The 57,671-nt window shown below is 43.8% G+C and carries 46 protein-coding genes (2 of these 46 running past the window's edge); 21 read left to right on the plus strand and 25 right to left on the minus strand.

What is annotated here, in order from left to right; translation table 11 throughout:
* On the plus strand, window positions 1-127 hold the 3' portion of the coding sequence (locus HB679_RS12205; protein WP_214072258.1) for an N-acetylglucosamine kinase. The gene continues 734 nt to the left of window position 1, outside the view; the window shows 127 of its 861 coding nt (coding positions 735-861); its start codon lies beyond the left edge, outside the window; its stop codon occupies window positions 125-127.
* A gap of 218 nt (window positions 128-345) precedes the next feature.
* Here HB679_RS12205 and lnt read toward each other — a convergent pair whose 3' ends face one another.
* A complete protein-coding gene (gene lnt / locus HB679_RS12210) occupies window positions 346-1,980 on the minus strand; it encodes an apolipoprotein N-acyltransferase (RefSeq protein WP_214072259.1) in 1,635 nt (544 codons plus the stop codon).
* 137 nt (window positions 1,981-2,117) lie between these two features.
* Window positions 2,118-2,789: a 16S rRNA (cytidine(1402)-2'-O)-methyltransferase gene (rsmI, locus tag HB679_RS12215; RefSeq protein ID WP_214072260.1), complete on the minus strand. Its 672-nt coding sequence runs from the start codon at window positions 2,787-2,789 to the stop codon at window positions 2,118-2,120.
* Between the two features lie 133 nt (window positions 2,790-2,922).
* On the opposite strand from rsmI, the gene serS reads away from it, so the two are divergent.
* On the plus strand, window positions 2,923-4,194 hold the full coding sequence (serS, locus tag HB679_RS12220) for a serine--tRNA ligase (RefSeq protein WP_214072261.1): 1,272 nt from the start codon (window positions 2,923-2,925) through the stop codon (window positions 4,192-4,194).
* On the opposite strand, the gene HB679_RS12225 is transcribed toward serS, so the two are convergent.
* On the minus strand, window positions 4,195-4,614 hold the full coding sequence (locus HB679_RS12225) for a hypothetical protein (RefSeq protein ID WP_214072262.1): 420 nt from the start codon (window positions 4,612-4,614) through the stop codon (window positions 4,195-4,197).
* A gap of 94 nt (window positions 4,615-4,708) precedes the next feature.
* On the opposite strand from HB679_RS12225, the gene HB679_RS12230 reads away from it, so the two are divergent.
* The 4 genes from HB679_RS12230 (at window position 4,709) to HB679_RS12245 (ending at window position 6,512) form a co-directional block, all read left to right on the plus strand.
* Window positions 4,709-5,044 (plus strand): tRNA-binding protein, encoded by a 336-nt coding sequence (locus HB679_RS12230; protein ID WP_214072263.1) that lies wholly within the window; start codon window positions 4,709-4,711, stop codon window positions 5,042-5,044.
* Complete coding sequence (locus HB679_RS12235; protein WP_214072264.1) at window positions 5,041-5,424, plus strand: SdpI family protein; 384 nt, start codon at window positions 5,041-5,043, stop codon at window positions 5,422-5,424. Before HB679_RS12230 ends, HB679_RS12235 begins: the two co-directional genes overlap by 4 nt.
* Window positions 5,411-5,878, plus strand: coding sequence for a nucleoside deaminase (locus tag HB679_RS12240; RefSeq protein ID WP_214072265.1), 468 nt, complete (start codon window positions 5,411-5,413; stop codon window positions 5,876-5,878). The genes HB679_RS12235 and HB679_RS12240 overlap by 14 nt, the downstream gene beginning before the upstream one ends.
* A 73-nt stretch (window positions 5,879-5,951) precedes the next feature.
* On the plus strand, window positions 5,952-6,512 hold the full coding sequence (locus tag HB679_RS12245) for a biliverdin-producing heme oxygenase (protein WP_214072266.1): 561 nt from the start codon (window positions 5,952-5,954) through the stop codon (window positions 6,510-6,512).
* Window positions 6,513-6,613: 101 nt separating this feature from the next.
* On the opposite strand, the gene HB679_RS12250 is transcribed toward HB679_RS12245, so the two are convergent.
* Window positions 6,614-8,830: an ATP-binding protein gene (locus HB679_RS12250; protein ID WP_214072267.1), complete on the minus strand. Its 2,217-nt coding sequence runs from the start codon at window positions 8,828-8,830 to the stop codon at window positions 6,614-6,616.
* Window positions 8,831-9,104: 274 nt separating this feature from the next.
* Between HB679_RS12250 and HB679_RS12255 the strand changes: the two genes are divergently transcribed.
* The 3 genes from HB679_RS12255 to HB679_RS12265 all read left to right on the plus strand — a co-directional run bounded on the left by HB679_RS12255 (window position 9,105) and on the right by HB679_RS12265 (window position 11,978).
* Window positions 9,105-9,716: a superoxide dismutase gene (locus tag HB679_RS12255; protein ID WP_214072268.1), complete on the plus strand. Its 612-nt coding sequence runs from the start codon at window positions 9,105-9,107 to the stop codon at window positions 9,714-9,716.
* A 246-nt stretch (window positions 9,717-9,962) separates the two neighbouring features.
* The gene (locus HB679_RS12260) at window positions 9,963-10,958 is read left to right on the plus strand and encodes a zinc-binding dehydrogenase (protein WP_214072269.1); all 996 of its coding nucleotides are present in this window, start codon (window positions 9,963-9,965) and stop codon (window positions 10,956-10,958) included.
* Window positions 10,959-10,964: 6 nt separating this feature from the next.
* Window positions 10,965-11,978 (plus strand): ferredoxin--NADP reductase, encoded by a 1,014-nt coding sequence (locus tag HB679_RS12265; RefSeq protein WP_214072270.1) that lies wholly within the window; start codon window positions 10,965-10,967, stop codon window positions 11,976-11,978.
* Between the two features lie 593 nt (window positions 11,979-12,571).
* Here HB679_RS12265 and HB679_RS12270 read toward each other — a convergent pair.
* The 5 genes from HB679_RS12270 to HB679_RS12290 all read right to left on the minus strand — a co-directional run bounded on the left by HB679_RS12270 (window position 12,572) and on the right by HB679_RS12290 (window position 18,814).
* Window positions 12,572-12,889, minus strand: coding sequence for a DUF6686 family protein (locus HB679_RS12270; RefSeq protein WP_214072271.1), 318 nt, complete (start codon window positions 12,887-12,889; stop codon window positions 12,572-12,574).
* Window positions 12,890-12,916: 27 nt separating this feature from the next.
* Entirely contained in the window at window positions 12,917-14,083 is a 1,167-nt protein-coding gene (locus HB679_RS12275) for a PepSY-associated TM helix domain-containing protein (RefSeq protein ID WP_214072272.1), read from the minus strand.
* Window positions 14,084-14,090: 7 nt separating this feature from the next.
* Window positions 14,091-16,460 (minus strand): TonB-dependent receptor, encoded by a 2,370-nt coding sequence (locus tag HB679_RS12280; protein WP_214072273.1) that lies wholly within the window; start codon window positions 16,458-16,460, stop codon window positions 14,091-14,093.
* A 129-nt stretch (window positions 16,461-16,589) separates the two neighbouring features.
* Window positions 16,590-17,126, minus strand: coding sequence for a YfiT family bacillithiol transferase (locus HB679_RS12285; protein WP_214072274.1), 537 nt, complete (start codon window positions 17,124-17,126; stop codon window positions 16,590-16,592).
* A gap of 8 nt (window positions 17,127-17,134) precedes the next feature.
* On the minus strand, window positions 17,135-18,814 hold the full coding sequence (locus tag HB679_RS12290; protein ID WP_214072275.1) for an amidase: 1,680 nt from the start codon (window positions 18,812-18,814) through the stop codon (window positions 17,135-17,137).
* A gap of 50 nt (window positions 18,815-18,864) precedes the next feature.
* Here HB679_RS12290 and HB679_RS12295 point away from each other — a divergent pair, with 50 nt between their 5' ends.
* Window positions 18,865-20,175, plus strand: a complete 1,311-nt coding sequence (locus HB679_RS12295) for an FAD-dependent oxidoreductase (RefSeq protein ID WP_214072276.1) — start codon at window positions 18,865-18,867, stop codon at window positions 20,173-20,175.
* A gap of 145 nt (window positions 20,176-20,320) precedes the next feature.
* Here HB679_RS12295 and HB679_RS12300 read toward each other — a convergent pair whose 3' ends face one another.
* From HB679_RS12300 to HB679_RS12325, 6 genes are all read right to left on the minus strand, one after another.
* Window positions 20,321-21,355, minus strand: a complete 1,035-nt coding sequence (locus HB679_RS12300) for a hypothetical protein (RefSeq protein ID WP_214072277.1) — start codon at window positions 21,353-21,355, stop codon at window positions 20,321-20,323.
* A 10-nt stretch (window positions 21,356-21,365) separates the two neighbouring features.
* Window positions 21,366-23,075 (minus strand): glycosyltransferase family 39 protein, encoded by a 1,710-nt coding sequence (locus tag HB679_RS12305; protein WP_214072278.1) that lies wholly within the window; start codon window positions 23,073-23,075, stop codon window positions 21,366-21,368.
* 272 nt (window positions 23,076-23,347) lie between these two features.
* Window positions 23,348-24,589: a 2-oxoglutarate dehydrogenase complex dihydrolipoyllysine-residue succinyltransferase gene (gene odhB, locus HB679_RS12310; RefSeq protein WP_214072279.1), complete on the minus strand. Its 1,242-nt coding sequence runs from the start codon at window positions 24,587-24,589 to the stop codon at window positions 23,348-23,350.
* Between the two features lie 36 nt (window positions 24,590-24,625).
* Window positions 24,626-25,333, minus strand: coding sequence for an SGNH/GDSL hydrolase family protein (locus HB679_RS12315; protein ID WP_214072280.1), 708 nt, complete (start codon window positions 25,331-25,333; stop codon window positions 24,626-24,628).
* A gap of 7 nt (window positions 25,334-25,340) precedes the next feature.
* The gene (locus HB679_RS12320; RefSeq protein ID WP_214072281.1) at window positions 25,341-28,139 is read right to left on the minus strand and encodes a 2-oxoglutarate dehydrogenase E1 component; all 2,799 of its coding nucleotides are present in this window, start codon (window positions 28,137-28,139) and stop codon (window positions 25,341-25,343) included.
* A 698-nt stretch (window positions 28,140-28,837) separates the two neighbouring features.
* Entirely contained in the window at window positions 28,838-30,133 is a 1,296-nt protein-coding gene (locus HB679_RS12325; protein WP_214072282.1) for a DASH family cryptochrome, read from the minus strand.
* A gap of 194 nt (window positions 30,134-30,327) precedes the next feature.
* Here HB679_RS12325 and HB679_RS12330 point away from each other — a divergent pair, with 194 nt between their 5' ends.
* The 4 genes from HB679_RS12330 to HB679_RS12345 all read left to right on the plus strand — a co-directional run bounded on the left by HB679_RS12330 (window position 30,328) and on the right by HB679_RS12345 (window position 33,649).
* Window positions 30,328-30,987: a TetR family transcriptional regulator C-terminal domain-containing protein gene (locus tag HB679_RS12330; RefSeq protein WP_214072283.1), complete on the plus strand. Its 660-nt coding sequence runs from the start codon at window positions 30,328-30,330 to the stop codon at window positions 30,985-30,987.
* Window positions 30,977-31,675 (plus strand): HAD family phosphatase, encoded by a 699-nt coding sequence (locus HB679_RS12335; RefSeq protein WP_214072284.1) that lies wholly within the window; start codon window positions 30,977-30,979, stop codon window positions 31,673-31,675. The genes HB679_RS12330 and HB679_RS12335 overlap by 11 nt, the downstream gene beginning before the upstream one ends.
* Window positions 31,676-31,775: 100 nt before the next feature.
* Window positions 31,776-33,104 carry an AarF/UbiB family protein gene (locus tag HB679_RS12340; protein WP_214072285.1) on the plus strand — a complete coding sequence of 443 codons (1,329 nt, stop codon included), beginning with the start codon at window positions 31,776-31,778 and terminating at the stop codon, window positions 33,102-33,104.
* Between the two features lie 230 nt (window positions 33,105-33,334).
* On the plus strand, window positions 33,335-33,649 hold the full coding sequence (locus HB679_RS12345) for a Dabb family protein (protein WP_214072286.1): 315 nt from the start codon (window positions 33,335-33,337) through the stop codon (window positions 33,647-33,649).
* Window positions 33,650-33,865: 216 nt separating this feature from the next.
* Here the strand turns inward: HB679_RS12345 and HB679_RS12350 are convergent, their stop codons facing one another.
* The 3 genes from HB679_RS12350 to HB679_RS12360 form a co-directional block, all read right to left on the minus strand.
* Window positions 33,866-34,570 carry a head GIN domain-containing protein gene (locus tag HB679_RS12350; protein WP_214072287.1) on the minus strand — a complete coding sequence of 235 codons (705 nt, stop codon included), beginning with the start codon at window positions 34,568-34,570 and terminating at the stop codon, window positions 33,866-33,868.
* A gap of 67 nt (window positions 34,571-34,637) precedes the next feature.
* Complete coding sequence (locus HB679_RS12355; RefSeq protein WP_214072288.1) at window positions 34,638-36,320, minus strand: M1 family metallopeptidase; 1,683 nt, start codon at window positions 36,318-36,320, stop codon at window positions 34,638-34,640.
* Between the two features lie 44 nt (window positions 36,321-36,364).
* Complete coding sequence (locus HB679_RS12360) at window positions 36,365-36,799, minus strand: hypothetical protein (protein WP_214072289.1); 435 nt, start codon at window positions 36,797-36,799, stop codon at window positions 36,365-36,367.
* Window positions 36,800-36,907: 108 nt separating this feature from the next.
* On the opposite strand from HB679_RS12360, the gene lpdA reads away from it, so the two are divergent.
* The gene (lpdA, locus tag HB679_RS12365) at window positions 36,908-38,311 is read left to right on the plus strand and encodes a dihydrolipoyl dehydrogenase (RefSeq protein WP_214072290.1); all 1,404 of its coding nucleotides are present in this window, start codon (window positions 36,908-36,910) and stop codon (window positions 38,309-38,311) included.
* A gap of 116 nt (window positions 38,312-38,427) precedes the next feature.
* The gene (locus HB679_RS12370; protein ID WP_214072291.1) at window positions 38,428-38,892 is read left to right on the plus strand and encodes a hypothetical protein; all 465 of its coding nucleotides are present in this window, start codon (window positions 38,428-38,430) and stop codon (window positions 38,890-38,892) included.
* 76 nt (window positions 38,893-38,968) lie between these two features.
* On the opposite strand, the gene HB679_RS12375 is transcribed toward HB679_RS12370, so the two are convergent.
* From HB679_RS12375 to HB679_RS12390, 4 genes are all read right to left on the minus strand, one after another.
* Window positions 38,969-40,573 carry an IPT/TIG domain-containing protein gene (locus HB679_RS12375; protein WP_214072292.1) on the minus strand — a complete coding sequence of 535 codons (1,605 nt, stop codon included), beginning with the start codon at window positions 40,571-40,573 and terminating at the stop codon, window positions 38,969-38,971.
* 159 nt (window positions 40,574-40,732) lie between these two features.
* Complete coding sequence (locus tag HB679_RS12380; protein WP_214072293.1) at window positions 40,733-42,790, minus strand: IPT/TIG domain-containing protein; 2,058 nt, start codon at window positions 42,788-42,790, stop codon at window positions 40,733-40,735.
* A gap of 142 nt (window positions 42,791-42,932) precedes the next feature.
* Window positions 42,933-43,679, minus strand: coding sequence for a LytTR family DNA-binding domain-containing protein (locus HB679_RS12385; RefSeq protein ID WP_214072294.1), 747 nt, complete (start codon window positions 43,677-43,679; stop codon window positions 42,933-42,935).
* A 37-nt stretch (window positions 43,680-43,716) separates the two neighbouring features.
* On the minus strand, window positions 43,717-44,724 hold the full coding sequence (locus HB679_RS12390; RefSeq protein WP_214072295.1) for a histidine kinase: 1,008 nt from the start codon (window positions 44,722-44,724) through the stop codon (window positions 43,717-43,719).
* Between the two features lie 201 nt (window positions 44,725-44,925).
* Between HB679_RS12390 and HB679_RS12395 the strand changes: the two genes are divergently transcribed.
* The 5 genes from HB679_RS12395 (at window position 44,926) to HB679_RS12415 (ending at window position 52,007) form a co-directional block, all read left to right on the plus strand.
* The gene (locus HB679_RS12395; RefSeq protein WP_214072296.1) at window positions 44,926-47,325 is read left to right on the plus strand and encodes an outer membrane beta-barrel family protein; all 2,400 of its coding nucleotides are present in this window, start codon (window positions 44,926-44,928) and stop codon (window positions 47,323-47,325) included.
* 92 nt (window positions 47,326-47,417) lie between these two features.
* Window positions 47,418-48,812, plus strand: coding sequence for a hypothetical protein (locus HB679_RS12400; RefSeq protein ID WP_214072297.1), 1,395 nt, complete (start codon window positions 47,418-47,420; stop codon window positions 48,810-48,812).
* A 12-nt stretch (window positions 48,813-48,824) separates the two neighbouring features.
* On the plus strand, window positions 48,825-50,174 hold the full coding sequence (locus tag HB679_RS12405; RefSeq protein ID WP_214072298.1) for a hypothetical protein: 1,350 nt from the start codon (window positions 48,825-48,827) through the stop codon (window positions 50,172-50,174).
* Between the two features lie 54 nt (window positions 50,175-50,228).
* Window positions 50,229-51,248, plus strand: coding sequence for a UDP-N-acetylmuramate dehydrogenase (gene murB / locus HB679_RS12410; protein WP_214072299.1), 1,020 nt, complete (start codon window positions 50,229-50,231; stop codon window positions 51,246-51,248).
* A gap of 222 nt (window positions 51,249-51,470) precedes the next feature.
* Window positions 51,471-52,007 (plus strand): sigma-70 family RNA polymerase sigma factor, encoded by a 537-nt coding sequence (locus HB679_RS12415; protein ID WP_214072300.1) that lies wholly within the window; start codon window positions 51,471-51,473, stop codon window positions 52,005-52,007.
* A gap of 316 nt (window positions 52,008-52,323) precedes the next feature.
* Here HB679_RS12415 and HB679_RS12420 read toward each other — a convergent pair whose 3' ends face one another.
* The 3 genes from HB679_RS12420 to HB679_RS12430 all read right to left on the minus strand — a co-directional run.
* Entirely contained in the window at window positions 52,324-55,896 is a 3,573-nt protein-coding gene (locus HB679_RS12420; RefSeq protein WP_214072301.1) for a M1 family aminopeptidase, read from the minus strand.
* A 10-nt stretch (window positions 55,897-55,906) separates the two neighbouring features.
* Window positions 55,907-56,797, minus strand: a complete 891-nt coding sequence (locus HB679_RS12425; RefSeq protein WP_214072302.1) for an ABC transporter ATP-binding protein — start codon at window positions 56,795-56,797, stop codon at window positions 55,907-55,909.
* Window positions 56,798-56,878: 81 nt separating this feature from the next.
* Window positions 56,879-57,671 carry the 3' portion of a glycerophosphodiester phosphodiesterase family protein gene (locus HB679_RS12430; protein WP_214072303.1) on the minus strand. The gene runs 98 nt beyond the window's last position, so the window shows 793 of its 891 coding nt (coding positions 99-891); its start codon lies off the right edge, out of view; the stop codon is at window positions 56,879-56,881.

Below are 57,671 nucleotides of genomic sequence, written 5' to 3' on the forward strand. Positions count from 1 at the left end.
TTTTGTATTTAGTAAAGAGCTGCATGAACTGGCCGAGACGCAGGATATCCACATCGGTAAGATCATCAAACAGCCAATTAATGACCTGATGGCCTTTATTCTGACCCGCGAAGGCGCTGGATCTTAGCAAGTCGAAAATTTTCTTATTTATTGATTCTCCTGAGTAGGCTTTGGCTAAAGCCGTTTTGTGCACTTTTGGATCCGTTGGCTGAAGCCAACGGCAATGAACCGGGTTGTTGTGTCAACCAGTTTTGCCAACCGACTGGCCAAATTCATTGCCGTCCCATTTATGGGACGGGTGACTAAAGAAAAGCCCAGGGCTTTAGCTCCAATAAACCATTTATATTAAGCGTTGGCCTTTGTCGTCTCTTTTCTTTTAAACCGGATCTTAGTTCCTAAAAATAAAATACCCAGTATCGCAAAAAAGCTACCTATTTTAGGTATATAGTCGCCGTGATTTACGTAGAAGGTGATATCAGAATTTAGGTTGATGTCTTGCTTCAGCGCTGTTTTTACCCACCATTTACTTTGCTGTACAATATCGCCACGCTCATTGATAAAAGCAGAAATACCTGTGTTAGCCGACTGGCAAACCCAGCGACGCGTTTCTATAGCACGCAGTTTGGCATAATCCAGGTGTTGATCTTTACCTGAAGTGTTTTCCCACCAGCCATCATTAGTAATCAGCGCTATAAATTGAGCACCGTTACGCACAGATTGCGCCACCCATTCACCATAGATAGATTCATAGCAGATAACCGGAGCCGCCCCAATGCCGCTGGCCGAATATAATTCGCTGGGCTTATCCTGGCCGCCGTAGGCCCCGACAGCACCGCCCAGATGCTCAAATACCGGTTTCAGGAATGATAGCGCATTGCCAAAAGGTAAAGACTCTGCACCCGGCACCAATTTTGATTTGTGATAGAACTGCACTTCGGCAGAGTTTTCAATATTTACAGCTGTGTTGTAGTGATCCCAAAACTGATTGCTGCCCTGCATCTGATCGGCAGTTTTAGTTTCGCGGGTGTTATATATCTTGTAAGTTTCGGCGCCGGTAAGCACGTTGCCGTTTTTGTATTTTGATAAGAAACGTTGTACCTGTGAAAAATAATTGCTGCTGCGGATATGTTCTTCATTAATATAATCAGGAATGGCAGTCTCGGGCCAGATAAAAAACTCGGTATTTACCTGTGCTAGTGAATCAGAAAGTTTGGTCAGGATATCGATTTGTTGTGATGTCGGTATATTACCTTCTTTTTCGTAAGGATCAATATTTGGCTGCGCGATAACGATATTGGATGGATTTACCGCCTCGGTGTAGCTGGTATACCGGTATAAAGAAAGGCCGATAGGTAGCACAATCACTGCAACTAATGCGGCAACCAATTTTAATCTTAATTGCTTTGTTTGTGCCTCGCGTAAGCCTATATAGATTAAAAATACCAGGATATTGCTTAGCCAGATCCAAATGGTGCCACCGTAAACGCCGGTGTACTCATACCATTGTATCCATTGATGTGTAGCGGCAAAACCGTTGCCTAAAGTCATCCATGGGAAGTTCAGGTCCCAGGTTTGGTGCAGGTATTCATAACCTACCCAAAAGCAAACTAAAGCAAACAATCCCCAGCTGCGATTTCTGACTACACGAACCCGATAATATAACCAACAAGCTGTAGACATGAGTAACGGGCCGAGACAATAAGGAATAAGTGTAATTGGTATGGCCACTAAGTCGCCTATACTTTTAAGCGCATTATATACCCAGTATATGCTTAGGGTGTTCCAGATAAAGAACCCAACGAAAGTGATATTAAATATCAGCTTGCCTTTATTTTTTGAGGTAGATTGGATGATGTTCTCTATAGCCAGTAACATGGGCACAAAACCAAAAAACAAAAATACGGTGGTGTAGTGCATTGGCGGCCAGGCCAGCCAAAGTAAAAGACCTGAAAATATGGATAGGAGGATGTTTTTCTTCATTTTATATATAATTATAAACGCTTCTAATTATAAAACCGTCATTGCGAGGAACGAAGCAATCTCTACAACAGACAGTCATTTTGCATTATTGATTAGCGAGTGTAAAGATTGCTTCGTTCCTCGCAATGACGTGTAGTTTATTTACCCGCTACGCAGATCACAAACTCGCCTTTAACCGGGTGTGTTTCATAGTAGGTTTTTATCTCGGTCACTGTACCACGTACGGTTTCCTCGAACATTTTGGTTAGCTCGCGCGATACGGACAGCTGTCTGTCAGCGCCAAAATAAGTGATCATCTCGTCCAGCGTTTTTAATAAACGATGTGGCGATTCGTACAAAATAATAGTACGCTCTTCATCAGCCAAAAACTTATAACGGGTTTGACGTCCTTTTTTAAGCGGCAAAAATCCCTCAAAACAAAACTTATCAGTTGGGAAGCCTGAATTTACCAATGCCGGTACAAAAGCAGTAGCGCCCGGCAGGCACTCCACCGCGATATCAAATTTTAATGCCTCGCGCACCAGGTAAAAGCCCGGATCAGAAATAGCCGGTGTGCCGGCATCTGATATGAGCGCAATGTTTTTTCCTTCCAGCAAAAACTTAACGATTTCGTTGGATGACTGATGCTCGTTATGCTGATGATGCGCGAATACCTTTTTCTGTATATCGAAATGTTTTAGCAGCGGCGCCGAGGTGCGGGTATCTTCGGCCAATATCAGGTCGGCCTCTTTTAAAACGCGTATGGCCCTGAAGGTCATATCTTCAAGATTGCCTATTGGTGTGGGTACTAAGTATAGTTTGCCGGTCATTTACAATTGTTCGTCCATGGTCGATAGTCGATAGACCATAGTGTTATTGGTATCACTGAAAATCCATGGACCATCGACTATGGGCCATCGACTATAACTAAACAAATTATATCTTTGTCGAAAAATAAGAATAATGCTGCAAGTTAGTTATATCCGCGAAAACAGGGAACAGGTTTTAGACCGTTTAGCTGTAAAAAATTTTAAACAACCGGAGCTGGTTGACGAAATCCTGCAATTGGATGATAGCCGTCGTCAAACCCAGGTAAAATTGGATAATACATCTGCAGAAGCAAACTCCGCCGCCAAACAAATAGGCGAGCTGATGCGCACGGGTAAAAAGGACGAAGCCGAAGCCATTAAGAGTAAGACCGGTGTTTGGAAAGAGGATATCAAAAAATACAACGAAGAACTGGCCGCCATTGAGGCCGATCTATACCAAAAACTGGTATTGCTGCCTAACCTGCCGCACGCTTCTGTACCCAAGGGTATAACTCCAGAGGAAAACGAAGTGGTGTTGGAAAACGGCGCGATCCCTGAATTGCCTGCCGGTGCCTTACCGCATTGGGAGCTGGCTGCCAAATACAAACTGATTGACTTTGAACTGGGCGTTAAAATTACCGGTGCGGGTTTCCCGGTTTATACGGGTAAAGGCGCCAAGCTACAACGTGCGCTCATTAATTTTTTTATTGACGAAGCCGAGAAAGCGGGTTATAACGAAGTAAGCGTACCATTGATGGTGAACGAGGCCTCTGGCTTTGGCACAGGCCAACTGCCCGACAAAGAGGGCCAGATGTATTTTGTTAACGAAGATAATCTATACCTGATCCCGACGGCCGAAGTACCGATTACCAACCTATACCGCGATGTGATTTTAAAAGCCGACGAGCTGCCGGTAAAAAACTGCGGACATACACCATGCTTTCGCCGTGAGGCGGGTTCTTATGGTGCACACGTGCGTGGTTTGAACCGTTTACACCAGTTTGATAAGGTGGAAATTGTACAGGTAGTTAATCCCGAAACATCTTATGATGTAATAGAGCAAATGAGCAGCCATGTGCAGGGTTTGTTGCAGAAACTGGGCTTGCCGTATCGCGTGTTACGCCTTTGTGGCGGCGATATGAGTTTTACCGCAGCGCTTACTTATGATATGGAAACCTGGAGTGCAGCACAGCAGCGTTGGTTAGAGGTATCGTCAGTATCAAACTTTGAAACCTATCAGAGTAACCGCCTGAAGTTGCGTTTCCGTAACGCCGAGGGTAAAACCCAGTTGGCCCATACATTGAATGGAAGTGCTTTGGCGTTACCACGTATTGTGGCCACGCTATTAGAGAATAATCAGACAGAGAGAGGCATTAAAATACCCGAAGTATTGGTGCCTTACACCCGTTTTGAGTGGATAGATTAATTAAGCTACGTCGATTAATTTAGTGCCGGCTACGTCAAATACATAGCTTAACAATTTGCTGGTTACGCTTGCTTTCGGCTTTTTAGCGGTATCTGCATAAATAAATTGTTGTACGCCTAAAACAGCCAGCAGGCCGTCGACTTTAGTATGCGGGCGTGATTTATGGCAATAGATCTTGAGCTTGCTATAAAAAGGATTAACGGTTAAGCGTCGTAGGATCTTTTCGGTTTCAAGACCCAGAAAGTCATGATCTAACACAATAGCATAAGGCTGAAGCTCATGTATCGATGGGAAAATGCGGCTAACATCAGTAACCTTAACCACATTTTTTGTGGCAGGCAAACTTAAATTTGCAGTGGCATCGGTGACTACAAGTAACGGCTTGGGTCTGTTTTGCATCGCTAAATTAATTGTGGACATTGCTTTATACGAAAGTTAGAAATAAAAGTTACGTTTTGTTTAGTTCATTGATGTTCATTATGCGGGTGTCTTAAATAATTTATATTTTGCGCTTATGGAAACCATTAACTGGAGCGATTTTGAAAAGGTAGAATTGCGCATAGGAACTATATTAGAAGCGTCAGATTTCCCCGAAGCGCGCAAGCCCGCTTATAAAGTTAGGGTTGATTTTGGCGAGTTTGGTATTAAATGGTCAAGCGCGCAGATTACTAAACATTATACCAAAGAAGAGTTGGTAGGCAGGCAGATCATTGGCGTGGTTAATTTCCCAAAGAAACAAATAGCTAACTTTATGTCTGAGTTTTTGGTTACCGGCTTTGCCGATGAAAACGGCGATATTGTATTGAGTAGCATCGATAAAAAAGTGCCTAACGGCAGTAAGCTGGTATGATCAAAACAGACTATATTTTTGGTCCACAATTGTTAGGGATAATATTCTTCCTGATTGGGTTGATTATGTACAAGTTTCCGCCTAAAAAGATTAATAAATGGTATGGTTACCGAACTGATTCATCCATGAAAAATCAACAAACCTGGGATGAGGCAAACCGGTACTCTGCCCTGCTGATGGCAAAGACGGGTTTGATTGTGATTGTTATAGGCATAGCCATCACTACAATAGTTAATTGCTTGATTAGTAGCGAGCAAATGCGCACAGGTTTATTACTTGGACTGCATATATTTTCGGGGTTAGTACCGGTAGTAATTGTGCTGACAAAAACAGAAAGCCATCTGGATAATACCTTTAATAAAAACAATGAGATACATTAATTTCGGTGATGAGCCTGCTTTATCGCCTGACGAGTTTTTTATGGACCAGGCGCTGCACGAAGCAAAACTAGCTTATGCCGAGGATGAGATACCCATTGGCGCCGTAGTAGTATGCCAGGATAAGATCATTGGCCGCGGGCATAACTTAACCGAACGGCTCACCGATGTATCTGCACACGCCGAAATGCAGGCGCTTACCGCCGCAGCTAACTTTTTGGGCGGCAAATATTTAAAAGACTGCACCCTTTATGTAACGATGGAACCATGCGTAATGTGCGCCGGAGCATCCTATTGGTTCCAGATAGGTAAAATTGTTTTTGGCGCTTATGATACCCGCCTGGGCTTTGGCCGGTTGAATCAAAAGATCACGCATCCTAAAACTATCGTCACTGGTGGCATCCGCGAAAATGAGTGCGCCGAGCTGGTGCGGACTTTCTTTAAAAGCAAACGATAAGTTATTTATAGCCGGGTTTAAAACGCTTAAAAGCAATAAAAAACAGTTAAAAGCAGTAAAAAACATTTAATCTATGTTCACAGACATTATCAAAGAAGCCACCCTGCAATATCATCAGCAAACTGAAAAAATACTGGTTGGTAAAATGAAAAGTATGCGTTCAAAGCAAGATTATGTTGACTTGCTGAACTACTTTTATGGCTACTTCGGTGGTTTAGAAAATCATATAGAACGCTACATCAATGCCTCGAACCTGGCCGACTACCTGGATCGCCGCAAAACATCGGCTATTGCTGATGATATTGAAGCTTTAGGTGCAGCCGTTCCCGATTTAGCAACAGATGAGGAACTGCCTGTAATTGACAACTATTTGAAAGCCTTCGGCGCGCTATATGTTATTGAAGGATCAACGCTGGGCGGTCAAATCATCAGTAAGATGATCCAACAGCATTTACATATTGAGGATGGCAAGGGCCTTTCGTTTTTTAACAGCTATGGCGACCAAACCGAACCCATGTGGACTAGTTTTAAAGAGATTTTGAATGATGTAGCGATGACCCCGCAGGATGAACAAATCATCATCGCAGCAGCTAACGAAACGTTTGCTAAATTTAAAGTCTGGTTGGAGCGATAAAGGTATTTTTGTCATTGCGAGCGTAGCGTGGCAATCGCTAGGAGAAAAGTTCGCGATTGCCGCGCTCGTTCCTCGCTTACAGCAATGACAAAGGGGATGTGCTATTTCTTAAAAGCGACATAGAAAGTTGAGCCTTCGCCCAGCTTACTGTCTACCCATATTTTACCATTGTGCTTCTCAACAATACGCTTAACAATGGCCAGGCCTACGCCGGTACCTTCTATATCCTGCACGTTGTCCATGCGTTTAAATAACTCAAATACGCGGGGTAATTGCTTAATGTCAATACCTACGCCATTGTCTTTAATGGTATAAACTATCTCACTCTCGTTTTCTTTAGCATCAATAGTTATCTCTGGCCCGGCAGACGGCTGGCTATATTTGATGGCGTTACTCAATAAATTGGCAAACACTTGCGATAGCATGGTTGGGTCGCCTTGCAGTGTCGGGGTAGCTATAATATTTACCTTTAGGTTATCGGCATTATAGGCCACCTTTAAATCGCGGAGATGGTCGTCAATGATCGTGGCAACATTTACCTCAACAGGGTTAAGCTCTACGCGCCCAATGCGCGAATAGTCTAATACCTCGTTAATCATCGCATTCATGCGGTCCACTTTTCCGTCAATCTTGCTCAACACATCTTGCGTGCGTTGTTCCAGGTTAGTAGTCTTACTCAACATTTGCGCGTAACCCTTTATGGTTGAAAGTGGGTTCTTCAGATCGTGAGATATGGTATAGCTAAAGGTGTCAAGCTCTTCGTAAGCTTGTTTTAAACGCTCATTCAACATGCGTATGGCACCGGCTTTTTGGTTAATGGCATAGCTTACTTCGGTACGTAAACGGGCAACAGATTTGATCTCCTCGTCATCCCAAGGCTCTGATTTGCCTGATACTTCCTGCGCCCAGGCCTCGAAAGATGCGCGCGGCGATATCCTGGTGGAGCCATCTGCGTTAATCTCAACCGGTTTCTCCGGGTTACCAGCCCAGGTTACTATCTCTAAATTTTCGGGCTTAAACCATATAATATACTCAGACAACTCCGCCGAAAGGGTCAAGATCATCACCCCGCTGGCTACCTTTTTATAAGCATCGGCCTCAGGATATACATAGGGCAGCTCATTCGTATAATAAAATGGTTCGTCTACGTTTTGTTTCACCCAATTGAGTAATTGTTGTATTTGCTTGTCGTTTGGGGTATTTCCTGTTTTAGTAACTGTGTTTTCATAAATTAACGCTGCACCACCTGCGTCTGTTGCATGCATAATATTGAGGCCGGGTAGCATTAATGCCTCCTCAATACTGTTATGCTTTAGCATGTTTCGGGATAGCAGATCTACGCTGGCATTATATTTATCCTGCAGGTGTTTATTGGCTTCGTCTTGCCTGAATTCAAGCGCTGATGATAAAATTTGGCCAATCAGCTTTGCCGAGTCGCGGGCTTTGTAATCAATAAATCGCGGCGTATAATTATGACAGGCTATTAAGCCCCATAACTCTTTTTTATAGATCAATGATATACTAAAACTGGAATCAACCCCCATATTTTTCAAATACTGAATATGGATGGGCGATACCGCACGCAGCTGCGAATGTGTTAAATCCAAAGGCTCCTCACTAAACCGTTTGGTGGTTATAATTTTAGAGGGCGTGGTATGTACGTTGGCTATCAGCCGGGTTAAATTGTGTTTATATAGTTCGCGCGCTTGTTTGGGGATATCCGATGCGGGATAGTGCAGCCCCAGCCACGGTTCCAAATCGTGGTTTTTTGATTCGGCAATTACTTCGCCATGCCCGTCATCGGCAAAGCGGTAAATCATCACCCTATCATAACCAATAATATTTTTTACTTGTACCGCGCTATTTTTTAGCAGGTTGTTCAAATCTTTATCTGCCAGCATTTCAGATATTGATCTGCCTATCATCCGCTGCAAGTCGTTTTTTAAATCAGACTCGATGGGTTCAAACTCCAGCAAATAAAGCGGCCCCGAAAGATTAATAATCAGGAAGAATGGTCTGCCCTGTAAATCTATAGTGAATGGATTGGTTTGATCAAAACTTTTATTACTGCGACCAAAGCTAATGAGCTGGTTAATAAAGTCTGGCGGTTCATTGGCGCCAATAAGTGGCTCAATGTCATTGATAGGACGGCCTAATAAATCAGACGGCAGGTTATCCAGGTATTCAGCGATATTCTCGCTGTGAAATCTGATAATATTATTAGCGTCGATAGCGATAAGAAAACCGTGCGACTGTACCTGGCCAGGTATATGGATTGGCTCGGTGTCGCAATTGGTTAGATCGATGCTTTCAGTCATTTGGCAAGTTGTGTGAGTATTAGGGAATTTTGTTCTAAGTTATAAATTTAATTATAATTTAAAAGTGTTAAAAATTAAAGTCTACCATAAAACCAGACAAACAACCAAAATCCATTTTAAACCTATAACCAACAGTTATAAGCATTGGTTTGTAAATTTTTCCTTACGGAGATTTAATGATGAGATTAAAAAAACATGACATTATTTTACTACAAAAACCGGTGTAGCACATTATATTTGCTCAACAACAATTTTTAAACTTAAAATAGCAATTATGGCATTTACACTACCGGCGTTATCTTATGCTACCGATGCATTAGAACCGCACATTGATAAAGCAACCATGGATATCCATCATGGCAAACACCACCAGGCTTATGTTACTAACCTAAACAAAGCGTTGGAAGGTAAGCCCGAGGCTGATGGTAACATAGATGACATCATCAAAAATATTTCAAAATTTGCGCCTGCAGTACGTAACAACGGTGGCGGCCACTATAACCACTCTTTATTCTGGACCTTGCTTTCGCCAAATGGCGGCGGCGAGCCTACAGGCGCTTTGGCCGATGCTATTAAAAGCACTTTTGGTTCATTCGATGAATTTAAAACTAAGGTATCAGACGCGGGTGCTACCCGTTTTGGTTCTGGCTGGGCATGGTTAATTGTTACTGCCGATAAAAAATTAGCGATAACATCAACTCCAAATCAAGACAACCCTTTAATGGATATTGCCGAAGTAAAAGGCACCCCGGTTTTAGGTATTGACGTTTGGGAGCATGCTTACTATTTAAAATACCAAAACCGCCGCCCTGATTATTTGGCAGCTATCTGGAATGTAATTAACTGGGCACACGTGTCTGAGTTGTATAGTAAAGCGATAGCGTAAATAGTATATGTCATGCTGAACTTGTTTCAGCATCCCACCCGCTAAGTAGCCGTTGCTGCTGTTATGATGGGATGCCGAAATAAATTCGGCATGACGAAAAATTTAAAAGGCAGCAATCACTTGCTGCCTTTTTTTGTTATTTTAAGAAGTTGTCATAGCGAGCGTAGCGTGGCAATCGCGAATATTGCATCCTTGCGATTGTTTCGTCATTCTTCCTCGCAATGACATGAAGAAAAAATTCAACCCATGAAAGCCAACGTACTCGAAGCCCCCGACCAACCCATCATCTGGAAAGAAGTTGAAAAACCAACCCTTGCCGCAGGCGAAGTATTAGTAAAAATAAAAGCCGCCGGCTTAAATCGCCGCGACTATTGGATAAGCATTGGCAAATATGCCGGACTAAAATACCCAACCATTTTAGGATCAGACGGAGCGGGAACGGTTGCCGAAATAGGCGAAGGTGTGGATAACATATGGCTGAACAAGGAGGTAATTATTAACCCAAGTAATAATTGGGGCGACGATGACAATTACCAGGGCAAAGATTTTAAAATACTGGGACTGCCGGATAACGGCACCTTTGCCGAATATGTAAAAACCCGGGCCGAGTATTTATATGATAAACCTGCCTATTTGAATTGGGAACAGTCGGCTGCTTTTCCTTTAGCCGGTTTAACCGCTTTCAGGGCTTTGTTTACTAAGGGTCGGGCTAAAAAGGGAGATACCGTGCTGATATCAGGCGTAGGCGGTGGCACAGGAGCTTTTGCTTTGCAATGGGCCGTGGCCGCAGGCTGCAAGGTTTTTGTAACCTCGGGCAGTGGCGAAAAGATTGAGCAAGCCAGGCAATTAGGTGCGCAGGCAGGTGTAAATTATAAAGCGCAGGACTGGGCAGAAGAGTTGCAACATCTTTCAGGAGGTTTTGATGTGATTATTGATAGCGCGCTGGGCGAAGGCTTTGCCAAATTTGCCGACCTTGCTAAACCCGGTGGGCGCATAGTTTACTTTGGCGCCACTGCGGGTGATATGCCGGCCATACCGGGACGTAAAGTTTATTGGAAACAACTGCAGATACTAGGAACTACCATGGGTACTTCTAAAGATTTCGAAGCGATGCTGGCCTTTATGAATGAGTATCAGATTGTGCCGGTTATAGACGAACTTTTTCCACTGGCCGAAGCGGGCAAAGCCATCGAAAAGATGGGCACCTCGTCACATTTCGGAAATATCGTCCTCAAAGCATAAAGCCTGATGCTGCAATTAAGGGTCGAAGCTATTAAATGGGAAACTGCCGACACCGCCACTTTTTACCTGGCCGGGATCTCCGGTAAACAAATCGGTTATAAGGCCGGTCAGTTTATTACGCTGGTGTTTACGCATCATGATGAAGAGATCCGGCGGTCATATTCGCTAAGTTCATCGCCCGACGAAAGCCGGTTAGCCATCACCATAAGGCGTATTGCCAATGGCGAGATCTCGCGTTTTATGCTCACTAAGATAAAGGTTGGCGATATATTGAATGCGGTTGAACCAGCAGGGCGATTTACGATGACCGATTTCAAAACGCAAAAGGATATCGTATTCTTTGCTGCGGGTAGTGGGATAGTACCAGTGTTTTCTCAATTGAAATATATCCTTCATCGCAACGGCGAAAGCAAGCTTACCGTATTTTACAGCAGTCAGGATCAATCGTCTGTTTTATTTGCTGATGAATTAAATGGATTACAAAGCCAGCATCCCGACAGATTAAAAATTAAACACCTTTTAAGCAGCGAAGGAAAACGTTTAAACAATGTAAACCTGGAGCAACTGGTAAAACAACAGGCGAAGTTTGATCTGAACCGGGCTGAGTTTTACCTCTGCGGACCATTTGCCTACATGCGCATGGTGCGGTTGACCTTATTATTTATGGGGCTGGATAACACGCAGATTCGCAAAGAGAATTTTGTGCTGGAGACGGTGCCGGTAACGGCGGACTATATCAATTACCCGCCGCGTTATATCCGCATAAAATTTAATAATGAAGTGCACGATTTGATGGTAGGCGAGAACCAGACCATTCTGCAGGCCGCGCTTCAAAACAACCTGCAACTGCCTTATAGCTGCCGCGCAGGCATCTGCTCGGCCTGTACCGCAACGTGTGCCAGCGGCAAAATAGCTATGTCGGTTAATGATGTTTTGACCGATTTGGATTTGTCGCATGGCCTGATACTTACCTGCACCGGGCATCCGGTAAGTGATGATGTGGTGATTGAGTTTTTGTAGGGAAATATTAAAACCGTCATGCCGTCCCGATAGCTATCGGGATTGTTTCGGCATCCCAAATGCTAGATATGTTAATTATTACCGTTAATGTAGTCGCTTTATTAGCTTATCGCTTGGTGACGCTCAATTGCCGCTAAGGCTGTGTCTTTTGTCTTGATACAAAAGGCACCAAAAAATCAAGTCAGCAAAAACCTTCCCCCCACAGGCCAGACTCCCAGGCCCGGTTTGCTGACAGGCCATTGCGCGCTTTTTTGGTTCTTCACTGTTTGCAGAATCTACAATAGAACCGAATGTCAGACGCAGAGCTTCAGGCGAAGCCGATAAAACAATGGTGGCCCTGTGCGGCTGCAGGGCTGTCGGGAATGTTGCCTGAAGCGCGGGACTTGTGCTACAAAGGCGGCAACAGGCCCCTGCCCAGGTTTTATCGGTTTGCAGCGCAAAGGCCCTGAGCGAAAGAAGCCTTGCGACTGACTTGATTTTTTGTTACTTTTTCATCAAGGAAAAAGTAATGGGCCCTAGCGGCCAAGAGCGCTATAAGAGCGATAAGCTAAACAAGCGATATATACCCGCACTTAGCAACAAAGCCTACACCCTTACCCAATCAAATCAAAAACCCTTTGCATATGCATCGCCTCATCCATGGCATCTTTCAAATCATCCCACTCATCCTCAGTAAAAGAGAAATTGATATGATCGACCGGGGTTTTCAGGATGGCGCGTTCCTGTCCGTCGGGGAACAGGTGCGAGCGGTCGTCAAAGTCAAGATCACCTATAAACTTCCTAAAGTCGGCAAACTGCTGAGGTGTAAAGTTGAGTAGCAGGTTGCTTTGCCAGACGTTGAGGGTTTTGCATTGCAGGCACTGGCTTACCACGGTACGCCCACGCTGACTTAAGGTTTTTGCTTCGCACATATTATATATAAGTTAGATGAATGATTGCTATTTCATAGCCACTTGTTTATGTGTACGCCGATGCACTACTTGCTTCACTTTCTTGCCCTTAGACTTGCTGCGCTTACCCCACCAGATCACAAACCCGGTTATGGGCAGGCTGGCACAAATGAGACTTGCCAAAAAAGCGATGATCTTGCCGGTAAGCCCCAGGATCTGGCCCACGTGGATGTCGTAGTTCATGTCGTTGAGCTTCAGGCCCGCGCTCTTGCTTTGGTGCATTAACACCTTCAATAGCTTAGCCGAGAATTGGTCGAACTCATAGCTGTCGCTCTTATAATAATGCAGCGGCGTATAGTAGGCGTTAATGGTGACGGTGTTGGCGGCCTTCTTACTATCGCCATATAGAACAAACATGCCGGCCTGCGGCGAATGTTGCCTGGCATAAAGGTAACTCTTGTCCCAACTGTTGATGGTTGTTTGAGGTTTATGCAGCGAGTCGGATACCGGGATGCGTTCTTCATTAGCATAGGTTTTACCCAGGTTGGCGGTTTTGTTGATGCCTTTGGTTACCCAATCGAAACAAATGGATAAGCCTGTGAAAGCCAAGATCAAAGCAATACTACATGCATAAAAGCCCAGCACATTATGCAAGTCATAATTAACCCGCCGCCAGCGGCCATTCCATTTTATAGTGAAGCTGCGCTTGCGGTCGCTTTTGCGTTTGGGCCACCAAAGGATGATGCCGGTTATCATCAGCACCACAAATATTACTACAGACCAGCCCACAATCTGCCCGCCAACAGCCGGAGGCAGCAACAGGTATAAGTGGATGTATTCGACAATGACAAAGAAGTTACGGTCTATATTCTCATCATGCAAGAACCTGCCGCTATAGGGGTTAAGGTAGATGTAACGCGAGCCTAGTTTTGGTACCGTCATCATTACTATTGCCGGTCGGTCATTACCGTAGTAGCCTATTACCGGATTCTTTTCGGCGGTAGGGTAGTATTCAAAAGCAATTTGCTGCAGCTGCGATGGTAGCAGGAACGGCTTCTGTTCAATAGCGACCTTGCGATAGTCGCAAAGTGCATCCTGGATCTCGTCCTGGAACACATACAGGCAGCCGGTAATACTCACAATAACCACCACCAGCCCGGATATAAACCCGAGCCAGCGATGGATAAACAGTATGGTCTTCTTTAATGGACTCATATAAAAGCTAGAACCTGTAAGCCAAAGTCGCGCGTAAATTGCGGGGGGCCTCTGCCTGCCAGTTGTAAACCGGGCCGCTACTGGTGCTTAAGTAATCTTCATGTCCGCCTGAGATCAGATAAGCATTAAGCAAGTTGTTGACGTTAAGCGCCAGGCTGTAACGCTGATATTGGTAAGACGCACCGGCATCTAAACGGAAATAATTAGGCATGTCCAACGGGCCGCTTAAGCTCCATGGCCTGCGGTCAAACTGGTACATATATCCTGCTGACAAGCCCAAACCCTTCACCGCGCCTTCCTGGAAACGGTAGGTTAACCAACCGTTCGATACATGTTTAGCGAAACCTGGTACCGGCTGGCCAACATTAGCCGGGTTAATATCTTTAGAAATTTTTGAATCAGTGTAAGCGTAATTGATCATTAAGCTTAAACCGGTCGTGATCTCACCTCGGGCATCAAACTCAATACCCTGCGTTTTGGTTTGGCCCAGCTGCAACACAAAGTTGGTGTTCGAAGTGCCATGCGTATCAGGGTCTGCTACCAACTGGTTGTTTTTCAATATCTGGTAAGCGGATATAGAGGTGCTCCATTTACCGCCAAACCAATCGCGTTTAGCACCTAGCTCATAGTTATTGCCCGTAAGCGGTTTAACTTGCGCGCCGCCATAGATAGTACCTGTCTGGGCCACAAAAGCCTGGTCGTACACACCATAAAAAGAAGTGTTATTATCTAACGAATAGCTTAAGCCAACACGTGGTGTAAGCTTTCTGCTGGTGGCATCACCTGCATAGACATCAGTGGTAGCTATATGTGTAAAGCGACCTGCTAGAGTCAAGCGCAGTTGCTGGTTAAAGAAACCCAGCTCGTCTTGCACGTAGGCAGACTGATATTTTTCTGTCGACAAGCCACCTGCACCACGTACGCTTAAAGGTTCTGACCGGTCAAACGGAGCCCAGGTTACCGCGGCGTTATTTGGGTGGTAAATGTTGAATGGTATAACCGGATCTAATGATCTTGATTGGTTATAATCAGCAACATAGTACTTATCGCCAATATCAACCCCTCCCAAAATACGGTGAACAATGGCACCGGTGCCAAACTCGCCATTAACAAATGCCTGGCCAAATTTATTGCGGTTTAGCGCATCCCAAAGCCCAAGGCTACGGTCGACATTGCCATTGGTGCTAATGCTGTCTATCCAATAACTATAACCAACTTGCTTGTAATTGAAGTAGGCACCCTGAACGGTAGCTTTCCATTTGTCACTGAACTTATGCTCATAAGTCAGGTAAGCACTGTTGTCATAAATGTTTGATGCAGGCGAGTTAGATGGTGCCATGGTAAAATCGCGCGGCAAGTCTTTATAACCTTTGGTTGAGAATAGGTAAGCCGTACCAAAAGCGTTCATGCGTTGGAATTGGTAGGTGTATTCTGCAGTCAGCGTGTTCTTATCATCAAACTTGTAGCGCAGTACCGGCGCAACGTCAAAACGATTGGTAAAATCATATGGTCTATATGATTTTGCTTCCTGGCCCATTAGGTTTAAGCGATATTGTAGTTTGCCGTCTTTAGTTAAGATACCGTCAAAATCTGCCGTACCACGGTAGGTATCAAAGCTGCCAGTGGTAAATTCAAATGCTTCGTGTGTGCCACCGGTAGGTTTTTTGGTAACCACGTTGTAAAAGCCAGACGGGTTGCCATTAGCCAGCATAAAACCAGCCGGACCTTTAACAAACTCTATACGATCTACAAACGACATATCCTCGCTCAACGGACCCCAGGTGGCTTCGATGTTCATGCCGTTTCTGAAAGCGGCAATCCTGTCGCCGCGACCATAGATCAACGCGTAGTTCCCCCAGTGTTCTTGCTGAACCAGTCCGCTCACATTACGCGACACGCCTTCCAGCATGTTGGTGATTTGCTCGTCTTTGATCTGGTCGGCAGTAACCACCTGGATGTTTTGCGGAACCTGTAGCAGTGGCTCACCCAAGCGCAGACTAGGCGAAGGGTTATCAACCTTCAAGTTCCGCCTCCGGTCTGATATCGCCACCTCGTTTAACTGGTTAGCGCTTTCAGACAAGTTAAAGTCGACATTAATAACAGTTCCGGCAGTAGCAGTAATTTGTTTTTCTTCGGTAGATAAACCAACCGCACTAACCTTAAGCGTATAGCTACCCGGTTTGATTTTGTTGAATTGAAAATGACCGTCAGCATCGGTAGTAGTACCCAAGCTGGTATTTTTAATACTTACTGTTACAGACTCGACAGGTTTGCCGTCCGAACTGTTTACGGTGCCTTTTATAATTGCGTTATGCTGTGCATATACTTGAGCAATGCTCAACATAAAAAGGGTGAGGGAAAGTAGGGTTTTGTTCATTGTGTTTATTTAGACTAATTATAAATAATGGTCAAATATAGAAATGATTTTCAAAACCGGTCAGAAAAAAAACAAAAAAAGGCGAGCCTGAACAGGATCGCCTTGATAATGAAAGTATAAAGGTTCGAATTAAAACCCGGTTACAGTATTGGTAATATGCGCCAGGTGATGTTGGCTATGCCAGGCATAAAGCGCCAGGTTGCGTTTTAAAGTGATTTCTGCTCCGGTTTCAGGATGGATAAAATGACGGTTCCATTGCTCGTCAGTGAAGCTTTCAAACAAAGCCACCAGGTGCTGATGGATACCTTCCAGCATAATCAAAGAGGACTCAATTGGAAGTTTATAATCTGCCAGCTGCGCCCATTTTACTTGATCATAAGCTTTAATAGTAGGTGTATCCTCAGTCAGTGCCCATTTAAAACGGATGATCGAATTCATGTGACTATCGGCCACATGATGTACCACTTGCCTGATGGTCCAGCCACCCGGGCGATACTGCGTTGCTAATTGCTCGTCTGTTAATCCTGTTACGGCCGTGCGCATCTTTGCGGGCAGCTCGCGGATTACATTTATCCAGCCTTGTATAGCTTCCGGGCTATAAGTTTCGGGGATAACAAATTTCCCGACAGGATATTGTAATGGGTCGATAGTTTGGGTAGTGCTCATGGATTTTGTTAAAATGCCAAATTTGGGTGTTTTTTATGAAAGTTTGTTGCCTGCTGATAAATTCTGGCGGCCTCCAGCGTTTTACCCTCACCAAAAAGCTGACCCATAAAAGTGATGCTTTTTGGCCTGCCCTCTTTGTTAAAGCCATTAGGTAACACTACACATGGGTTGCCGGTTAGGTTGGTTAAACTTAAATTATAACTATAAAAGGTAGGGGTGATGTAAATGTCCAGCCCTTTTAATCTTTCATACCATTGCTGAATCAGCAAAGTACGTGCACGGCTTTCCTGGATATACTCAACCGCCGGCACCAATTGTGCAGCGCGAAAAATATTTGGCCAGGCATATTTGCCCTGCTGCGCCAGCATATCGTCTTTATGATTCAGTACCAGCTCCTGGAAAGCGGCACCGGCTTCAACATTTAACATATTGGTTATGGGGCCTATCGGCAAATCAGGTTTTTGGATCGGGATCAGTTCGGCGCCAAGTTCTTTTAGTTTAACCAAAGTGAGCGAGTCATTAGTTTTATTATCATATCGGTTATCAAACGATTCTTTTGTATAGCCAATTTTCCAACCTTTAAGTGAAGTTATAGTGCCGTTGTAATTAAATGGGGCAGCTATGGTGCTTAAATCCTTAGCGTCGGTACCTTGTATCGCATTAAAAACTATGGCGCAATCTTCAACACTACGGGTTATTGGCCCCAGCTTGTCCATGCTCCAGCTTAAAGCCATAGCCCCATATTTGCTAACGCGACCAAACGACGGACGCAAGCCGGTATCGCCACACTCTGTCGACGGCGATACTATCGACCCCAAAGTTTCAGACCCGATAGCAAAAGGCAAACATCCAGCGCTGACCGTTGATGCCGGTCCGGCTGATGATCCGCTCGAGCCGCGGGTAATGTCCCAGGGGTTACGCGTCATCCCGCCAAACCAGGTATCGCCCATGGCTAACTCGCCAAGTGTTAGTTTAGCAACCAATACAGCACCGGCATCATGCAGGCGTTTTACCACGGTTGCGTCGATACCTAAATGTTGCTCTTTATAAGGCAATGCACCGAAGGTTGTTTTTGAAGCTGCAGTTGAAAGCAGGTCTTTAACCCCATAAGGAATACCTTGCAGTACACCCCGGTATTTGCCTGCTTTGATCTCGGCATCGGCTTGTGCGGCTTCTTTAAGTGCTTGCTCTTCGGTAAAGTCGACCACAAAAAGCAATTTCGAGTTGTATTTTTTTAGCCTGTCTATATAAAATTTAGTCAGTTCGACAGAAGTAATTTGCCGGGTGCGCAGCAATTCGCTTAACTGGCGGATGGTATAAAAAGCCAGGTCGTTTTTATCTGCAGGTAATTTAACCGGGCTTATTGCCGATAGTTTGAAACCATTGCTTTTATCCTGATTGATGAAGCCTACCGGTACCGGGTTAAAAATCAATGACGGCACTACACTGTTGGGTAGGTGTAATTTACGTATGGCCTGGTAGTCGCGCGCACGATCATTTAAGGTGCTTAGCATGGAGTCGCGCTGCGCGGGTGTAAAATCAATACCGATAATTTTTTCGGCAGACGCTATAATTTCAACCGTAATAGCGCTCGATTGAACTTGATTCCACGCAAATCCACCCAAAATAAAACTCGCCAGAAGGCTTAACGGTAAAATACCATACTTCAACGAAGAATTTTTTGCCATAAGTAAAAGGTTTGGTCTAAATTAGCGTTTTATCAGTGTTTATTTGGCAGATGTTTAAAAAGTTATTCGTCCTGATTCTTGTCTTTTATTCGTCTGTTACCTTTGCCGAGACCATTAAAACTGATGTGCTTGTAATTGGTAATGGGCCAGGGGCTGTGGCAGCGGCCTTACAGAGCGCACGTAGCAAACTCAAAACGGTATTGCTAACAAAAGGCAGCTGGATGCCGGCTTTTCAGAGTAAGGAGATGATGATGGTGACCGATTTCCATAACCTGCCCTCGGGTATTTGGGGCGAGTTTCGCAAACAAGTACACCAGTTCTATAAAACTAAGCAAGGCTACGATACCACGTATACAGCGCCTTTACAATTCGAGGCTTTTGCCGGCGCAGGCATCCTCAAAAAAATTGCCGATACAACAACGCGTTTAACACTTAAACTAAACGCACCTTACACGGCTATAGAAAAAGATGGCACAGGTTGGGAAATAACTTATACCCAAAACGGCAAAACCAACTACATCAAAACCAAAACTTTGATTGATGCTACCGATGGTAGCGAGCTCGTAAAAATGGCCGGCGCTTCATTGCCACCTGCTTTGACTTATAACGATAATCTTTACCGTACTTCGATTGTTGCCGGCGATAACCTGGCGATACCTGTAAATATCGGCGGCAAAGGCGTTGATCCATCGCAAATGTACTTTATACCAATGAGTTCGTTAGTGGTTAAAAATGCTGATAATTTATTTGTAACGGAGAATGTCCTGCAAAACAAAACCGACCTACCCGTGCAAATGGCCATAGGGCAGGGCGCCGGAACCATGGCGGCTTATTGTGCCTTCTTTAAAACCACAACTAAGAATTTAAAGGTACGTGCTATACAAGGTGAATTGCTGGACTTTAAAGGGTACTTGTTGCCATTTGATGATATTAATCCCCGCGATCATTATTTCAGAGCGATACAGCAAATTGCTGCAACAGGACTAATAAAAGGTGTTATCAATAAATTAAATAGCGATCAGACCCAATACTTATTCATGCCGGATTCGGCAGTTTACACGGCAGAGATTAAACCTGTATTTACCGAAATTTACAGTCGCGCTTTTTTATGGTTCAATAACACACAGCCCGGGCTTAAATTTACTACAGGTAACCTGTTGTCTTTTATCAGCGAGATTACATTAACCGATCCGGAAGGTTTCCAACATACCATGCAAAAGGAGTGGATAGGTAAATATAAATTTAAGTCAGATTTTGATTTAAATCACCAGATTACCCGCCGTGAATTTGCCATACTAGCCAATCAATACCTTAATCCTTTTGCAAGAACGGTTGATTTGAGCGGTAGGATGATTAATTAAGAATTTTTTGTCATTGCGAGGAGGGACGACGAAGCAATCGCACGCGTTTATTACCGTCCGCTTCGCGATTGCCACGCTACGCTCGCAATGACAAGTTGTTTATCAGCGCTACCGCAAGCGTCCCACTTGTGGCAATTATCAAAATTTAATTATCCGGACTAAATCGTTTGATGATTTTTCTTCCCAAATCATAAGTCACCTTGAACGCTTCCTGGTTATCGTTAAAATATCCCGGAGTAAAATGGAAACTGGCTATGAATTGCCCTTTAATTCTGGCGAACATAAACGGCGTATAGATAATGTCTAAACGGTTGTATGTAGGTTTTGAATAGTAAGAGTCGCCATAGGTGATCTCACTGCCCTGACCATGATAAAACTCGTCAAAAATGGCTATTTTATGGTAGCTGGCGTAGGCGCTTAAAACAACGCCTGCTGGTTTTCTAAAGCCGTCTACACCGCGTTCGCGTTGCAATGAAACCAATGCACCACCTTCAAAACTCAATGAGTCGAATACGGTTTTATGACTAAAATCTAGTCCCAGTCTTACTTCGGCCGCACCGTTGTCGCTAATATGGTCGTTAGGTACAGTTATAGCTGCGCCCGCATCGTGCATCATATAGGCATAATGCGATACGTAAAACGGACCTTCCAAAACCGGACGGTAATTACCTTCAAAACCAAACAAAAACTGCTCGCGGCGGGTATCAGTTTGGCGGCTAACCCAATCAATCCAGCCTGTTTCTGTAAAGTTTTCTGTGTGATAACGGGCCAGTAAGCCTTCAATATTAGGGCGATAATATTGAAGGGTATCATTCAGTAAAGCACGTGGGTAATTGTCCAGCAAACCTTCCCGGGGGAATTCACCCGCATAAAAGTTCCAGTTTTTGCCGGTGAATTTATAATACGCAATCGGATCAACCTGCCCAAAAAATGGCTGTGCACCAAATTCATGCAGCGCGTTGGCACCTACAATAAAATGATTCAAACTATCCAGGTTTAAACCAAAGTCTAACGTGGTGCGGGTTCCTGAATAGGTACGTGAGCGCGGTACAAATGCTTTATACTCGCGGTTATCTAAAAAGCCCAGGCCGTTAAAGTTTACATCTAAACTTTGCTGCGCCAAAGCGGCTGTGCTGCTAATAATTGAAACGAAGATGAATAAGTAGAGTTTTTTTGACATAGATAAAAAATTAATTAACCACCAGTGAAATGATCCGGCTGTTTTTGCTTCCCATAAAAGGCTCTGTACGGATGGAGAATACCATATCGTATTTCCCTTTTTGGGGCGCGGTGATATTGAATGTGTAACGTGTGCTTGCGCCTGGTTTTAAACTTATGTTGTTGAAATCGTCGCCACTTTTTTGTGCCAGGCTTTTGTTTGTATTCTCAAAAAACACAACCTCAAGAGCTGCCTGATGCTGCTGACCTTTATTGCTAAAGTTCACGCTGTAAGGATATGGATTTGTGATCGTTAAATCAATAGCCTTTTGCTCACCGGCATGTAATATTAGCTGCGTGACAGGGGTTTCGATCTCCAGTTTTTGATAAGTGCGTACGCTGTCGACCCAGCCGCCATACCATACACCAGCAGGGATACGTAGTTCTGCGTTAGCTGCAGATTCCGGGTTTTCAACCAGGTAATAGGCTCGCTGATGCTGCATCTGCTCTTCTATTGGCCAAATGTCATACTGCGTGCGGCGATAGTAGCGCGAGTCGTATGCAAAGGCTTTCAGGCTATTGGTATAGTAATTATATTTTGACGGATTTTGAAAACCGTTATTCATGATCAGGTAGCTATCGCCAATTTTTTTATGAACGGTTTGTGCCCAGTCTTTAAAGCCGTAATAGCTTTTAATCTGACCTATTTGAGTTACTGCATGCCATTGAAACAACATACCCAGCCTCAATCCAACCACAAATACTACGTTGATGCCAGCCACAATATTGAACCATTTAGGCACGCCGCCTTTTTGGTTGAAGCGAATAAGCGACAACATCACCAAAGGTGCAAAAGCTATTAAGGTCCAGTGCGGTTGGGCCTCGCCTCTGAAAGTCGAGAAGAAAAAGAAAGCAAACGTGCCAATGCCGTTTACCAAAAGACATCTAATAAAGGAGTCTTTTATTTTGATAGTGAAAGCCGAATAAAACAAGAACCAACCGATCAACGGCCCCGCCATTAATAGCTGACCGGGGATGTATAGATATGTATTTTCAGGATTATAAATCTTTACCGCCTGCTCATACAAATGATAATTTACCGATGGGAACCCATGAGCGGCTTGCCACAAGATGTGAGGGATGTAAAGAACTACTGCTAGCCCTGCTATCAGCCAAAATGATGGTCGTTTTAGTAATTTGATATTACTGATTACTGTAAAAGCCACCAACAGCACCGCGTGATACTTGCTGTAAAACATACAGGCAACCACTATACCCAGTATAGCGGCAAGCGACCATTTATCCTCGTCGATATAGCGCTGGTAGAAATAGTAGAATAGTACCGAGAAGAAAAACAACGGCGCGTCGGGCGTAGTGGTAAAGCCATAGATATGTAGTATCAACATGCCTGACACCACCAATATAAAGGCCCAAATGTTTACGGCGTATTTTTTAAGGATTAACCAAAGTATGTAGATGGACGTAGTACTCGCAATGACAGTCAGCAGCCGCAGGCCGAGTTCAGTATGGGAGATACTATCACCTATGCGGATGAACAAGGCCACCATTGGTGGGTGATCAAAATAACCCCAATCCAAAAAGCGGGAATACATCCAGTAATAAGCTTCGTCGGCATGAAGCTCAAGGGTTGAGGCTTGTACGACGTTTAATATCGTCCAGCACAACAAAAACCACCAGATGGGTTGGTCAGACTGTTTGGCTGTTTGAGTAGATGACAACATGTAAACGTAATAATTTCAGCAGACGCAAAGGTATACAAATAATTGCGGTGAGGATTAGAAATGTATTAGCGGTAGGGTTGGGTATGGGAAAGACTTACGAAGTTTTTAAAACTTCGTAAGTCTTTCCATCGCAAATTGTCATTGCGAGCGTAGCGCGGCAATCGCAAGGAGAAAAGCTAAACGCGTGCGATTGCCACGCTCCGCTCGCAATGACAAAAATTATAAAACAAAAGCGGCCCGTGGGCCGCTTTTGTTTTTATAAAATAGGAAGCTTACACCCCCAATAACAATCTCGCAGGATCTTCCAATAACTGTTTAACCCTAACCAGGAAGCTTACCGATTCGCGGCCGTCAACAATACGGTGATCGTATGACAGGGCAACGTACATCATCGGGCGGATAACTACCTGGCCGTTTACGGCTACCGGACGCTCGATGATATTGTGCATACCTAAGATTGCCGACTGCGGTGAGTTGATGATCGGCGTTGATAACATCGACCCAAATACACCACCGTTAGTAATGGTAAAAGTACCACCGGTCATTTCTTCTAATGATAATTTATTATCGCGGGCTTTGGTTGCCAAAGCAACTACTGCTTTTTCAATTTCGGCCAGGCTTAAAGTATCAGCATTGCGGATAACCGGAACAACCAAACCTTTTGGCGCAGATACAGCAATAGAAATATCAGCAAAGTTGCTGTACACCACTTCTTCGCCTTCAATACGGGCACCAACAGCAGGCCAATCTTTCAGCGCCTCGGTAACCGCTTTGGTAAAGAACGACATGAAGCCTAAGCCAACGCCGTGTTTTTCTTTAAATTTATCTTTGTATTTGGTGCGAAGTTCCATGATTGGCTGCATGTCTACCTCATTGAAGGTAGTTAGCATCGCAGTTTCATTTTTAACCTGTACCAAACGCTTTGCAACAGTTTTGCGTAATGGCGACATCTTTTCGCGACGCTCTGTTCTGGCGCCAGCCGGTGCGGCAGGAGCAGAGATAGCAGCCGGAGCTGATGGTGCAGGAGCAGGTGCTTTAGCAGGCACACTTTGTGCAGCCGCAGCATCTTCTTTTGTGATACGGCCATTAATGCCCGTACCGGTAACTGAGCCGGCTTCAACGCCTTTTTCGGCTAATATTTTTGCAGCAGCAGGCGATGGCGTGCCCGATGCGTAAGTAGTTGCTTTATCAGCTGTAGCAACGGCAGGTGCCGGGGCAGCAGCCTCTCCTTTAACGGCAGGAGCGGCTTCAGCTTGAGCAGCCGGAGCAGCGGCGGCGCCACCTTCTTCAATAGTACAAACAACAGTTCCAATGGCTATTACATCGCCTTCTTTAGCTATTATTTTTAACACACCCGCTTTTTCGGCAGTAAGCTCAAAAGTAGCTTTATCAGATTCCAGTTCGGCAATGGCTTCGTCCATTGCTACGGTATCGCCGTCTTTTTTTAACCAGCTTGATAACGTTACTTCTGTTATTGATTCGCCTACCGGCGGGACTTTAATTTCTAAACTCATATTATAGGTAAGTTATTAATTCTTTATTTCCTGCAACTAATTTAAGGTTTTTACTTTAAGCCATATTAATGAGGCTATATTCTTCATCCCAGTATTACCCGGATGGGTTTGCACCGCATAATTTTCAAACAACCCTAAGGCAAAATTACGCGAATCGTTATGTATTGCTGCCAGCGAAACGTAGGGCGGGTATTTTGCCATTATCGGATCAGCCATACCCACAAACACGGTGCTTACGCCTACTACAATAACGTTAGGGTTACCTGCTTTAAAGTAATTTATCAAATCTTTATACCGTTGTTCAAATACATTAAGATCTATACCTGCCTGCAGGTTTTCACCAATCCTTAAAATAACCAGATCAGGGTTGGTATCCTTCAAACTTTTTAGTTGCGCATCAAAATCGTAAGTCGCAAAGCCTAATTCAAATTCTTGTATGTTTTTTACCTGAACTTGAACATCCGGATTGCGCAGTTGAAGGCTTCTTTTCAGCACGTGCACATAATCGCTATCCTGCGCACTGGCAGCCATCCCCCAATCGCCATACCACCCTAATGGAGCGTATGGGCCTGAATAAGTGATACTGTTACCTAGTATCACCACATTGTTAAACTTTGACAATGCCGGTGTGGCCAGATTTGCTTCAGCTGAAATTACCGGCTCTTTAATTGGTGCTTGAGCTTGTTTTTTACAACTTGATATAAAAAACGGCAAAGTCGCAATTAAGAGATATTTCCATTTCATACTATTATCAATCAGCGCCTGCGGTAGCCATTTTCTCGGCTGTTGCTTTAACTGCTTCTTTTACTTTTTTGCCTGCCGGCGATTCAAATGCTTTTGATATCAAATACAACTGTTGTGCAGCATGTTGCTTAGCAAAACCGGTAGCTGTACTGGCGCTTTCGTTTCTTGAAATCACATCAAAACGCAAAGCTTCTTCGGTACGCGACTTACGGTACAGGTAAGGCCAGGCACCCATGTTCTCCGGTTCTTCTTGCACCCAGATAAAATCGGTAGCCTTATTATATTTTGCTCTGATGGCAGCCAATTGCTGTACCGGGGTAGGATATAGTTGTTCTAAACGTACAATGGCTACGTCTTTGCGGTCGTCTGCAGTTTGTTTTTCCAGCAAATCATAATAGATCTTACCAGAGCAGAACAATACGCGTTTAACTTTTTTAGCGTCAACATTTGCATCGTCAATTACCTCTTTGAAACCACCTTCTGTGAAATCAGCCAAAGGCGATACACACTTAGGGTTACGTAACAAGCTCTTAGGCGTAAAGATTACCAAAGGCTTGCGGAACTCGCGATAGATCTGGCGACGCAACACGTGGAAGAAGTTGGCCGGGGTGGTACAGTTTGCTACCTGGATATTATTATCAGCACAAAGCTCCATAAAACGCTCAATGCGCGCCGATGAGTGCTCCGGACCCTGACCTTCATAACCATGAGGCAATAACATTACCAACCCGTTACCGCGTTGCCATTTAGTTTCGGCGCTAACAATATATTGGTCGACAATGGTTTGCGCACCGTTGAAGAAATCGCCAAACTGTGCTTCCCAGATAGTTAATGCGTTAGGGTTTGCCAGCGCATAGCCATACTCAAAACCTAAAACACCGTACTCAGACAACAAAGAGTTATAAATGCTGAATTTCTCGCCGCCAACACTATCAATAGGGGTGTATTGCTCCTCAGAATCGGCCAAAGTCAATACCGCATGGCGGTGTGAAAAAGTACCACGTTTAACGTCCTCGCCGCTTAAACGTACAGCGTGGCCCTCGGTTAATAACGAGGCATAGGCCATTAATTCGCCCATGGCCCAGTCAAATGTCTGGGTTTCGTTAACCATCTTGCTGCGTTCTTCAAACAGCTTTTCAATCTTTTTAAAGAACACTTTATCTTTTGGTAAATCGGTTATTTTTTTACCGATATCCAATAATTTCTTTCTATCAACCGCAGTTTTTACCGGAGCATTGAAATCGCGCTCGGTAGCCAGATGCAAGCCATTCCAGGCGCCGGCAAACATTGGGATAGATTCTGTAAACCTATCCTCAGCTTTCGACTCATCCAAATCTTTTTGCAAACGGGCACGGAAATCCGTCTCCATTTGTTTTACCTCTTCTTCTTTCACTACGCCCTCGGCCGTAAGCTTGGTCATGTAAACCTCGCGTGGGTTAGGGTGTGCCTCAATAGCCTTATATAATACGGGCTGCGTGAATTTTGGTTCATCGGCCTCATTATGTCCATAGCGGCGGTAGCAAAGTATATCAATAAATACGTCGCCATTAAACAACTGGCGATATTCCATTGCCATATTGATCACGTAGGCCAAAGCTTCAACGTCATCGCCATTAACATGGAAAACAGGTGCCAATACGGTTTTGGCAATATCTGTACAGTAGGTACTTGAACGGGCATCCTGGAAATTGGTGGTAAAACCAATCTGGTTGTTTATGACCAGGTGAATGGTACCACCGGTGCGGTAGCCATCCAGTTTTTCCATCTGTAAAACTTCGTAAATAATGCCCTGGCCCGCTATAGAAGCATCGCCATGAATCAATATAGGAGCAATCTTGTTATGATCGCCTTTGTATTTAAAATCAATTTTTGAGCGGGTTAAACCCTCGACAACCGGGTCTACCGCCTCTAAGTGCGACGGGTTAGGGCAAAGGCTTAAGTGTACTTTTTTACCATTTTCGGCTTCAACATCGGTAGAGAAACCTAAGTGGTATTTTACGTCGCCGCCTGCGGTCGAATCGGCATCATAGTTTTTACCTTCAAACTCAGAGAAGATCTCTTTGTAGGTTTTTTTCATGATGTTGGCCAGCACGTTCAAACGTCCGCGGTGAGCCATACCAATGGTAAACTCCTCGATGCCTAAAGTAGCGCCTTTTTGAATTACCGAATCCATCGCCGGGATCAGCGCCTCGGCACCTTCCAGCGAGAAGCGTTTTTGCCCCAAAAATTTGGTGCCCAAAAAGTTCTCGAAAATTACAGCCTCGCTAACTTTGCGCAGCATCAGTTTTTTATCATCAACCGAAAAAGCAGGCTTGTTACGATGGGGTTCCATACGGTCGCGGAACCATTTAACCTTAACTGGATTGCGTATATACAGGTATTCTGCACCAATGGTGCCGCAATAAGTTTCTTCCAGCATCTGCACAATATCGCGCAGTTTGGCAGGGCCTATGCCCACTTCAACACCGGCGTTAAACACGGTGTCCAGATCTGCATTCGACAGGCCGAAAGTTTCCAGCTCTTTACCCGGAAAATGCTGACGACGCTCGCGCACAGGGTTAGTTTTTGCAAACAAATGCCCACGGCCGCGATAGCCGTCTATCATGTTTAAAACATTAATTTCTTTTAGAAAATGCTCAGGAGTTTCGGCAGTAACTGTTGGGGCCTGAGACCCTCGTCCGAAGTCGAAACCTTCGAAGAATTTTTGCCAGCCAAACTCAACCGAGGAAGGGTCTTCTTTGTAAGCTTCGTATAAAGAATCGATGAAAGCAGCGTTGTTACTATTTATATAATTGAGGTTATCCATGGTAAACCAAACTTAAGATGCTGCAAAAGTAAGCATAACGTATTATAAACATTAAATTTAATTGCAAAACATTTCCCACTTTTCCACAAAAAAGCAAGTAAATGACAAAACAAGCAAAAATGTTGTAATTGGGTTCAAAAGGCAATACGCCCCAAACTTTAATGCATCAATTTATGCAAAAAGGCGCGCAGGTAATCAAACCCTTCAAAAAGGACAGCCACCAGGCCAATAACCAATGTAAATTGTTCGAAGGAATTCATATATTAAAGATACGTCGGTTTGACTGTGATAGTATCATAATAGTTTAATTTTTTGAGGTGAAAAGTTGCATGGCGGAGACTCACCCGGTTGACGCTTCGCTGGGCCACCCTCTCTTCCGCAAGCGGGAAAGAAGGTTATTTAAAAGTGCATATTTTCACCCTCTTTCCACCAAAGGCGAAGAGAGGGTCGACGAGCGAAGCAAAGTCGGGGTGAGTCTCTGCAGATAGGCTATACGGGCGTTTCCGCTGATAGAAGCGGCCCGGCTTTTCACTCATACGCCTTCAAGGCCTTAGTCACAAGGCCGGTACCCGTTCCAATCCGTAACGCAAAAAGAAATAAAAATTTGTCATTGCGAGCGAAGCGTGGCAATCGCGAATATTGCATCCTTGCGATTGCCACGCTACGTTCGCAATGACAAGGACAAGCATTAAATAAGGCTATGCCACCACCTCGGCTGGCGCCCAGGTATTAATAAACTCACTGTTGGTTTCCAACTCGCCGGCTTGTTTGGCCAGGTTAAAATATTTGTTGTCGCGCGGGTCATGGCCCAGGCCGGCTACAAAGGCCCAGTTACCCCAGTTGCTGGCGGGCGAATAGTCTATCAGCTTTTCCTCAAAATATGCCGCGCCTTTTTTCCAGTCAAGTTCTAAATCGCGCACCAAATAGCCCGCTACCATTTGCCGGCTGAAGTTGCTGATATAGCCCGTAGCATTGAGCTTGTGCATGCTGGCATCAATGAAAGGTATCCCTGTGCTGCCAGTCTTCCATTTTTCAAAAAGTTGTTGTTGCTCTGATGACGTAGTTTCAGGCTGTGCTTCGGCAGCGAAGTACTGTTTGCCATGTTTTTTGAACATAAACCTGAAATAATCGCGCCATAACAGCTCTAACCTGAGCATGCCTGTATTATGCGCATTCTTATCGTGTTCATGCTTTACAACCGCCCAATAAACCTCGCGCATGGATATACAGCCCAAAGAGATCCAAGGTCCTAATTTCGAAGAGCGATCAACCGTTGAGCCGTTACGGCCCTTGGTAGGTGTTACCTGCTCGTTGTCGGCAAAGTATTCTTGCAGGCGCGCTAGTCCGGCGGTTTCTCCGCCTGTAAATTTTATGCGGATACGTGCGTCATCCGCAGGCTCGTCTAAACCCAGGTCTTTCAACGTTGGCATTTGGCCTGCGTCGGTTATTTCAGGAGTTATGATCTTTTCGGGAGTGGCTATGCAGGGGCGCACATTACTGTCGCGCTCTACTTTTTTCTTGAAAACCGCAAAGCTATCCGGGATGTCCTTGATCGGAAAAGGTAGATCCTCTTTATGATATAGCGTATGACCGATAAAATGCTTTAAGTTGAGTTTTAGGTTCCAAAGTGCTGTTTCTACCTCTTCAGAAATATTAGTTTCCTCATAAGCTACCTCGCGGTGATGGTAAACCTCGCTCACGCCGTATTGCTGGGCCAGTTGCGGTAAAACCTCGGCCGGGTTGCCTGTGCGGATAATCAGCTCGCCACCTAAGGCTTGCAGGTTTTTACGTAAATCGGCAACAGATTCCAGCAAGAAACGGGCACGCAACGCGCCGGTTTTTGGCGAGCCGTCGGCAGTAGTCTTGAAATAAAAGGGGTCGAAACAATATACGGGCAGTACTTTATCAGCTTTACGGATTGCTTCTAACAAGATTTCGTTATCACGTATCCGTAAATCATTTCTAAACCAAACCAGTATCGTTTTCTCGCTCATAGAAAAATCAGCACCCACAAATTTGCAATAAATTTAGGTTATTGTGGCTTGTCTGTACAACTTTATGACACGAACACAACATTTGGATTTGCAGCGCATAAAACATCGGCACAAAAAAACCGTTCAATTATTATAGATAAGTGTGACATTTATGCAACTGATGCTCACTAACTTTATCCTGTAAATTTACAATTATGGCTACTACAGAAAGTATACAAAAGGCATATATAGATTATGTGCTCACCGAAGGCGAGCAACCGAAATCAGTCTATCTCTTCGCCAAAAAAAATAAAATGCCCGAAGAAGAGTTTTACCGCTACTTCGGCTCGTTTGACGCGATTGAACAATTCATCTGGGCCGATCTGGCCAAACGCACTTTAACCGAGATCAGGAGCCAGGAAGTGTGGGGACAATACTCGGCGCGCGAGAAAGCATTGTCTTTCTTCTATGCGTTTTTTGAATTGCTAAAAGGCAGTCGCAGTTTTGCTGTTTACAGCGTTAAAAAGCAACCTAAGGGTTTTACCACACCAGTTATTTTTAGCGAGCTAAAAACGGTTTTTGAAAATTTTGCCGATGAAATCCTAACAGAAGGAATTGAATCGAGCGAGTTATCCGACCGTAAGTTTTTCTCAAAACGTTATAAAGATGCCCTTTGGATACAGTTTGGGTTTGTATTGCATTTTTGGATCAACGATAACTCTGCCGGCTTTGAAAAAACGGACGAGGCTATTGAGAAAGGCGTTAATGTTACGTTCGATCTGTTCCAGCGTTCACCTATTGATAACCTGTTCGAGTACGGCAAATTTTTGGCTCAACACGGCGGACTAAAAGAAACGATGGGTTTTGGCAATTAATAATAATTCCTCCCCTGCCGGGGGAGGCAAGGAGGGGGCTTTCGCAGCAATTTTTGACATGGATGGCACCATGGTAGACAATACGCCATACCATTTTAAAACCTGGCAAGCGCTCTACAAAAAATACGATAAAGGCGAACTAAGCAACGAAACCTACAAAGGTGAGATTAGCGGCACGCCAATTATTGATACTATGCGCGGCTTGTTTCCGGAAGCTGATGAAGACAGACTGCATGAATTGGTAGGCGAGAAAGAAAAGCTTTATCAGGAACTATATAAGCCATTTATCGCGCCGATAAACGGCTTAGAAAATCTACTGATTACTTTAAAGGATTCCGGCGTAAAGTTGGCCATGGCATCGTCAGCTACCTTAGATGATATCGATTTCGTTTTGCGCCATGTGCCTGTAAGGCAATATTTTGATGTGATTATTGACGGAAATCGCGTTAGCAAAGGAAAACCCAACCCGCAGATATTTTTAAAAGCCGCTGCCGACCTGCAAACGAAACCGGAAGACTGTATTGTGTTTGAGGATTCAATAGCCGGCATTAAAGCAGGCAATGCTGCTGAGATGAAAGTTGTGGGCATAACCACAGCACACCCGGCAGATAAATTGCAACCTACCAATCTTACTATTCAAGATTACACAGAACTAAACTTGCAGAAATTGCAGGCGCTATTTGGTTAGGTGGTTTATGGTTCTTAGTTAATGGTTCATGGCGATAAGCTAATTTCCAAAAACTTTAACTAATCTCCATGAACTATCAACCATGAACTCTTAACTAACAATGAATAAAGAACAAAACAGTATACCAACCTCCAAAGTTGAACGGTCGGCTAAGTTTGTGAAGACCGGTTTCAAGGTTGGTGGTAACTATATCAAACATTACTCCAAGAAACTGTTTAACCCCGAGCTTGACCGCACAGAGCTAAACGAAGACAACGCGGCCGACATTTACCAATCATTAAGTGAATTGAAGGGCAGCGCGCTAAAAGTGGCGCAAATGCTGAGCATGGATAAAAACCTGCTGCCAAAGGCTTATGTCGACAAATTTACGCAGTCGCAATACAACGCACCGCCTTTGTCGGGGCCACTGATTGTACAGACGTTTAAGAAATACTTCGGTAAATCGCCGGAGCAGATCTACGATAAATTTAATATCCGTTCAAGCAATGCAGCTTCGATAGGGCAAGTACACCAGGCCGAGCTAAATGGCAAAAAGCTGGCTGTGAAAATTCAATATCCGGGCGTAGGCGATTCGATATCATCCGACTTGAAACTGGTGAAACCGTTTGCATTCCGCTTGTTGGGTATGAGCGAAAAGGAACTGGATGTTTATATGCGCGAGGTTGAAGAACGGTTACTGGAAGAAACCGATTACGAGCTGGAAGTGCGCCGGTCGATAGAGTTTAGTACTGCTTGCGCTAAGCTGGATAATGTTGTTTTCCCGACTTATTACCCTGAACTATCCGGCCGTCGTATTATTACGATGGACTGGCTGGAAGGTAAGCACCTGCGCGAGTTTTTAGCGACTAACCCATCGCAGGAAATAAGAAACCAGATAGGGCAGGCGCTTTGGGATTTTTATAATTACCAGCAGCATGAGCTGCGGGCTGTACATGCCGACCCGCATCCGGGTAACTTCATGATCACTGCCGAAAACAAACTCGGTGTGATAGACTTTGGCTGTATTAAAGAAATGCCGGATGATTTTTATTACCCTTTCTTTTCTTTGACCGCGAGTAACCTATTAGAGAACAAAGAAGAAACCATCAAAGCTTTCCGCAAGCTGGAAATGATCTGGAAGACCGACACGCCGGAGCAGGTGGAATTTTATTATAACTTTTATAGGGAGATGATTATTCTGTTTGCCAAACCTTACATGTCGAGTGAGTTCGATTTTGGGCCGACTGATTTTTTTGACCAACTCTATGCCGTTGGCGAAAAACTATCTAAAATGCCTGAATTTAAAACAGCCCGCGGGGTGAAGCATTTCATTTATGTAAACCGTACCAATTTTGGCTTATACAATATTCTGCATGAGCTACAGGCCAAGGTTAAAACCGATACTTACCGCCCGCATGTAGTTGATCATATTGAAATGGATGTGGCATAGGAAAGTATATAGTTGCTTGATTTTAACAGGAAACTCCTATGGAGTTCATTGTGTTTTTTATATTTTTCTATAAACAGGCGACCCTTACAGGGTCATTTGCGTGATAGATCCGTAGGAACTCACTGTTTGTAGAAAGTGTAATTTTTTTAATATCAGCTCCGTAGGAGCGTCCTGTTGCTAAGCTTATTTGGGTCAGACACTAATTATTATATTTACCAAAACTTACAACTATGCAATTAAAGAACACTTTTAGCCACCAGGTATATTTCTGGTTAAATGATAAGGCCGATTTGCCTAAACTGATAGAGGGCCTGAACGTTTTAGTGCCGATAACTTCTATCCGAAATATCCACATTGGTGTACCGGCCCCGAGCGAGCCGCGCGACGTAATTGAAAGCAGTTATGATGCTTCGTTATGTGTACTGTTTAATAACCTGGCAGACCATGACCATTACCAGGTTGACCCGCTACACGATATTTTTAGAGAACAATATGCCGATGTGCTTTGCAAAAGGGTTATGGTGCTGGATAGTGTGGATGCGTAGGAAAAAATACTATAAACAAAAAGAGGCGATGTAAAACATCGCCTCTTTTTGTTTATTATCACTTTGTCATTGCGAGCGTAGCGTGGCAATCTCCGGCTCGCTGATTAATCGCTCGTTCAGAGATCGTCACGCTCGTACCTCGCTCACGATGACGTGGATGGTGAGCGAGGTACGAGCGCTGGTCTTTCGCTCTATGACGCGACAGGTTACTAGGCTTTAAAAGCGCTCAATATCGCCGCTGCCTGATTTGTTTTTAGATATATTTTTGGGGTTGCCGCCATAATGTATATCGCCGGAACCCGAAACATGAGCAGCCAGGCTGCTATTGGCAATTACCGAAGCATCGCCGGAGCCTGTGATAGAAATTTTGGTATTATTCACAGTAAAGTCGCGAGCGGTATAATCGCCAGATCCGCTGATGTCTACATCCTGGTTGTCTGCACGGCCCGATAATTTTACATCGCCAGATCCGGTTATCGAAGCGCTTAAATTTTTAGCGTTTAATTTACCCTGTACATCGCCAGATCCGGTTACTTTCAGCCTGATATTTTCGGCGTTTAATCCCTCTTTAAAGTATATATCGCCAGAACCGGTTACTGTTATACCGTCGATATTTTTTACGGTTACATAAATCACCACTTTCTTGTTGTTGAAAATATTGTGCCAGCCACTCATTACGTGGTTTTTGCTATGGATGTTCAATGTGCCGCCTCTTACATCGGTCAATACTTCTTTAATCACATCGGCAGGCGCTTCTACCTTTACAGATTCGGTATTGCCCTGGGTAATGTAAACATCAAATGAGCCGGACTCATCAATAGCATGAAAGCCCGAAAGATGTCTGTCTTCAATATTAGCTGCGTAAGTTTGCCCTACACCGATAAATAGTAGTAGTGCGATAAAAATTTTAATAGTTTTCATGAGTGTCTAAGTTTTGTTTTTCTATAGGACGTTGTTGGGATTGCAATGGTTACAGAAAATATAAAAATTAGTCTACCATTACGCCTACATAATAATTAAAGGTATCTACCTCAAAGTTGTCTTTAGTGATGCCATCAATAGCAACGGGCGCAAAATAACCCGGTCCAGGGGTGATAAATTTCCATTCGCCGCCCTTGGCCCTTACTTTTAATGGCATGGCAAATTTGGGTACGCTGGCAATCCATTTTGCATAAAGTTTACCTTGTACCTCTACAAACTCCACTACAGGCAGTTGCGCGGTATGCAGGTATTGATCAAAAATAGGCAACAGGTTTTTGCCCGACTCGCGAGTAATATAACCGGTAATATCGTCGTAAGTAACGGTTTGATGATAAAATGTTTTGTTTAAGCCGCGCAAAATATTGCGCCATTTGTCGTCATCGTCAATCACCGTACGTATCATGTTTAAAAGCACCGAACCTTTGTTGTACATATCGGTCGAGCCTTCTTTGTTTACGTTATAAGGGCCAACAACAGGTTCGTCGTTTTGAATAGTTTTGCGCAAGCCGTTTACATACTGCTGTCCGGCCAGCTTGGTCGAAATACTTTCAACAAACAGCGACTCAGAGTAGTCGGTAAAGCTTTCATGGATCCACATATCACCCAAATCTTTCGAAGTAATGTTATTGCCAAACCATTCGTGCCCGCTTTCATGCACAATAATATAATCCCAGGTTAAACCAAGGCCCGTGCCTGACAGATCAATGCCCTGTGGTTTGCCACGGTGGCCTGCATAGTAACCATTAACATAATGATTGCCATAAGCCACACCGCTTTGGTGTTCCATACCCAGGTGCGGGGTTTCTATCAGTTTATAGCCATCTTCATACCATGGGTAAGGGCCAAACCAATATTCGAACGCTTTCAACATGCGCGGCACGTTGGCGGCAAATTGTTTTTTTGCTTTGTCTATGTTATAGCTCAGTACCCAAAAATCGGTGGTTAGTTTGCCTTTTTCGCCGTTATAGATATCGCCGAAATGAACATAGTTACCTATGTTGGCCTCAACATCGTAGTTATTAATTGGGTTGCCTACAAACCAGTCAAAACGGGTATAGCCATCCTTCAATACTGTCTTTTTACGCAGGCGACCGTTAGATACATCCAGTAATCCTTTTGGGGCGCTGATGCTGATCAGCATGCTATCAACCTCGTCGGCCTGCTGATCTTTATTTGGCCACCAGATGCTGGCACCGGCACCCTGGCAAGCGGTAGCTACCCAAGGGTTACCTAATGAGTCGGTAGTATAAACTACGCCACCATCCCATGGAGCGTTTTTAGCAATAGTCGGGTTACCCGAGTAAAATACGGTAAACTCGTCTTTGCTGCCTTGCGTTATGGTATTGGGGAAGGTTACAAAAACGGCGTTATCGTCGCGGGTGTAGGGTAACTCTTTGCCTTTATAAATTACTTTCTCCACTTTCAGGTTAGCATACAAGTCAAACTGCAGCTTGGTGAAATCCTGCGTAGCAGTAAACTTAAACAGGTTGCTGCCGCTGATGAATTTTTTGTCGATATCAAACTTCACATCCAGGTGATAGTAATTGATATCGTAACAGGTGCGCAGGGGGGTTAACATGCCGCGTAGGGTGTCGGCGTGTGTAAAAGTTTCTTTTTTGGTGCCTAATTGCGCCTGGGCATTTAGCGATGCCGCAGTTAAAAGGATCAATAGCGATCGGAATAATTTCATGGAGATCAGGGTAATTTTACTCCCAAATATACTATTATCTGCTATTAATGCCTGCGCACTAATCGAAGAATTGCTGCACAGGCTGCGCCGGTGTTATTGTCGCCACTATAAAAGCCAATGACCTTGCCTTTTACCCCATAAACATCGGCAGCATAGACTTTGCCATCCGCCAAAAAAGCTATGGGTTTATACTTTACTCCGTAGTTATCGGCATTAAAAATGGTTTTGCCTTCTATGTAGCCAACCACGTAGTCTTTTACCTCATAAACATCGGCCGAATAGATCTTTCCGTCCTCTATAAAACCTACAACTTTTTTACTTAGGCCGTAAGCATTAGCAATATAAATTTTGCCACCATCAAAAAAACCACAAGGGTTGGTGTTCCTTAGCTCGTAAGTATCGGCAGCATATAGGGTTTGAGCATGGGCAGACATTGCCCAAAACAACATCGAGAAGAGTATAGCGGTTAAGGTTTTCATTATAACATAAATATAGTGTAAAAATCACGACAAAATAGTATAACTAATCTCCAATCACTAACCTCTAATCTCTAAAAACCTTACCTTTGCGCCACAAATACTACTACTATGCAATATGATGTTATCGTTATAGGTTCTGGGCCGGGTGGTTACGTAGCCGCTATACGTTGTGCCCAGCTTGGTTTAAAAACAGCTTGTATTGAAAAATACGCCACCTACGGAGGCACTTGCCTTAACGTAGGCTGTATCCCCTCAAAAGCGCTGTTAGACTCGTCCGAGCATTTTTATAATGCGGGCCACACCTTTGCTACCCACGGTATTAACCTTAAAGACTTAAAGGTTGATATAACCCAGATGATGAAACGTAAAGTTGATGTAGTGGCTAAGAACACCAGCGGTATCAGCTTCCTGTTCAAAAAGAACAAGATTGACGGCTACCAGGGTATGGGTTCGTTTAAAGATAAAAATACCATCATTATAACAAAAGAGGATGGCAGTACACAGGAGATTACCGCTACTAACGTCATCATTGCTACCGGCTCAAAACCATCAAGCCTGCCTTTTATTAAGATCGATAAAAAACGTATCATCACATCTACCGAAGCTTTGTCTTTGCCTGAAATTCCTAAACACCTGATACTGATTGGTGGTGGTGTTATTGGCTTGGAGTTGGGTTCGGTTTATGCACGCCTGGGCGCTAAAGTGTCGGTAATTGAGTTTATGGATGGCATTATCCCAACCATGGATAAAGCTTTAGGTAAAGAGCTGCAAAAGGTTTTACAAAAACAGGGCATGGAGTTTTACCTGGGCCATAAAGTAACCGGCGCTACGGTAAAAGGTAAAGAGGTTACGGTTACTTTCGATTCGCCGACCGGCGAGAAGAAAGAGCTGAAAGGCGATTACTGCCTGGTAGCTGTTGGCCGTATTGCTTATACTGACAGTTTAGGTTTAGATAAAATTGGTTTAACCGTTGAAGAACGAGGCCGCAAAATTACGGTTGACGACCATATGCAAACCAGCGTTAAAGGTGTTTACGCCATTGGCGACGTGATCCGCGGAGCAATGCTGGCCCATAAAGCCGAAGACGAGGGCACCTTTGTTGCCGAAAGCATTGTCGGCCAAAAACCGCATATTAATTATAACCTGATACCGGGTGTGGTTTACACCTGGCCGGAAGTTGCCGCAGTTGGCCAAACCGAAGAGCAGCTGAAAGAAAAAGGCGTGAAATATAAAACAGGCTCGTTCCCTTTCCGCGCAAGCGGCAGGGCAGTAGCCAGCGGCGACCTGGATGGTTTTGTTAAAGTATTGGCCGATGCCGGTACCGACGAGATCCTGGGTGTACATATCATCGGTCCACGTGCGGCAGATATGATTGCCGAGGCTGTAGTAGCCATGGAATATCGCGCCAGCGCCGAAGACATTAGTCGCATGAGCCATGCGCATCCAACGTATACTGAAGCATTACGCGAAGCTTGTTTAGCTGCTACAGATAACAGACCGATACATATTTAATTTCGGATACCGGAATTTCGATTTCGGATTTGATTTTTAAAAAGACCTGCCAATTTTGATGGGTCTTTTTGTTTATTTGACTGATTTGCTATCTTTAACAAACGCAATCCTTATCTATGAGCTTTTTACCTAACCAAAACTTTAGCATCATCACCAAATTAACACCGGCCGAAGTGCAGGTAAAATTAGACGAGATGGTAGGCGCACAAAGCTTCCAATTTAGCGGGTATGCAGCCGACGGTATTTTTAAACTGCAGCCAATTAACGGTAATCAAAACTCATTTGTACCCCAGGTAGAGGGCATTGTCGAGTCCTTAGACGGCGGAAGCCGTATACATGTACGGATACATATGCCAAAAATTATGTCGATAATTTTGATGATAGCGATTGCGCTATTGACCATAACACTTGTTTTGGTAGTAGTAGATTTAGTAATGTCAAAAACGGGGCATACCACTTTCTTTCCCTGGTTAATACCGATTTTGGTCTATATACCTTTGATCAGCAGGTTCCGGACCGAAAGCAAGAATACCAAAGAAACCTTGATTAACAGCTTTCAGGGCGAAGAACGGGCGTTTTAGATCACCGGCTTTAATTATTATTAAACAAAAAAGCCCTCCGCGGATGCGGAGGGCTGGGATTAACTATATAATATCATTACTTACTTTGCAATTTGGCTCTTAATACTTTGTGAGCGCCGCCGTTTGCACAGAATATATATAAGTAGCCGTCATCGCAATATTGTATGCCGCCGATGATATTACCTGCAGGTATAGCATATTTAGTGAAAGTATTACCGTCATCCAACGATATATTAATGTTGTCATACCCGTACATCAGATAACCACCGGTGGTTTTAACAGAATTTACCTGATCATCATTTACCTGGGTCCAGGTGTCGCCATGGTCGATAGATTTAAAAAGTCTTTTTTGGCTTGGCTGAGCGCGATCATCTCCCGGATAAAATACAGAAAATACATTATTGCCGGATGCCGCTAAAACATCATAATATCCGTTGGAGGCGTCGAAAGTGTTACCTACCTGTCCTCTTGCCGTGGTCCAGTTAATGCCATCGGTTGATCTGGTTATGGGCAGGTCGATGGGTAATGTGAAAGGTATACTATAATAGTAACCACCGGCTGCCTGGTTAAGATAAATACTGCTGCCTGCTGCGTATTGATTGGATCCTGGATTAACGGAACTTTGGGTATTCCATGTTGATCCTTTGTCAGTCGACACGTATGCAGTATTGTAATCATGAGCGACGATTTCGTTATCTTTAGTAGTTACACCCAAAATAAAAGTGGGTACATTCTGCGGTATGTAGAGACTTTTCCAGGTTAAACCATCTTCAGATCGATATACATGTCCGGCACTGAGCATATAAAATGCGTTTGTTCCATTTGTTAGTGAAGAGGCTCCGCCAAAAGAAATTCCCAAACTGGAATAAATATCAGTTACAACTCCATTTTTGATTCTGAATAGATGTGGTATAATGGGATCGTTTACGGGTACAGAATTGGCAAAAACTACCACACTATCTGCTGATGCCGACATAACAATATCGCCTACGGCAGCAGGCGTGTTTAATTCTTCCCACGTTAATGACGCTGGTAAGCCGATAACTTTAAATGGCTGACTTGCAACTGTGTGTTTGTTAATAGTAACTTTTATGGGGCCAGAAGTAGCGCCTTGCGGTACTACCACTGTTAATTGGGTTGCGGTTGCGGTTTTTACTGTAGCCGGGGTTGCGTTAAATAACACCGTATTGTCTGTTGTAACCGTACTAAAGTTGGTGCCGGTTATGGTAACCGTTGCGCCCGGTAAAGCTTCTGAAGGTGTGAAACCAGAAATAGTTGCCGTTGGAAGATAGGTGAAGGTGACATTGCCGGTAACATAATCGCTGTTTTTTACTTTAACACTGATTTGCCCGCTGGTACCGTTTTGAGGCACTTTTACTGTTAATTGAGTTGCCGTGGCCGATACTATAGTTGCGGCGGTGCCATTAAATTTAACAAAATCTTCGGCAAGTACTGTGCTGTAGTTTGCTCCGGTAATTGTAACAACATCGTCTGCAAAACCACTATTTGGCTGAATACTTACAATGGTTGGAGTTGTTGGGCCGGTGTTACCTGTGGTACCCGTAGTGCCGGTTGGGCCGGATGGATTAGGGTTTTGACCGCTTTTACTGCATGATAGCAGCATTGTGCAGAATAGTAGTGCGACGCTTGCCAAAAACATCGGCTTTAAAGTAAAATTCATATATGGTGATAAGGTAGTAAAACTAGAGGCTAATATACTCTGTGGATTATAAATATCAACCCCCAAATTAAAATATTTACGCTATGTATTATATACAAAAAAGCCCTCCGCGGATGCGAAGGGCTTGGATAGGGGTATTAAATTTAGTTGAGAGAATTATTATTGAATAGCCGCACGGAAAATTTTATGCCCTGTTGCGTTGGCGTTTGATGTACAGAAAATGTAGTAATAACCATTTGATTTTTCCATACCATAAATACTGTAACCTGCAGGGGCAGCGTACTTGGTATAATTAGAACCATCCTTAGCTAAGTTAAAGGTTAGGCCGCCATACATAATCTCATTACCCGAGGTTTTTACCGCATAAACTGCTTCGTCGGTAACTTTGCTCCAGCTATCACCCTGGTTGGTTGATCTGAACAAGCGTTGATCGGCAATGGCCGGCGATGCTGACGGTGGGGCATAGATTAAGAAAACACCCGCACTATTATGTGCCCTGATGAAATCCTGTTCGCCAATACCATAAAGGTAATAGCCGGTGTTGCCTTTTGTTATTACCCAGGTTTTTCCCTGATCGGTAGAACGATAAAATCTTTTGGCTGTTGTGCCGGTGGTGTTAGCTGTGGCATCAACGGCAAACCAGTATTTACCGGCAGCGTCGCTGGTAATGTAATCTAATCCGGCTTTTGATACTATGGCGGATTTTGTCCAGCTTACACCGCCGTCGGTAGACGTGTACAGAATGTTTGAATTGATAACATTTACAGTTTTACCCACGGCAACAATGCCGGTAAAGCCCATGTTTGGGTTGTCGGTATTAGGCGTTAACTTGGTCCAGGTACTACCGTTTATTGATTTAGCGATACCTAAATTAGTGGTAATATAAAACGCCGAATCGTTAGCGGTTACCAACCTGATCTCTAACGCGGTTTTGCTGAAAGGTAAGGCATCGTAAACATTATTAAAGGCTGTGCCGTTTGTAGTAAGGTATAAATAATTTGATTTTAGCCCACTTGCAAATATTGTTTTGGTACCAAGCGTTGCTGTTTGGTTATAAGTTGAAATAGCGCCGGTAAAGCCAAGTGGCTGCCATGCAAGAACAGTAGGAATTACCAGATCAACGCTCGAAGCAACAGTACGTGCGCCAACAGTAACCGTAATATTTCCGGTGGTAGTTTTGTCTGGTACTACAGCACTTATCTGAGTTGCGCTGGCTGCAATTACCTTGGCTACTATACCCTTAAATTTAACGATATCATTAGCCGCAGTTGTAGAGAAATTTGTTCCTTTGATAACTACAGTATCTCCAATTTTAGCAACTGCCGGTGCATATGATGCAAAGGTTGGCGGTTGGGTAAAGGTGAAAACCGGACCGGTTGCCACATCGCTATTTTTGACCTTTAAGCTAACAGCACCTGTAAAGCCGCCTTGTTTGGGCACTAATATTTTCATTTGGGTTTCTGTTATAGATATAATCTTGGCAGGTGTTGTCATACCGTAAAATGTAAATACGTTGTCTGCAACCCTTGAAGGACTGTAATTTACGCCGGCAATAGTAACGGTATCGCCAGGCGAGCCAATTGTAGGCGTCATCACCTCGATAGTCGGCTTATTAGAAAGCGGCGTTGGGTCAACGATGGTTGATTTGTCTTTAGTTGTTGCAGCGTAATTGATCACGGTAAAGCTTCCGGTAGACGGGAACTCGCCACTAATGGGGTTCATGAACTTGATATTCCATTTTACGGTAATGTTTTTATCATTGATCGTAATGGTAATGGTTCCCGAAACGGCATAATAAGTTTGGCCTTCGTTTGAGTATTTAATATAGCTTTGGGTAGTGGTTGGCGTTGCACCCGTGCTGTTAATTCTTACAGAAGGGTTGCCTGGATTTGATGAAGTGCCTAATTTTTTGGTGATGGTTTGAGTGCCGGTTTTAACATCGTTAATAAAGAAATTTAACTGGTCGTTCTGGGCGGTGCTTAGTGTAACATTTGTTGACATGGCTTTTACCGCATCGCCATCAGAAGAATAATAAGTTGTTGAAAGTGAAGATTCGTTGACTGTAATGGTCCGGCCGGCAACAACACCTGCAAAATTAGTTGTAGCATCTGTTGATGTGGTGGGTTTCGTGACAGCCTGTGTGTCTTTTTTACACGAGCCCATGACGGCAATAAGCAGCAGCAAGCCGCCTACTTTTAATAGGGGTTTTTTAATCATGACTTGTTTTTAATTAATTAGGTTTATTAAAAATTCTATCCAAGTATAACGAGAATGTTACAACATTTCCAAATTTTTTAATATTATTTTAATGCTTTAAGTATAAATAATATTAAAAAAATAACCTGGCAATAATATTTAATTATTGGCTGTCGTCGCGGATGAGCCTGAAAAAATCATCGCGATAGGTTTCGCCAATTGGGATAGCCTGTTGGCCAATGTATAACTGGTTGCCATCCACCAATCTGATCTTATCTATAGATACAATATATGATTTGTGTACCCGGTAAAAAGGTGGCTGTGGTAATTGTTTTTCGAGGTCGCGTAAGGTTTGATAGGTAATAATACGTTGCTCATTAGTAAATACTGATATATAGTTTTTTAACCCTTCTATATATAATATGTCGTTATGGTTTATTTTTAGGAACTTATTTTTGCTTTCGCCTTTAACAAACATATAATCGGCAGTTGCAGCAGGTGGGGTGGACGGAGCGGGAGCAACAGGCGCCGGTGCCACCGTTTGTTCGCTCGCCGGCGATAGCAAAGCAAGTGCTTTATTGGCGGCTTTATAAAACCTGTCGAATGCGATGGGTTTCAGCAGATAATCCACCACATCATGCTCGTAACCTTCCAATGCATATTCGGGATAAGCCGTGGTTAAAATAACCTTGCATTTGCTGCCCAATAATTTCAAAAATTGGATGCCGGTAAGATCTGGCATCTGGATATCCATAAACACCAGGTCTATGCCGCCTTGTTGTATTAGCTGCAACGCCTCGATGGCGCTGGTACAGGTAGCAACCAACTCCAAAAATGGAATTTTTGCAATATGATCGGCAATAATTCTGGTAGCGTAGGCCTCGTCATCAACAGCAATACAACGGATCATTTATTGGGTTTTTATCAGGTAAATATAGCTAAGAATGTTACAGATCTATGCACAGCGTTACTGAATAGGTTTCTTCGGCGCTGCTGATCTTTAGCTCATGGCGGTTAGGATAAATCAGTTCAAGCCTGCGGCGGATGTTAGGCAGGCCGATACCTGTCGAGTGATCTTTCTCCTGCTTGTTAATCTCGTTATTCACGATAAATAGCAGCTGGTTACCGGTAACTTTCAGATTGATTTCTATCGGCTGTGCCGGATCATTAACTACGCCATGCTTAAAGGCATTCTCTACAAACGGTACCAAAATCAGCGAAGCGATGCGTTTGCCTGCTATACCGCCATCGATATCAAAATCAACAAAAAAATGATCCTCAAAACGCATTTTAAAAATGCTGATGTAATTGTGAATGTATTCAACTTCTTTTTGCAGGTCCACGGCGCCATCTGCACTTTCTGTAAGCATATATCGCATTAACTGCGATAGTTTAACTACCGCACCAGCCAGCTCCTCAGATACCGGGTAAGCCAATGAGTAGATGTAATTTAACGTGTTATACAAAAAATGCGGGTTGATCTGCGTTTTCAGAAAAGCCAGCTCAGCCTGGACCTTCTCTTCACGCAATGAGCGGTTTTCTTCGCTTTTTTTAAGAGAATCGAAACCCAGGTATATCGCCGCGCTCAGTATAATGGCCGATGAGCCGTAATACAAATTATCAGTAATGTAATAGCTGAGCTTTACACCCGCGTCATAGTTTTGAATATGGAAAAGAATGTTGTATAAAACCTGTTCGATTAAGTAGCGGGACGCGATGAAACTGGCCGTAGCAACAGCAATACCGCCAATAAGCTGCGGTATTTTACCCTTGTTAAGGAACTTTGGAAACACCCATAAGTAGCACACATAAAACTCAATCATCTTCACAAAGATGAAGGAGTAAATAAATTTGAGATTGTGCCCAACCGACGGATCCATGTATTCGCCGATGATTACATAGGCCCAATAAAGCGCCCAGCCTATAATATGGTAATTGCGTTCCTTTTTTGTCATGATATAAAAGTAGTGCAAAAGGCAGCGGGCTGTTAAAAATTTATCCCAACCCCTTGTTTTTTTATGTCAACCGGTAAAATAGCTTTTAAAACGGTATTTGATAGCTGATGTAGGGTTGGGATAATATAAAAGCGGGTTGGGATCATAATATTTCATAGCGATTTGTGCTGATGCACCTTTGGATCATCAAAACGAAACACAATGAAAAACTTTACGATCTCTTTAATATTATCCATCATCAGCACCGCAACCATGGCGCAGCAAGGAACCATTAGCGGCAAAGTAACCGACAACAAGCAAGAGCCATTGGCCGGCGCAACCGTGCAATTGCTGCACCTGCCCGATTCGGCCAAAGTAGCCGCCATCGCTGCCGACGCCGACGGCGCTTATCACTTCACTAAAATAGCAGCGGGTAAATATATGGTCAAAGCTGCGCTGGTAAGCTACCCTGCAGTAAGCTTTAAAGTTATTTTGGTTGATGGGCAAGCGGTGACCGTACCCACACTGGTGTTGGTCGAGCAAAAAAGATCATTAAAAGAAGTAACGGTGTCAGCCACCATACCGCAGCTGGTGCAAAAGAGCGACCGGCTGGTGGTAAATGTAGAAAAGCTAAACACCACCGGCGATAACGCGCTGGACGTGATCAAAAAAGCGCCCGGCATCCGCTTAGATAAAGACGATAACATTCTATATCGCAACAATGCAGGCGTTACCGTTATGATAGATGGTCGCCTAACCTACATGAGCGGTGGCGAATTAAGCAATTACCTGAAATCATTACCCGGCGATGCTTTGAGCAAGATCGAACTGATTGCCAACCCTCCGGGTAATTATGATGCAGAGGGTACTGCAGGGATAGTCAACATCATCCTGAAAAGAAATAAAGCGCAGGGTTACAACGGCAGCGCTAATTTAAGCGGCGGTTATGGCAAGTACGGTAAAGTTTATGGGGGTGCCAATTTAAATTACAATACCGGAAAATTCAGCTTTTATACCCGCGCTAATTCCGGCTATTTCGACTCGTACAATAAGCTGACGCTGAGCCGCCATATTGGTGATGAGGTGTATAACCAATTAAACTACTGGCATCCAAAATCGGTATCGACAGATTATACCGTAGGGGCCGACTACCGCGCCGGCGACCGCCACACCATTGGTATTATGCTGAAAGGTTTTAACGACCCTACCAACGCTGCAGTAACCAGTAATTCGGTTAATTACGATGCCGCAGGCCAGCAGGCGGGCAGTGTAACCGGTGTAAATCCACAGAAAACGGGCAATAACACCTATAGCGTAAACCTAAACTATGCTTTTGCTATTGACACTATGGGCCAGAAATTAAGCATGGATGCCGATTATGTGACCAGCAATGCTTTTGAAAGTGATATGTACACTAATAACTATTTTGATGCCAATGGATCGCTAATAGGCGCACCTATACAGTTACGCAACAATAGCCCGGTTAATTACAATATCAAGGCTATAAAAGCCGATTACGTATTACCATTTGGCAACCATTGGCAAGCAGAAACCGGCGCAAAAAGCAGTTGGGTAAGTACCCACAGCAATGTAATGTTCGACTCCTTGAAAACCAACGGTTGGGCGGCCGATCCAAAACGAAGTAATGACTTCCTGTACAACGAAAACATCAACGCGGCATATCTAACCTTAGGCAAAACTATCAGCACCCAATGGGATGTAAAAGCCAGCCTGCGTGCCGAGCAAACCAACTCTACCGCTAACTCTATGTATGGCGCCGAGATTGTAAAACGCAGCTACTGGCAGTTTTTCCCGAGCGCGTTTGTAACTTATAAGGTTAATGGCGATAATCAGTTAAATGCTTCTTACAGCCGCCGTATTAGCCGCCCAAGCTATGGTAGCCTGAACTCGGCCATCCGTTATACCGATCCATATACCGGCATTCAGGGCAACCCGTATTTGCAGCCGTCTATCTCGCAATCTTTAGTGTTCAACTATACATACAAAAGTTTTCAGATATTAAGCTTGAGCTATTTAAATGTAGACGGACCGGTAAACACCGTGATAAACCAAAACGATGTCACCAAAGAAAGCATCAGCACCTACCAAAATCTGGGCAAAAGCACAACAGTTACCGCAACATCGGCAGGTACGTTTAACGTGGTTAAATGGTGGACGGTTAATTATGAGTTGGATGGCGAATACGATAAAGTGAATACCATGGTCGACGGCACGCCCTACTTAAACAGTCGCTTTTCATGGTCCGGCAATATGGATCAGGTTTTCATCTTGCCAAAAAACTATAAGCTGACTTTATCGAGCCAATACAGTTCGCCTTCTATAATGGGTTTGTCGCGGATGCTTTCGGCCTCGCAAATTGATGCGGGTATCAGCAAGACCAGTGCAGATAAACGTTTGACCGTTTCGTTCAAAGCCAAAGACATCTTCTTTGGCAGCCGCTGGCGCAGCATTTTGCAATACAATAACGTAAATACCGTGTGGAACAATGAGTGGGAGAGCCGCAAGTTCTTCCTGGGATTGAGTTACAAATTTGGCAACACCAAACTTAAAGCAGCCCGCAGACGCGAAACAGGTTCGAGTGCCGAGGAGCAAAGAATGTAATACCTAAACCTCAGTTAATAGTTAGAAAGCCTTGGGTTATTTTGATCCGGGCTTTTTTGTATCTTAGTATTACCAATTGCCTAAACCATCCTATGAAAATAAGAATCTTTATTTACAGCTTTTTTTGTTTGATGGCGATGAGCATGGGTAGTTGGGCTCAGGATATAAAGCTTGATGATATTACTAAAATACAATTTGTACATTATGGCAGTTTTACCTCACCCTTTGTACGCGTAACCGAGGTTTTGCCTGAGGGTAAAGCATGGAAGTGTTATCAGCTAAGACGATATGAGGAACGGCCGAAGTTTATCAAAGACTCTACCCGGCGGTTTGTCAAAACAATTTCTTTAAAAAACCTCAATCAATTACTTAAATATATTAATCATCCTGACACCCTGGTAAATCTTAAACAATTTAAAATCTCAAACACAGAATTGAAGCAGTGGGTAGATACACTGCAAAAAGAAGAGAAACCGGAGTTTGAATATGCCAAAAAGGCCAACATGTCTTCTCGTCGGGGCGATAGCATAGCTGCCAATTTAACTGACGAACAAAAGGTGTATTTCAAAAAAATAATTGATGCGGGACTTGCCGTTAGCGATGCGTCATCAAAAGCGCTCCATCCGATGTCGTGGGACGATGCGCATTATTATTGGATAATTTTCACGCACAAGAATAACCTGACAGACACTATAGAAGCTTACCAAAAACCGTTTATTTTGTACCATTTGCCCTGGCGCATAAAGAACAAAAAAAGCTATAATCCGCATCTTACGGAATTGTTTGAGTCGATGAATGCCAACAATGATTTCATTAAAACCGAGCAAGCCAGTCTTAATTACCGCATTGACCTGGAAATATTTCAGAGATGGGTGGCTACTCCTGCTTTTTGGGAAGATTATATCAGGCGGCACCCCACAAATTACGCCTTGTTAAACAAAACGTTAATGCCTGCATCCCTTTCCTCAAATGGCGGGAGCGGCTTTCTTAAATCATCTTTACTGCCCGCAAATGTGCAATTAAGCTTTGGGTTTTATTATGCTCCTAATGATACCTTAAATGCCAATTATAATAATACTGAAGAAAAACAACTGGTAGACGTATATCACAAGGGGAGTTTCCTGTTGGATTATTTAAAAGCAAATCCTAATGATATAGCTATTACTGAGAGAGCATCGGCCGATATCATTAATCAGATAAAGACGATTTACCCCGCCATAGCTCAGTATGATCTCAAACAAATTCATTTGCTCAGCGTGTGGCCAGATATGTACCGCAGTTCATTACTCGACCTATCGCTTTGGTTGTTATTACCTGATGGCGCAGCAATTTTAATACGTTTTAGCGATGGAATGATATCAAGAGGTGATAAGATTTTCGCCGGTTTTAAATCGACAAAAAGCACGCACAACGTTTGCCTGGTGTTTGATAATGATGGAAAACGCATATTCGGCGACGAATCAGAATTTAAAATTAAGCTACCCTAGGGCCTTCTATCTATGAAACCAAAATTTTTTATTTACTGCTTATTTTGCTTCTTAATACTGCATTTAAACGCAGTTGCGCAGGATATTAAATTACAAAACATCATAAAAATAACTTTTGATGAAGGGATACCTGATAATAACCTCTACCCACATAAAACTGTAGAGGTTGTGCCCGAACAAGGTCAATGGAAATCTTATCAAACGGTGTATTATACGACATATGATCCTAAAACAAAGAATCCATTTAGCGACAGCACACGCAGGTTTATAAAAATTATTTCGGCAGATACATTGACCCTGCTTTTGGATATCATATCAAAAAAAGATACTACGGTTAATGAGCGCAACTTCAATATCAGTATAAACCAACTCATTAAATATACTGATACCGTTGACAAGGAAATTAACCCGCAACAAAAACAGCGGTTTATTGACGCGATAGAAAACAAATCAATTGTTCACGATGCGTTAATGAGTTGCGTTTTTCCAATCATGCGGATTAGTAGTGACGGTGGGGGCGGCAGTTCCATTGTCATTAAAACAAAAGATGGAAAAGATGTAGGCATTAGTAAGATGGAGAGCTCTTTTATTAATGGTTTGCCTTGGGGTAACAATGAGGAGAAGCTTTATGACCCGCGTATTACAGATATATACTATGCTGTAATGAACAACGTAAAAGAGGCTCAAAGGGAAAGAGGGTGGATGTATAGATGGATAGACAAAATGATTTATCAGAAGTATTTTCAAACAGCATTTTATTGGGAAGATTTCAAGATAAAGCACCCGGAAGTTTATGCATCATTTAAAGGCACACTTACGCCGGCTCGGTTAGTGAAAGGGAACGGAGTAACCGGTGATAGCTATGTGTCATCACGGTTACCGGCTTATGCACTAATTATTTTTTGGTTACACGATAACTTAGACAGCGCGATCTATAAATACAAAAGCTATGAAGACACTGTAGTTAGTGTTTTCAAGAAGCGTAATTTTTTGTTTGACTATATTAAAAGTAAAAAAGATACGAGAGTATATGTCTATGCCGGCAGAATGGCCGGAAAGAATGCCTTAGGTTATGTCAGAGAAATAAAAGAATACTATCCGGAAATAGAAAAACTAAACCGTTACAAAGCGCTACTGATTGCTTGTATGAACCCAAATAAAACATCTTCCAGGTGGATGATACTACCTAATGACCAGTTGTTGTTGTTAGATTATACAGGTAAACTGGTTTACACGGCGGATGGAAAGTTTGATGGATTCGTCCCTGACTCCGGTGTCACAAGGCATCATGTATGTCTGGTATTCGACAGCAAAGGAAACCGAATTGGCGGAAGTGACAATGCTAACGTAGGCAAATATTAATAGCTGTCAATACCATCAGGCATTTTCTCCAAATTAATTCCGAAATTCGCCCCCATGCTGCAAATCCAACAAAACGTATCGTTAATAAACTTTAACACATTTGGGGTTGATGTTAATGCCCGTTATTTTGTTGAGATCAATCACCCCGAGGACCTGGCCGAATTGTTCATGGACCCGCAATGGCAGCAAATCGAGCGATTAGTAATAGGCGGCGGCAGCAATATGCTGCTCATCAAAGATTTTGAAGGGCTGGCCATCCACATGAATATCCGTGGTATTGAGCATCGCATTAATCACCAGGAAGTATTTGTTGAAGCTGGTGCGGGCGAGGTTTGGAACGACCTGGTAAACTACTGCGTGCAGCGCGGCTTTGCCGGGATGGAAAACCTAAGCCTGATCCCCGGTTCGGTAGGGGCATCACCTATCCAGAACATAGGCGCTTATGGTGTGGAGCTGAAAGATGTGTTCAGCAGCTGTAAAGCGTTCGAAATAGCAACCGGCAATTTCCGCACTTTTAGCAAAGTCGACTGCGGTTTTGGGTACCGTGAAAGCGTTTTTAAAAGTGAGCTGGCGGGGCAGTATATTATTGTGTCGGTAAAATTCGATCTGTCGCTTACGCCAAACCTTAATTTAAAATATGGCGCGATAGAGCAGGAACTGGAAGTTCGCGGTATCACTAATCCTACTATAAAAGATGTTTCGCGGGTAGTATCGCATATCCGCGTAGCTAAACTGCCCGACCCGTCAACAATAGGCAATGCCGGAAGCTTTTTCAAGAACCCGGTTATTACCACTGCCCAATTTGCACCCATCCAACAACAACATCCCGACATTATAAACTACCCCGCTGGTGATGGCCTGGTTAAACTGGCTGCCGGCTGGCTCATTGAACAATGCGGCTGGAAAGGTAAAGTAGTTGGAAATACGGGCACCTGGAAGAACCAGGCCCTGGTTTTAGTGAATCATGGCGGCGCTACTGGGCAGGAAGTGTATAACTTTTCGTCGCAAATTATAGACAGTGTGTACACCAAATTTGGTGTTAACCTACAACGCGAAGTTAATATTATCGGTTAATTTTCTTAAGTATTATGTAAGTGCGGGTAATGTAATCCTATTGTCATGCAGTTTTGTGTTGATTTTTTATTTCATGTAATGTGTTGATAATCATGTGTTTGATTTATTTATGGTGTATTATGTACACTTTGTAAAGGATCTGTAGCAAGTAGTTTTTGGCCTTTAACCGGTTTGGTATAGTGGTATGGCGTTTGTCTATAAACCAATACAAAACATTTACAGATGACAAAGATTGAGTTTAACACCCTAGTATTGCGTCAAGCAAGTTCATTAAGGTCATACGCCTTACATTTCACTCACGACGCAGATGATGCTAACGACCTTGTCCAGGACACGATGTTGAAAGCCATAACTTATTACAATAAGTTTAAAGAAGGCACTAATTTAAAAGGATGGTTATATACCATTATGAAAAATACCTTCATCAACAACTATCGCCGTTTTGTTAAAATGAGCACTTTCGTTACTAAATCAGACGAGATCTCTTCTCCAAACCTGGTTTTTAGTTCAACTAAAAATCAAGGCGAAGCTAAATTTGTAATGGATGATATTAAAAAAGCGCTTGAGCGTTTACCCGAAGATTATTACGTACCCTTCACCATGTATTTTGAAGGCCATAAATACCATGAAATTGCCGATCATTTAACTATACCTATCGGTACCGTTAAAACCCGTATCCACGTGGCGCGTAAACTGCTGAAGAAAAACCTGAAAGCTTACGATAATGGTGTTAAAAAGCCAATCTACGCAGAAAATTAAGGATTAATCAACTCAACATATATCAAAGAAAAAGCCCGCTCTCAAAAGCGGGCTTTTTCTATTTTTAACAAATACGTCATTGCGAGCGAGGTACGAGCGTCGCAATCTCTCGCCGACATACTAAGCAAATCGTCCGGAGATCGTCACGCTCGTACCTCGCTCACGATGACGAGATGGTGAGTAAGAACATTAATGATCAATTATGTTGTCATTCTGAGCGCTAGCGAAGAATCTTATCCGCTTTACTAATCGCTTTTAGAAGATTCTTCGCTATGCTCAGAATGACAAAAGGGTTCCATTATTTACTGTCCACTTTTTAGTTCACCTCTACAACGGCCGTATTATCATCAGTATTACGGTCAATTAGTTTGTAAATAGGATCAATACCTGCACGTTCAGGTTTGTCTTTTACAAAAGCGGTAACCGTGGTTTGGAATTTGGTAAACTTTTCACGCTTCAGGTAGATCAACTTTTCCTGACCATTCACCATGCTGAAGACACCTATGTCGATATAATCCTTAACCGGCGTTTCTTTTTCGTTGCCGGCACGGTCTGCATAATACTTAACAGTTTGTACCGGGATGGTTACCAAATAGCCGCCTGCCACTTTTTTGGCCGTAGGTTCAACTACACGGTTCTCAAACAGGGTGATCTTGCTGTACAGGTCGTCCACGACGTATTTAAGGCTGTCTGGTGTTACTTCTTTAATGTAGCCGGTCAGCACATCAGTAGTTGGGTACTTGTCGCCGTTCCCGTAGTTAGCCAAAAGTTTGCGCAGGGCTTTGTTCATGTTTTCTTCGCCGATATAGTCCTGCATGGCAAAGTTGGCCAGCGTACCTTTTTGGTAATGTATGTAAGCCTGGTTATCGGTTTGGTCGAGCGGGTTCTCATTCTTCTTCTCAGTAGCGCGGCCGCTTAAGTAGCCATCCAGCTCATATTTAAGGTAACGGCGCAGTTCTTCGGGCTGCAAGGTTTTTTTCAATAGCATCAAGGCACTGTATTGCGCTAAACTCTCAGAGAACATGGCGCTGCCGACCGTATTTGCCTCGGCAACCTGGTGACCCCACCATTGATGGCCCAGCTCATGTGCGGTAACATAATAGGTCATATCCAGCTTCTCCGGTTTTTTGCGGAAGATAAAACCAATGCCCTCAGAAAACGGAACCGTATTAGGGAACGACTGTGCAAACGTGCGATACTTCGGATATTCGATGATCCGCATCTGGTGAAACAAAAACGGACTGAAATTCTTACTGTCGTAATCTAAACCATTCTTCAAGGCCGTGATCATGGTGTTTACATTGAACGGATGATCTTTATGGTAATAGATCTCCAGGTTCACGCCGTTCCATTTGTCGTGTTTAACCTCATATCTGCCTGATATGATGTTGAAGAAATTAAAAATCGGTTTATCCATTTTGTAATGGAAATAGGCGCGGCCATTTTGCATCCATTTCTTTTCCAGATAGCCGGGTGATATCGCGATCTGATCGGGCGCAGTACTCAACGTCAAATCCAGATTGGTACGGCCTCGTTCGCCAAACAAATTAAGTTGGCGTGCAAGGGTATCGGTGCGTTTAGGCAAACCGGCTTGTTCCTTCAGACCGCGCTTTTTGCGCTCGTCCGTATCGCCAAGTTCATTGCCTCGGGAGTAGCCCAGCGTGGGTATAAAATCAAAATTATTAAAGAATGTACCGTTAACCACATAAGTGGTATTGGTATCGCCATTAACAAAACCGTGGTTAACCCGCTGGCCCACCAGGGTCAGTTGTATCGAGTCGCCGGGTTTTAGTGGTTGTTTTAATTGAAGCACTTTGAAGCGATAATCAGGGTACTCTTTTACCAATTTAGTTTCTGCATTAAACTTCAGGGTGGTGTAATGCACCATATCGTCGGTAGGCTCTTGCACCAATAACTGATTGATAGGCGCGTTAAACAAATTTTTATACTTAATGACGATGCTGAAATTCATGTTACCTTTTTCGGGCACCAGGTCTATGCTGCCTTTGGTATCCACTACACTTGGTTGCAATGCCTTATCGTAACGATGTTTAAGATCCTTTTCGTAGCGGGCCTGCAGGTCCATATCGTTCTCGCTATTGCGATATTTATTGCGGATGTTAGTATTGATGTAATAAAAGCTGCCTGCTCCTAAAGCAAGCATTAAGCTAAGTATGGCAAACACCAATTGCGCCCGGCCAAAACGCTGACGGCTGTTAGCCATTCGCGCTTTAAAACTGGTATCAGTACCCCGCTGATAAAATAATACGGCTACAAGCAGCAAAAGCCCACACACGCCTATCCAAAATAGCTTCAGTACCCAGAATTTTTCCAGCTCGGCGGCAAAACCGTTCATGTCTGAATACGTACCTACGGTGCCGCTGTTTGGCGCAAGCAGATTGTAAAATATTTTCATGCGGCCTTCAAACAACACGAAAATGTAGAACACTATACTCACTGCATAGCCCACAAATTTATTGCTGAAAATGCTTTGAATAAACATGGTGATGGCCATATAGATCATTACGCCGATATAAACCCGCAGTAATAATACTTTCAGGTATACGCCAAGCTCTATTGTACCAAAGCCCCTGGTAATTTGCATCAGGGCGCCTATCGGTATCATAGCGATAACATATAGTAAAAGCACCGCGCCCATGGCCAGGTACTTACTTACAATAGGCACTGCGTAGCTGGTAGGCAAAGCATCAAAGATCTGGTTAAAGCGGATCTCTTTTTCTTTCCAGATCAGCTCGCCCGAGTAGAACAGTGTCATAATGATAATGACCAGGATCACTTCGCCGGCCACAAACTCGGCCATGAGTGATGACAGCGGATAAAGCTCTTGCCCGTACCATGAGGTTGCATAAGCCGCATCCATGGCTATGAGCACCAAACCTACACCGGCAATACCCAGAAAAGGTATAGATCTGATAATCTCTTTAAAATAAAGCTTGGTTAACACAGTCACCTGGCTAAACCAGGTGGAGGCATTATAAATTGGTTTACTAAAGGGGATAGGTAGCGTATCTGCAACGGTAATGGCCTCTTTTTGAAATATACGCTTTTTAAACAAGCCCGTATAAACTGATCTGAATTTGAAGACCGAAAAGGTGATAATCATGAACACCAAACCAATGCCTATCCATATCAAACGGTTAATGAGCAGCAAACCACCGAAGGGGACAACTAAGGTATTTTTCTCGGCTACCGTCCAATAACGGGTAATGGCGTTTACGGTGTAGGTAGCAAAGGGATCGGCAAGAGCGGCTTTGTGCAGATTTTCAACGTCACCAATTAAAGTGGTGGTTATGGCGTATATAGCTACCAACACAATTGACTGCAGGTATACAAACAGCATTTTACGGGTTAATGCGCCGATAGCAAAGAACAGGCACGAAAACACAAACATGTTGAGCACAATAACCGTTAACCAGGGCTTTACGTACTGATAAAATCCTACATGAAGATACTTGGAATGATCTCCCCATGGTTTAGAGCAACCCAGCCAGGTGCCCCATAAAAAGCCGCTGCTCACAATCACCAGGATTAGGAATGAGCCTAAAAACCGACCCAGCAGGTAACTGGTTTTGTTGATATTGGTAGTAAATATCAGCGACTCCATCTTATGCTCAAAATCGCGCAGAATGGGCACACCCATAATGGCCGAGGCGATGAACAAGCAAGGGATTAAACTAAAAATACCGGCTATGTTGAACAACACTACCGATGCATTTTGTTTTACCTTACCGGTGGCACCGCCAAACTGTATAACGTCTGGCCAGGCCACTGCGGCATAGGCCAGCAACACCACCATACCGAAATAGATATAAGTAGCGGGCCGGTTAAGGCGATACTTAACCTCAAATTTTATGACTTCCAAAAGCATAACGATACGATTAAACGGTTAATGCCTGAGGTTGACTGCCGAAGATATAAGAGAAATAAACATCCTCCAGATCGGGGTTGACCAGTTCGAAACCGTCCTCGGGTTTGCTGTCAGACAGCACATGCAGTGTAGGTTTGCCGGCTACCAGTTTATCTGATATTACGTTGAGGCGTTCTTTATAACCTGTCGCCAGGTCGCGGTCAACACGCATACTCCAGATCTTGCCTTTTAAATCGCCTAATGCTTTTAGCGGGTTGCCCTGCATCAGTACCTGGCCCTTGTTGATGATGGCCATATCGGTACAAAGCTCTTTCACGTCCTCTACAATGTGGGTGGATAAGATCACGATAGTTTCATCGCTTAGCTCGCCCAAAAGGTTTAAAAAACGGTTACGTTCGGCAGGGTCGAGGCCTGCAGTAGGCTCATCGACAATAATTAGTTTTGGGTTTGACAACAGCGCCTGTGCAATACCAAAGCGTTGCTTCATACCACCCGAGTAACCTGAAAGATGTTTCTTTTTATCGTTAAATAAATTGGTTTTATGTAGTAAAGATGCAACCAGTGCTTTACGTTCGCTGCGGTTAGTGATACCTTTTAGTACGGCAAGGTGATCCAGTAAATCCTCTGCAGATATTTTGGGATACACGCCAAACTCTTGTGGTAGGTAGCCCAGGGTTTTGCGTACATCGTCTTTTTGACGCAGCACATCTATTTCGCCCAGCGTAATAGTGCCCGAGTCAGGCTCCTGCAGCGTAGAGATGGTACGCATCAGGCTTGATTTGCCGGCGCCGTTTGGCCCCAGTAAACCAAACATACCCGAGTTGATAGTTAAATTAATGTCTTTTAGCGCCTGGACGCCGTTAGCGTAAGTTTTTGAGAGGTTTTTGATGATCAGTTGCATGTGGTGATGGTTAGTTGATGCAAGATATCAAAAAATCAGCTAAGTTATCACCGCAGGTTGTGAGGCGGCAGGTTTTGTCTTTTATTTGTCCTGGTAACTACCAAATACTTTCACTAATCTATCCGGGTAGTCAGATATCAAACCGTCCACCTCCATATCGGCCAAAACTTTCATTCTCGCTTCGTCATTTACCGTCCAGGGGATAACCTGTGTATGGTTTTGGTGTGCCGAAGCAACCATGTCGGGCGTCACAATCTTTTCTTCGGGACTTAAAATAGTAGGAGTGAAACCTAAAATTTTGATGCTGCCTTCATAATCGCCTTTTGAGATCAGGAAAGCGGTTTTAACGTTCGGCATTGTCTGATGCAACACCTGCAAGGTCCGCGGGTCGAACGATTGGATGATCACCCTGTCGGTAATATGTTTTTGGTTGATGACAGCCATGAGTGTTTGGACAAACACGGTTGGTATGGGGTTTTCAATGCCGTCTTTCCCAAAATTACTTTTAGTTTCGATATTATAATATACCGGTTTAAGATGATGCGTCTTGGTGTAGTTTTCTACGCTGTCAATCAGTTCAGATAACAGCGGTTTATAGGTTTTAACCTTTTGCTGCTCGGGGAAAGCCGGGTAATCTTTAACACCCTCGATAAACTGTCGGATGTCGGCATAATTCATCTTCAGCAGCATGTATTGTTTCTGCTCGTCTTTGCTTATCTCGCTGCCATCAGGCTTGAGCATAAAAAGCGAATTCATATCCGGGTCGTGCGATACCACAACTTTGCCATCGGCAGTGATATAGGTATCTAGTTCCATGGTACGCGCGCCAATGCGCACGCCGTTCATCATAGATTGCGTCGTGTTTTCAGGCATT

The sequence above is a fragment of the Mucilaginibacter sp. dw_454 genome, from assembly GCF_018449775.1.
Lineage (GTDB): Bacteria > Bacteroidota > Bacteroidia > Sphingobacteriales > Sphingobacteriaceae > Mucilaginibacter.

What these genes read in the sequence shown, in the direction of transcription:
- lnt (WP_214072259.1), bottom strand. Translation starts at nt 1,980, where the DNA reads ATGAAGAAAAACATCCTCCTATCCATATTTTCAGGTCTTTTACTTTGG.
- rsmI (WP_214072260.1), bottom strand. Translation starts at nt 2,789, where the DNA reads ATGACCGGCAAACTATACTTAGTACCCACACCAATAGGCAATCTTGAA.
- serS (WP_214072261.1), top strand. Translation starts at nt 2,923, where the DNA reads ATGCTGCAAGTTAGTTATATCCGCGAAAACAGGGAACAGGTTTTAGAC.
- HB679_RS12225 (WP_214072262.1), bottom strand. Translation starts at nt 4,614, where the DNA reads ATGTCCACAATTAATTTAGCGATGCAAAACAGACCCAAGCCGTTACTT.
- HB679_RS12230 (WP_214072263.1), top strand. Translation starts at nt 4,709, where the DNA reads ATGGAAACCATTAACTGGAGCGATTTTGAAAAGGTAGAATTGCGCATA.
- HB679_RS12235 (WP_214072264.1), top strand. Translation starts at nt 5,041, where the DNA reads ATGATCAAAACAGACTATATTTTTGGTCCACAATTGTTAGGGATAATA.
- HB679_RS12240 (WP_214072265.1), top strand. Translation starts at nt 5,411, where the DNA reads ATGAGATACATTAATTTCGGTGATGAGCCTGCTTTATCGCCTGACGAG.
- HB679_RS12245 (WP_214072266.1), top strand. Translation starts at nt 5,952, where the DNA reads ATGTTCACAGACATTATCAAAGAAGCCACCCTGCAATATCATCAGCAA.
- HB679_RS12250 (WP_214072267.1), bottom strand. Translation starts at nt 8,830, where the DNA reads ATGACTGAAAGCATCGATCTAACCAATTGCGACACCGAGCCAATCCAT.
- HB679_RS12255 (WP_214072268.1), top strand. Translation starts at nt 9,105, where the DNA reads ATGGCATTTACACTACCGGCGTTATCTTATGCTACCGATGCATTAGAA.
- HB679_RS12260 (WP_214072269.1), top strand. Translation starts at nt 9,963, where the DNA reads ATGAAAGCCAACGTACTCGAAGCCCCCGACCAACCCATCATCTGGAAA.
- HB679_RS12265 (WP_214072270.1), top strand. Translation starts at nt 10,965, where the DNA reads ATGCTGCAATTAAGGGTCGAAGCTATTAAATGGGAAACTGCCGACACC.
- HB679_RS12270 (WP_214072271.1), bottom strand. Translation starts at nt 12,889, where the DNA reads ATGTGCGAAGCAAAAACCTTAAGTCAGCGTGGGCGTACCGTGGTAAGC.
- HB679_RS12275 (WP_214072272.1), bottom strand. Translation starts at nt 14,083, where the DNA reads ATGAGTCCATTAAAGAAGACCATACTGTTTATCCATCGCTGGCTCGGG.
- HB679_RS12280 (WP_214072273.1), bottom strand. Translation starts at nt 16,460, where the DNA reads ATGAACAAAACCCTACTTTCCCTCACCCTTTTTATGTTGAGCATTGCT.
- HB679_RS12285 (WP_214072274.1), bottom strand. Translation starts at nt 17,126, where the DNA reads ATGAGCACTACCCAAACTATCGACCCATTACAATATCCTGTCGGGAAA.
- HB679_RS12290 (WP_214072275.1), bottom strand. Translation starts at nt 18,814, where the DNA reads ATGGCAAAAAATTCTTCGTTGAAGTATGGTATTTTACCGTTAAGCCTT.
- HB679_RS12295 (WP_214072276.1), top strand. Translation starts at nt 18,865, where the DNA reads ATGTTTAAAAAGTTATTCGTCCTGATTCTTGTCTTTTATTCGTCTGTT.
- HB679_RS12300 (WP_214072277.1), bottom strand. Translation starts at nt 21,355, where the DNA reads ATGTCAAAAAAACTCTACTTATTCATCTTCGTTTCAATTATTAGCAGC.
- HB679_RS12305 (WP_214072278.1), bottom strand. Translation starts at nt 23,075, where the DNA reads ATGTTGTCATCTACTCAAACAGCCAAACAGTCTGACCAACCCATCTGG.
- odhB (WP_214072279.1), bottom strand. Translation starts at nt 24,589, where the DNA reads ATGAGTTTAGAAATTAAAGTCCCGCCGGTAGGCGAATCAATAACAGAA.
- HB679_RS12315 (WP_214072280.1), bottom strand. Translation starts at nt 25,333, where the DNA reads ATGAAATGGAAATATCTCTTAATTGCGACTTTGCCGTTTTTTATATCA.
- HB679_RS12320 (WP_214072281.1), bottom strand. Translation starts at nt 28,139, where the DNA reads ATGGATAACCTCAATTATATAAATAGTAACAACGCTGCTTTCATCGAT.
- HB679_RS12325 (WP_214072282.1), bottom strand. Translation starts at nt 30,133, where the DNA reads ATGAGCGAGAAAACGATACTGGTTTGGTTTAGAAATGATTTACGGATA.
- HB679_RS12330 (WP_214072283.1), top strand. Translation starts at nt 30,328, where the DNA reads ATGGCTACTACAGAAAGTATACAAAAGGCATATATAGATTATGTGCTC.
- HB679_RS12340 (WP_214072285.1), top strand. Translation starts at nt 31,776, where the DNA reads ATGAATAAAGAACAAAACAGTATACCAACCTCCAAAGTTGAACGGTCG.
- HB679_RS12345 (WP_214072286.1), top strand. Translation starts at nt 33,335, where the DNA reads ATGCAATTAAAGAACACTTTTAGCCACCAGGTATATTTCTGGTTAAAT.
- HB679_RS12350 (WP_214072287.1), bottom strand. Translation starts at nt 34,570, where the DNA reads ATGAAAACTATTAAAATTTTTATCGCACTACTACTATTTATCGGTGTA.
- HB679_RS12355 (WP_214072288.1), bottom strand. Translation starts at nt 36,320, where the DNA reads ATGAAATTATTCCGATCGCTATTGATCCTTTTAACTGCGGCATCGCTA.
- HB679_RS12360 (WP_214072289.1), bottom strand. Translation starts at nt 36,799, where the DNA reads ATGAAAACCTTAACCGCTATACTCTTCTCGATGTTGTTTTGGGCAATG.
- lpdA (WP_214072290.1), top strand. Translation starts at nt 36,908, where the DNA reads ATGCAATATGATGTTATCGTTATAGGTTCTGGGCCGGGTGGTTACGTA.
- HB679_RS12370 (WP_214072291.1), top strand. Translation starts at nt 38,428, where the DNA reads ATGAGCTTTTTACCTAACCAAAACTTTAGCATCATCACCAAATTAACA.
- HB679_RS12375 (WP_214072292.1), bottom strand. Translation starts at nt 40,573, where the DNA reads ATGAATTTTACTTTAAAGCCGATGTTTTTGGCAAGCGTCGCACTACTA.
- HB679_RS12380 (WP_214072293.1), bottom strand. Translation starts at nt 42,790, where the DNA reads ATGATTAAAAAACCCCTATTAAAAGTAGGCGGCTTGCTGCTGCTTATT.
- HB679_RS12385 (WP_214072294.1), bottom strand. Translation starts at nt 43,679, where the DNA reads ATGATCCGTTGTATTGCTGTTGATGACGAGGCCTACGCTACCAGAATT.
- HB679_RS12390 (WP_214072295.1), bottom strand. Translation starts at nt 44,724, where the DNA reads ATGACAAAAAAGGAACGCAATTACCATATTATAGGCTGGGCGCTTTAT.
- HB679_RS12395 (WP_214072296.1), top strand. Translation starts at nt 44,926, where the DNA reads ATGAAAAACTTTACGATCTCTTTAATATTATCCATCATCAGCACCGCA.
- HB679_RS12400 (WP_214072297.1), top strand. Translation starts at nt 47,418, where the DNA reads ATGAAAATAAGAATCTTTATTTACAGCTTTTTTTGTTTGATGGCGATG.
- HB679_RS12405 (WP_214072298.1), top strand. Translation starts at nt 48,825, where the DNA reads ATGAAACCAAAATTTTTTATTTACTGCTTATTTTGCTTCTTAATACTG.
- murB (WP_214072299.1), top strand. Translation starts at nt 50,229, where the DNA reads ATGCTGCAAATCCAACAAAACGTATCGTTAATAAACTTTAACACATTT.
- HB679_RS12415 (WP_214072300.1), top strand. Translation starts at nt 51,471, where the DNA reads ATGACAAAGATTGAGTTTAACACCCTAGTATTGCGTCAAGCAAGTTCA.
- HB679_RS12420 (WP_214072301.1), bottom strand. Translation starts at nt 55,896, where the DNA reads ATGCTTTTGGAAGTCATAAAATTTGAGGTTAAGTATCGCCTTAACCGG.
- HB679_RS12425 (WP_214072302.1), bottom strand. Translation starts at nt 56,797, where the DNA reads ATGCAACTGATCATCAAAAACCTCTCAAAAACTTACGCTAACGGCGTC.